At 72.8% G+C, this 56,273-nt stretch carries 52 protein-coding genes and 1 tRNA gene (1 of these 53 running past the window's edge); 29 read left to right on the top strand and 24 right to left on the bottom strand.

What is annotated here, in order from left to right:
- Positions 1-474, bottom strand: partial view of a glutamate--cysteine ligase gene (locus ACIRNI_RS15170; protein ID WP_403551723.1) — the 5' end (the start) only. It extends 663 nt beyond the left edge of the window; 474 of the gene's 1,137 nt are visible here — the first part of the coding sequence; it begins with the start codon at positions 472-474; the stop codon falls past the left edge of the window.
- 37 nt (positions 475-511) lie between these two features.
- Positions 512-1,021, bottom strand: coding sequence for a hypothetical protein (locus ACIRNI_RS15165; RefSeq protein ID WP_403551721.1), 510 nt, complete (start codon positions 1,019-1,021; stop codon positions 512-514).
- Between the two features lie 118 nt (positions 1,022-1,139).
- On the opposite strand from ACIRNI_RS15165, the gene ACIRNI_RS15160 reads away from it, so the two are divergent.
- On the top strand, positions 1,140-1,700 hold the full coding sequence (locus ACIRNI_RS15160) for a hemerythrin domain-containing protein (protein ID WP_403551719.1): 561 nt from the start codon (positions 1,140-1,142) through the stop codon (positions 1,698-1,700).
- A 43-nt stretch (positions 1,701-1,743) separates the two neighbouring features.
- Here the strand turns inward: ACIRNI_RS15160 and ACIRNI_RS15155 are convergent, their stop codons facing one another.
- The 3 genes from ACIRNI_RS15155 to ACIRNI_RS15145 form a co-directional block, all read right to left on the bottom strand.
- Positions 1,744-2,001 carry a hypothetical protein gene (locus tag ACIRNI_RS15155; RefSeq protein WP_403551717.1) on the bottom strand — a complete coding sequence of 86 codons (258 nt, stop codon included), beginning with the start codon at positions 1,999-2,001 and terminating at the stop codon, positions 1,744-1,746.
- A 139-nt stretch (positions 2,002-2,140) separates the two neighbouring features.
- Entirely contained in the window at positions 2,141-4,456 is a 2,316-nt protein-coding gene (locus ACIRNI_RS15150) for an MFS transporter (protein WP_403551716.1), read from the bottom strand.
- Between the two features lie 230 nt (positions 4,457-4,686).
- Positions 4,687-5,130: an SRPBCC family protein gene (locus ACIRNI_RS15145; RefSeq protein ID WP_355363222.1), complete on the bottom strand. Its 444-nt coding sequence runs from the start codon at positions 5,128-5,130 to the stop codon at positions 4,687-4,689.
- 120 nt (positions 5,131-5,250) lie between these two features.
- On the opposite strand from ACIRNI_RS15145, the gene ACIRNI_RS15140 reads away from it, so the two are divergent.
- Entirely contained in the window at positions 5,251-6,258 is a 1,008-nt protein-coding gene (locus ACIRNI_RS15140) for an Rv2578c family radical SAM protein (protein WP_403551713.1), read from the top strand.
- A gap of 115 nt (positions 6,259-6,373) precedes the next feature.
- Complete coding sequence (locus ACIRNI_RS15135; RefSeq protein WP_403551711.1) at positions 6,374-7,981, top strand: alpha/beta hydrolase; 1,608 nt, start codon at positions 6,374-6,376, stop codon at positions 7,979-7,981.
- 21 nt (positions 7,982-8,002) lie between these two features.
- Here the strand turns inward: ACIRNI_RS15135 and ACIRNI_RS15130 are convergent, their stop codons facing one another.
- Positions 8,003-8,590, bottom strand: coding sequence for a HEAT repeat domain-containing protein (locus tag ACIRNI_RS15130; RefSeq protein ID WP_403552198.1), 588 nt, complete (start codon positions 8,588-8,590; stop codon positions 8,003-8,005).
- Between the two features lie 393 nt (positions 8,591-8,983).
- Here ACIRNI_RS15130 and ACIRNI_RS15125 point away from each other — a divergent pair, with 393 nt between their 5' ends.
- From ACIRNI_RS15125 to pssA, 9 genes are all read left to right on the top strand, one after another.
- The gene (locus ACIRNI_RS15125; protein ID WP_403551709.1) at positions 8,984-10,765 is read left to right on the top strand and encodes a 3-hydroxyacyl-CoA dehydrogenase family protein; all 1,782 of its coding nucleotides are present in this window, start codon (positions 8,984-8,986) and stop codon (positions 10,763-10,765) included.
- Positions 10,766-10,868: 103 nt separating this feature from the next.
- Complete coding sequence (locus ACIRNI_RS15120; protein ID WP_355363230.1) at positions 10,869-11,702, top strand: TetR family transcriptional regulator; 834 nt, start codon at positions 10,869-10,871, stop codon at positions 11,700-11,702.
- Between the two features lie 414 nt (positions 11,703-12,116).
- Complete coding sequence (gene ccrA / locus ACIRNI_RS15115) at positions 12,117-13,454, top strand: crotonyl-CoA carboxylase/reductase (protein WP_403551707.1); 1,338 nt, start codon at positions 12,117-12,119, stop codon at positions 13,452-13,454.
- A 17-nt stretch (positions 13,455-13,471) separates the two neighbouring features.
- Positions 13,472-15,484, top strand: a complete 2,013-nt coding sequence (locus tag ACIRNI_RS15110) for a protein meaA (protein WP_403551705.1) — start codon at positions 13,472-13,474, stop codon at positions 15,482-15,484.
- Positions 15,481-16,443, top strand: a complete 963-nt coding sequence (locus ACIRNI_RS15105) for a CoA ester lyase (RefSeq protein ID WP_356645562.1) — start codon at positions 15,481-15,483, stop codon at positions 16,441-16,443. Before ACIRNI_RS15110 ends, ACIRNI_RS15105 begins: the two co-directional genes overlap by 4 nt.
- A 5-nt stretch (positions 16,444-16,448) precedes the next feature.
- Positions 16,449-16,961: a MaoC family dehydratase gene (locus tag ACIRNI_RS15100; protein WP_356645576.1), complete on the top strand. Its 513-nt coding sequence runs from the start codon at positions 16,449-16,451 to the stop codon at positions 16,959-16,961.
- Positions 16,962-16,963: 2 nt separating this feature from the next.
- Entirely contained in the window at positions 16,964-18,169 is a 1,206-nt protein-coding gene (locus ACIRNI_RS15095) for an acyl-CoA dehydrogenase family protein (protein WP_403551702.1), read from the top strand.
- Positions 18,170-18,337: 168 nt separating this feature from the next.
- A complete protein-coding gene (locus ACIRNI_RS15090; RefSeq protein WP_355363238.1) occupies positions 18,338-18,994 on the top strand; it encodes a phosphatidylserine decarboxylase in 657 nt (218 codons plus the stop codon).
- The gene (gene pssA / locus ACIRNI_RS15085) at positions 18,987-19,850 is read left to right on the top strand and encodes a CDP-diacylglycerol--serine O-phosphatidyltransferase (protein WP_355363306.1); all 864 of its coding nucleotides are present in this window, start codon (positions 18,987-18,989) and stop codon (positions 19,848-19,850) included. Before ACIRNI_RS15090 ends, pssA begins: the two co-directional genes overlap by 8 nt.
- 62 nt (positions 19,851-19,912) lie before the next feature.
- On the opposite strand, the gene ACIRNI_RS15080 is transcribed toward pssA, so the two are convergent.
- Genes ACIRNI_RS15080 through ACIRNI_RS15055 form a run of 6 tightly spaced genes read right to left on the bottom strand, consistent with a single transcriptional unit; the run spans position 19,913 to position 25,344 of the window.
- Positions 19,913-20,476, bottom strand: a complete 564-nt coding sequence (locus tag ACIRNI_RS15080; RefSeq protein ID WP_403551700.1) for a GNAT family N-acetyltransferase — start codon at positions 20,474-20,476, stop codon at positions 19,913-19,915.
- A gap of 55 nt (positions 20,477-20,531) precedes the next feature.
- Entirely contained in the window at positions 20,532-21,803 is a 1,272-nt protein-coding gene (locus tag ACIRNI_RS15075; protein WP_403551698.1) for an ABC transporter substrate-binding protein, read from the bottom strand.
- Positions 21,800-22,900, bottom strand: a complete 1,101-nt coding sequence (locus tag ACIRNI_RS15070; protein WP_403551695.1) for a branched-chain amino acid ABC transporter permease — start codon at positions 22,898-22,900, stop codon at positions 21,800-21,802. Before ACIRNI_RS15070 ends, ACIRNI_RS15075 begins: the two co-directional genes overlap by 4 nt.
- Positions 22,893-23,783, bottom strand: coding sequence for a branched-chain amino acid ABC transporter permease (locus ACIRNI_RS15065; RefSeq protein ID WP_355363246.1), 891 nt, complete (start codon positions 23,781-23,783; stop codon positions 22,893-22,895). The genes ACIRNI_RS15070 and ACIRNI_RS15065 overlap by 8 nt, the downstream gene beginning before the upstream one ends.
- Positions 23,780-24,550 (bottom strand): ABC transporter ATP-binding protein, encoded by a 771-nt coding sequence (locus ACIRNI_RS15060; protein WP_356645570.1) that lies wholly within the window; start codon positions 24,548-24,550, stop codon positions 23,780-23,782. The genes ACIRNI_RS15065 and ACIRNI_RS15060 overlap by 4 nt, the downstream gene beginning before the upstream one ends.
- The gene (locus tag ACIRNI_RS15055; RefSeq protein WP_403551692.1) at positions 24,547-25,344 is read right to left on the bottom strand and encodes an ABC transporter ATP-binding protein; all 798 of its coding nucleotides are present in this window, start codon (positions 25,342-25,344) and stop codon (positions 24,547-24,549) included. The genes ACIRNI_RS15060 and ACIRNI_RS15055 overlap by 4 nt, the downstream gene beginning before the upstream one ends.
- 179 nt (positions 25,345-25,523) lie before the next feature.
- On the opposite strand from ACIRNI_RS15055, the gene ACIRNI_RS15050 reads away from it, so the two are divergent.
- Both ACIRNI_RS15050 and ACIRNI_RS15045 read left to right on the top strand, forming a co-directional pair.
- The gene (locus ACIRNI_RS15050; RefSeq protein ID WP_403551689.1) at positions 25,524-26,711 is read left to right on the top strand and encodes a PucR family transcriptional regulator; all 1,188 of its coding nucleotides are present in this window, start codon (positions 25,524-25,526) and stop codon (positions 26,709-26,711) included.
- 86 nt (positions 26,712-26,797) lie between these two features.
- Complete coding sequence (locus ACIRNI_RS15045) at positions 26,798-27,091, top strand: SCO0607 family lipoprotein (protein ID WP_403551687.1); 294 nt, start codon at positions 26,798-26,800, stop codon at positions 27,089-27,091.
- Here the strand turns inward: ACIRNI_RS15045 and ACIRNI_RS15040 are convergent.
- The 4 genes from ACIRNI_RS15040 to ACIRNI_RS15025 form a co-directional block, all read right to left on the bottom strand.
- On the bottom strand, positions 27,031-28,311 hold the full coding sequence (locus ACIRNI_RS15040; RefSeq protein ID WP_403551685.1) for a hypothetical protein: 1,281 nt from the start codon (positions 28,309-28,311) through the stop codon (positions 27,031-27,033). The two genes, ACIRNI_RS15045 and ACIRNI_RS15040, sit on opposite strands and share 61 nt — an antisense overlap.
- Before the next feature lie 216 nt (positions 28,312-28,527).
- Positions 28,528-29,682 (bottom strand): glycerate kinase, encoded by a 1,155-nt coding sequence (locus ACIRNI_RS15035; RefSeq protein WP_403551683.1) that lies wholly within the window; start codon positions 29,680-29,682, stop codon positions 28,528-28,530.
- A 100-nt stretch (positions 29,683-29,782) separates the two neighbouring features.
- Positions 29,783-31,381: a TROVE domain-containing protein gene (locus tag ACIRNI_RS15030; RefSeq protein WP_403551680.1), complete on the bottom strand. Its 1,599-nt coding sequence runs from the start codon at positions 31,379-31,381 to the stop codon at positions 29,783-29,785.
- A 209-nt stretch (positions 31,382-31,590) separates the two neighbouring features.
- Positions 31,591-31,660: transfer RNA gene (locus tag ACIRNI_RS15025), tRNA-Asn, on the bottom strand.
- 120 nt (positions 31,661-31,780) lie between these two features.
- Here ACIRNI_RS15025 and ACIRNI_RS15020 point away from each other — a divergent pair.
- On the top strand, positions 31,781-32,266 hold the full coding sequence (locus tag ACIRNI_RS15020; protein ID WP_403551678.1) for an NUDIX domain-containing protein: 486 nt from the start codon (positions 31,781-31,783) through the stop codon (positions 32,264-32,266).
- Between the two features lie 118 nt (positions 32,267-32,384).
- On the top strand, positions 32,385-33,107 hold the full coding sequence (locus ACIRNI_RS15015) for an SIR2 family NAD-dependent protein deacylase (protein WP_403551675.1): 723 nt from the start codon (positions 32,385-32,387) through the stop codon (positions 33,105-33,107).
- A gap of 9 nt (positions 33,108-33,116) precedes the next feature.
- Here the strand turns inward: ACIRNI_RS15015 and ACIRNI_RS15010 are convergent, their stop codons facing one another.
- Positions 33,117-33,551: an Lrp/AsnC family transcriptional regulator gene (locus tag ACIRNI_RS15010; RefSeq protein ID WP_403551673.1), complete on the bottom strand. Its 435-nt coding sequence runs from the start codon at positions 33,549-33,551 to the stop codon at positions 33,117-33,119.
- 109 nt (positions 33,552-33,660) lie between these two features.
- Between ACIRNI_RS15010 and ACIRNI_RS15005 the strand changes: the two genes are divergently transcribed.
- The gene (locus ACIRNI_RS15005) at positions 33,661-34,611 is read left to right on the top strand and encodes an SMP-30/gluconolactonase/LRE family protein (protein ID WP_403551671.1); all 951 of its coding nucleotides are present in this window, start codon (positions 33,661-33,663) and stop codon (positions 34,609-34,611) included.
- 399 nt (positions 34,612-35,010) lie between these two features.
- Positions 35,011-35,364 carry a MerR family transcriptional regulator gene (locus ACIRNI_RS15000; RefSeq protein ID WP_403551670.1) on the top strand — a complete coding sequence of 118 codons (354 nt, stop codon included), beginning with the start codon at positions 35,011-35,013 and terminating at the stop codon, positions 35,362-35,364.
- On the opposite strand, the gene ACIRNI_RS14995 is transcribed toward ACIRNI_RS15000, so the two are convergent.
- The 3 genes from ACIRNI_RS14995 to ACIRNI_RS14985 form a co-directional block, all read right to left on the bottom strand.
- A complete protein-coding gene (locus tag ACIRNI_RS14995) occupies positions 35,361-35,858 on the bottom strand; it encodes a methylated-DNA--[protein]-cysteine S-methyltransferase (RefSeq protein ID WP_403551668.1) in 498 nt (165 codons plus the stop codon). The genes ACIRNI_RS15000 and ACIRNI_RS14995 overlap by 4 nt on opposite strands.
- A gap of 5 nt (positions 35,859-35,863) precedes the next feature.
- Positions 35,864-37,372, bottom strand: coding sequence for an AlkA N-terminal domain-containing protein (locus tag ACIRNI_RS14990; RefSeq protein WP_403552197.1), 1,509 nt, complete (start codon positions 37,370-37,372; stop codon positions 35,864-35,866).
- 107 nt (positions 37,373-37,479) lie between these two features.
- On the bottom strand, positions 37,480-38,838 hold the full coding sequence (locus ACIRNI_RS14985) for an amidohydrolase family protein (protein WP_403551666.1): 1,359 nt from the start codon (positions 38,836-38,838) through the stop codon (positions 37,480-37,482).
- Positions 38,839-39,033: 195 nt separating this feature from the next.
- On the opposite strand from ACIRNI_RS14985, the gene ACIRNI_RS14980 reads away from it, so the two are divergent.
- The 8 genes from ACIRNI_RS14980 (at position 39,034) to ACIRNI_RS14945 (ending at position 47,191) form a co-directional block, all read left to right on the top strand.
- The gene (locus ACIRNI_RS14980) at positions 39,034-39,531 is read left to right on the top strand and encodes a flavin reductase family protein (RefSeq protein WP_403551665.1); all 498 of its coding nucleotides are present in this window, start codon (positions 39,034-39,036) and stop codon (positions 39,529-39,531) included.
- A gap of 92 nt (positions 39,532-39,623) precedes the next feature.
- Positions 39,624-40,070: an ATP-binding protein gene (locus tag ACIRNI_RS14975; RefSeq protein ID WP_403551663.1), complete on the top strand. Its 447-nt coding sequence runs from the start codon at positions 39,624-39,626 to the stop codon at positions 40,068-40,070.
- Positions 40,071-40,278: 208 nt separating this feature from the next.
- On the top strand, positions 40,279-41,301 hold the full coding sequence (locus ACIRNI_RS14970) for an arabinan endo-1,5-alpha-L-arabinosidase (protein ID WP_403551662.1): 1,023 nt from the start codon (positions 40,279-40,281) through the stop codon (positions 41,299-41,301).
- Between the two features lie 38 nt (positions 41,302-41,339).
- Positions 41,340-42,875, top strand: a complete 1,536-nt coding sequence (locus ACIRNI_RS14965) for an alpha-N-arabinofuranosidase (RefSeq protein ID WP_403551660.1) — start codon at positions 41,340-41,342, stop codon at positions 42,873-42,875.
- Between the two features lie 34 nt (positions 42,876-42,909).
- Positions 42,910-44,262, top strand: a complete 1,353-nt coding sequence (locus ACIRNI_RS14960; RefSeq protein WP_403551658.1) for an extracellular solute-binding protein — start codon at positions 42,910-42,912, stop codon at positions 44,260-44,262.
- On the top strand, positions 44,259-45,260 hold the full coding sequence (locus ACIRNI_RS14955; RefSeq protein ID WP_403551656.1) for a carbohydrate ABC transporter permease: 1,002 nt from the start codon (positions 44,259-44,261) through the stop codon (positions 45,258-45,260). Before ACIRNI_RS14960 ends, ACIRNI_RS14955 begins: the two co-directional genes overlap by 4 nt.
- On the top strand, positions 45,257-46,135 hold the full coding sequence (locus tag ACIRNI_RS14950; RefSeq protein ID WP_403551654.1) for a carbohydrate ABC transporter permease: 879 nt from the start codon (positions 45,257-45,259) through the stop codon (positions 46,133-46,135). Before ACIRNI_RS14955 ends, ACIRNI_RS14950 begins: the two co-directional genes overlap by 4 nt.
- A gap of 33 nt (positions 46,136-46,168) precedes the next feature.
- A complete protein-coding gene (locus ACIRNI_RS14945) occupies positions 46,169-47,191 on the top strand; it encodes an arabinan endo-1,5-alpha-L-arabinosidase (RefSeq protein WP_403551652.1) in 1,023 nt (340 codons plus the stop codon).
- Here ACIRNI_RS14945 and ACIRNI_RS14940 read toward each other — a convergent pair.
- From ACIRNI_RS14940 to ACIRNI_RS14930, 3 genes are all read right to left on the bottom strand, one after another.
- The gene (locus tag ACIRNI_RS14940) at positions 47,185-48,501 is read right to left on the bottom strand and encodes an alpha/beta hydrolase family protein (RefSeq protein ID WP_403551650.1); all 1,317 of its coding nucleotides are present in this window, start codon (positions 48,499-48,501) and stop codon (positions 47,185-47,187) included. The genes ACIRNI_RS14945 and ACIRNI_RS14940 overlap by 7 nt on opposite strands.
- Before the next feature lie 137 nt (positions 48,502-48,638).
- Positions 48,639-50,267 (bottom strand): amidohydrolase, encoded by a 1,629-nt coding sequence (locus ACIRNI_RS14935; protein WP_403551648.1) that lies wholly within the window; start codon positions 50,265-50,267, stop codon positions 48,639-48,641.
- 18 nt (positions 50,268-50,285) lie between these two features.
- On the bottom strand, positions 50,286-50,945 hold the full coding sequence (locus ACIRNI_RS14930; RefSeq protein ID WP_403551646.1) for a TetR/AcrR family transcriptional regulator: 660 nt from the start codon (positions 50,943-50,945) through the stop codon (positions 50,286-50,288).
- Between the two features lie 72 nt (positions 50,946-51,017).
- Here ACIRNI_RS14930 and ACIRNI_RS14925 point away from each other — a divergent pair, with 72 nt between their 5' ends.
- The 3 genes from ACIRNI_RS14925 (at position 51,018) to ACIRNI_RS14915 (ending at position 54,982) form a co-directional block, all read left to right on the top strand.
- Positions 51,018-52,466: a purine-cytosine permease family protein gene (locus ACIRNI_RS14925; protein ID WP_403551645.1), complete on the top strand. Its 1,449-nt coding sequence runs from the start codon at positions 51,018-51,020 to the stop codon at positions 52,464-52,466.
- 30 nt (positions 52,467-52,496) lie between these two features.
- The gene (locus ACIRNI_RS14920; protein ID WP_403551644.1) at positions 52,497-53,681 is read left to right on the top strand and encodes a hypothetical protein; all 1,185 of its coding nucleotides are present in this window, start codon (positions 52,497-52,499) and stop codon (positions 53,679-53,681) included.
- Positions 53,682-53,830: 149 nt separating this feature from the next.
- A complete protein-coding gene (locus tag ACIRNI_RS14915) occupies positions 53,831-54,982 on the top strand; it encodes a hypothetical protein (RefSeq protein ID WP_403551642.1) in 1,152 nt (383 codons plus the stop codon).
- Between the two features lie 73 nt (positions 54,983-55,055).
- Here the strand turns inward: ACIRNI_RS14915 and ACIRNI_RS14910 are convergent, their stop codons facing one another.
- Positions 55,056-55,973, bottom strand: coding sequence for a helix-turn-helix domain-containing protein (locus ACIRNI_RS14910; RefSeq protein WP_403551640.1), 918 nt, complete (start codon positions 55,971-55,973; stop codon positions 55,056-55,058).
- Positions 55,974-56,273 lie beyond the last annotated feature (300 nt).

Below are 56,273 nucleotides of genomic sequence, written 5' to 3'. Positions count from 1 at the left end.
CAGCGGCAGCCAGGGCCGCAGGTGGTTGCCGACGAGGACGGCCGTCTCGCGGTCGGGCAGGTGGACGTGGGCGTGGAAGGCGCTCACGGCGAAGTCGTCGAGCATCGCGCGGTACTGCCGTGCCCCGGCCCGGTAGCGTGGGTGGTCGCCGAGATCGGCGCGCCCGCCGTCGCCGCCGATGACCGGCGTGCCGGACGCGCACAGGCGCAGGCCCTCGGCCCGCGCGGCGGCGGCCAGGCCCGCGCGGACGCCGCGCAGCTGGGCGCGGAGCTCGTCCATGCGGTGGCAGGGCTCGGTCCGCCCCTCGACCTGGTATTCCGTGAACTCGCCCGAGGCGGCGTCCCCGAGCCGGGGTGCGGCGCGTGCGACCACCCGTGTGCCGGCCGCCGCGGCCTCGCCGCTGTCCGGGTGGACGAGGAAGAACTCCTCCTCGACGCCGACGGTGGGCGGTTCACCGAAATCCTGGTCCTTCACGGATCCAGGATCACGCCGTCGTGCGGCGTTGTCCCCTTCAGACGGCCAGTTCCAGCCGGTCCAGCAGCTCCGCGCGGTGCAGGTCCGCTATCGGTGCGAGCAGGTCGGGGTGGCGCAGCAGTGCGGCGGCGCGGCGGTCGTGCTCGTCGGGGGTGACCAGTCGGCGGAAGTCGACGGGCGCGCCGGTCAGGCGGCCGCAGGCGGCCAGCGACTCCATGGCGGTCGCGGCCAGCCCCGGGGTGGAGAGCAGGACGGCGGCCCAGCTGGCGACGACCTCGTCGACCCAGGTGCGCCAGGCGTCGGAGGGGGCGCCGGCGTCGTCCGCGCCGGTGATCCAGTCGAGCCGGGCCGAGCCGCCGGGTCCGGCGATGGCGACGAGCGCGGCGTCGAGGTCGGTGGGGTAGCGCAGCCACGCCGCGACGGTCACGGCCTGTCGCGCCTGTACGCCGGCGAGGGCGGTCTCCAGCGCGCCGCTGCCGGACGGGTAGGCGCGGGTCAGCCACTGCGCGGTCGCCGTGATGAGCGGGGTGAGGTGGTCTGCGGTCACGCCGGAACGCTATCGCCGCCATTCGCGGCGACAAATGGCGTGGCTCACGGGAAGAGCGTGGCCTGAACCACATCATGGGCATCCGAATTCCCGCACAGTCGCGCAGAGGAGTGAGGTCATGGGACACGGCGGAGACGTGATCGCGGAGCTGACCAGCGACCACGAGGAGGTGGAGGAACTCTTCAGCACCATTGAGGAGCTGCCGTCCGGTGACGAACAGCGGAAGCAGTACGCCGACCAGGTCACGATGGAGCTGGTCCGGCACTCGGTGGCGGAGGAGGAGTACCTCTACCCGGCGGTGCGCGAGCACATCACCGGGGGTGACGCCCTCGCCGACAAGGAGCTCCGCGACCACGCCGCCGCCGAGCAGACCATGAAGGACCTGGAGGGCTGCGCGGCCGACGACCCCCGCTTCGACATGCTGATGAACAAGCTGATGACGGAGATCCGGGCGCACGTCGTGGACGAGGAGAACAACCTCTTCCCGCGGCTGCGGGAGGCGTGTTCGCCCGAGATGCTGATGGAGCTGGGCGACAAGGTGCGCCAGGCGAAGAAGACGGCCCCGACCCGTCCGCACCCGTCGGCCCCTGACAAGCCCCCGGCCAACAAGCTCCTCGCCCCGGGCGCCGGGATGGTGGACCGCCTCCGCGACATGATGACCGGCCGCGGCAAGAGCTGAACCGAGCGCGTTGAGGGCCGCCCGGTGGATCACCGGGCGGCCCTCAGCACGTCCCCCGCCGGTAGGGGGCGTCGGGGACCAGAGCCGCCCATTCCGCGGGGGTGAGCGGGGCGGGGACGAGGCGGCAGAGCGCCTGAATGACGGTCTCGGCGTCCACGTCGTGCACGCGGGCCTCCGTGTGGGCGCCGGCTGCGTGCAGCTTTGCGCCCGTCGGAGCGAAGGCCAGGTCCAGGACCGCGTCGCCCGGCCCGGGCAGCGGCGCGCCCACGGGCTGGTGGGACGGTACGTCCCGGAGCGGCACCGTTCCCGCCGTGTCTCCGACGGCGAGGGTGCGGCCGTCGGGCGAGGGAGAAGGGCCTCACCGTCGACGGCGTCGTCGGCCCCGGCACCTGGCGAGCGCTGCGGGAGTGCGGCACCACGGCCGCGGCCTGATCGGCGCGTCAGTCCCCGTGCCCCAGCTGGAGGTCGCGCTCGGTGCGCCCGCCGCCCGCCACCTGGAGGACCGTCGCCACGGGCGGGTAGCCGGAGGCGATGACCGTGTACGCACCGGACGACAGGTCCGCGAAGCGGAAGGCGCCGTCGGGGCCCGTGATGAGCGTGTCGACGACGTTGCCCGCCGCGTCGAGCAGCGTCACGCGGGCCTCCTCCACGGGGCGGCCGCCGGTGGCCCGTACGGTCCCGCGCAGCAGCGCGCCGCCGGCCAGTTCGATGATCTGCCGGGTCTCGCGGGAGGCCTGCACGCTCACCGGCAGGGCGACGGGCCGGAAGGACGGGGCGCCGGCGGCCAGGGTGTACTCCCCCGCCACCAGGTCGGCCATCACATAGCCGCCGTCGCGCCCGCTGCGCGTGGCGGCCACGACCTCGCCGCGGACGTCGGTGAGGGTGACGGCGGCGTCCCGTACGGGCGTGCCCTCGGCGGTGACGACGGTTCCGGCGAGCCGCCCGGCGCCGCCGAGCACGATGTCGAGCTCGACGGGCCGGTCGCCGGTGGTGACGGTGACGCTGACGGCCTGCGGCTGGTGTCCGGGGGCCGCGGCGATCAGCACGTACGCGCCGGGCCCCGGCACGCTGAGCGCGTACCGCCCGTCGTCGCCGCTCGCCCCGCGCCCGATCTGCCGCCCGTGGTCGTCGACGAGGGTGAGGGCGGCGCGCGGTACGCAGCTGCCGTCGTGGTGCTGGACGGCGCCGCAGACGGGGACGCCGGAGCCGTACGCGGCGGACGACGGCCACGCGGGTCCGTCGGGAGCGGAGGCCGGAGCGGGGGCGGCGGCGTTGGCCGGGGTGCGCGCCGCGGGGACGGAGGCCGTGGACGCGGTGGGGACGTTCTGGGACACCGGCGGTTTCTCCTTGAGGAAGCAGGCGAGCGACAGGCCGAGCACGAGGACGGGCACCAGGACCACGACGAAGAGCCGCGGCGTCACGCCCTCGTACCCCTGGACGCGTCCGCCCCCGGCCAGGGTGGAGACGGCGGCGGCGCCCAGGCAGCCGCCGAGCAGCCGGACCTGGAGGTGCGCGGCGGTGGCGGCGCCGAGGTCGGCGGGGGGCGCGGCCTGCTGGACGGCGGCGACGAGCGCGGGCAGCGCCAGGCCGACGCCGGTGCCGAGCACGGCCTGCCAGACGCTGTGGTCGAGGACCGGCGTACCGGGTTCGAGGCGGGAGAGCAGCCCCATGCCGACGGCGGCGACGGCGCTGCCGAACACCGGGTGGATCCGGTGGTGCCCGGTGCGGGCGATGAGCTGTCCGGAGACCAGCGAGCCCAGCACGATGCCGCCCGCGAGCGGGACGAGCGGCGGCAGCGCGCCCCCCGGCGGGAGGAGCGCGGGCAGCCAGCCGGCGGCGGCGTACAGCGCCGTGCCGGCCGCCGCCCCCACGAGGCCGGTGAGGAGGAGGGGACGCGCGAGCCCCAGCGGCACCAGGGGCTCGGCGGCGTAGTGCTCGGCGACGAAGAAGAGCAGCAGCGTTCCGGCCGCGCCGCAGGCGAGACCGAGGATGACGCGGGAGTCCCAGGCGTACCGGGTACCGGCCCAGAGCGCGAGCAGCACCAGGGAGGCGGATGCGGTGGCCAGCAGCAGCGCGCCGAGGACGTCGAACCGGCGGCGCTCGTCCGCGTACGGCGGGCGGAGCGGCCTCAGCGCGGCGCCGACGACGATCAGCACCAGCAGGCCGAGGGGTGCGTTGGCGTAGAACACCCAGCGCCAGGAGACCCGCACGGCCTCGCCGACCGCCGGCCCGGCCACGGCGGCGGTCCCGAGCGCCGCGCCGAGGACGCCGAGGAAGCGGGCGCGGGCCGGGGCGGGGACGAGGTCGGCGGTGAGGGCGTGGGCGCCGGCGAGCAGTCCGGCGCCGCCGACGCCCTGGAGGGCGCGGCAGGCGATGAGCTGGTCCATGGTGCGCGACCAGCCGGCCAGCGCGGATCCGGCGACGAAGAGCACGAGGGCGGTCTGGAAGACGCCCTTGCGGCCGCGGAGGTCCCCGAGCTTGCCGTGGACGGGCAGGGTCACGGCGGCGGCGAGCACCGGGGCGGCGATCACCCACACCGACCGCGCGCCGCCGCCGAGTTCGTCGGTGATGCCCGGCAGGAAGGGGGCGACGGCGGTCTGCTGGAGCGCCGCGAGGAGCAGCGCGAGCACGAGCGCCCCGAAGACGAGGCGTACGTGCCGCTGTGCGGGGTCGTCGGCCGGGTGGTCCGGCCCGGGTGGCGGCGCGTCCTCGGGAGTGGCCGCCTGCTCGTCATCGGTCAGCGTGATCCCACCCACGAACCTGCTCCCCTCCGTCGCGTCCGCCCGGGCGTCCGCTCTGACGCCTGCGCGGCGCCATTCTTCGCATTACGCGCTCAGCGGGAGCAAGCCGCCCAATTGGGGTGACGGTGGGCGTGGGAGAGGGAGCGGCCCCCGGCCATCAGGGGCTTTGCCGCGCTCCCCGGCGTACGCGACACCGGGGAGCGGACGGCAAGATCACCCGAATCGGTGACCTCTGCCGGTGGTCCCTACTTCTCGACCTCGGACGCCAGCTTGGCGAGCACCTCGTCATAGATGCGGCCGAGGCCCTTGGGGGCGAAGGTGCGCTCGAAGAAGCCGCCGATGCCGCCGGCGCCGTTCCAGACGGTGGTGACGACGACGCGGGAGCGGCCCTCGCCGGCGGGGGTGACGGTCCAGGTGGTCACCATGGAGGAGTTGCGGTCCTTCTCCACGAGGCGGCCGTCGCTGGGCTCGGTCACCTCCAGCAGGCAGTCGCGGACGCGCTTGCTGGTGGCCTGGAGCTTCCAGTGGACGAGCGTCCCCTCGCCGTCGCCACCCTCGCGCACCTGGTACTCGCTGAAGTGCTCGGGCAGCAGCTTCGCGCGGGTGTCCTTGTAGTCGGCCAGCGCGTCGAACACCGTCTCCGCGTCCGCCGCGATGACCCGCTCCGTCGTGGCCTCGACCTGCGCCATGCCTTGTCCTCCAGCACTCGTTCCATAAGGGGGGACCCAGCCAACCACTTGGACCGGACACGCCCAAATCGATGAGCGGGAAGAAGCGATCATGGGAACATTTGTTCTATTGTCTGCGTCATGCGCTGGGACCATCTGAGCGACCGCTCCGCCGACGCCGTGCTGTTCGGCACGGACGCCGTCACCACCCGTACCTTCGACACCCCCGAGTTCCGGGGCATCACCTTCCACGAGGTGCGGGCCCGTTCGATCGTCAACCGGGTGCCCGGCGCCTCCCGCATGCCGTTCGAATGGACGGTCAACCCCTACCGGGGCTGCACTCACGCCTGCGTGTACTGCTTCGCCCGCAAGACGCACAGCTACCTCGACCTCGACACCGGGCTCGGCTTCGACTCGCAGATCGTGGTGAAGATCAACGCCCCCGACCTGCTGCGCCGTCAGCTCGCCTCCCCGAGCTGGCGCGGCGCGCACATCGCGATGGGCACGAACGTCGACTGCTACCAGCGCGCGGAAGGCCGGTACCAGCTGATGCCGGGCATCATCGGCGCCCTGCGCGACCGGGCGAACCCCTTCTCGATCCTCACCAAGGGCACGCTGATCCTGCGCGACCTGGAGCCGATCCTCCAGGCCGCCGCGGTCACCGACGTCTCCCTCTCGGTCTCGGTCGGCTTCACCGACCACGAGCTGTGGCGCACCGTCGAGCCGGGCACGCCCGCGCCGGAACGCCGCCTCGACGTCGTACGGACCTTCACCGACCACGGCATCGAATGCGGGGTGCTGATGGCACCGGTCATCCCGTTCCTGGGCGACCACCCCGACCAGCTGCGCGCCACCGTCCGCGCGATCGCCGCCTCCGGGGCGACCTCCGTGACCCCGCTCGCCCTGCACCTGCGGCCCGGTGCGCGCGAGTGGTACATGGCCTGGCTGCAGCGCCACCATCCGCACCTGGTGGGCCGCTACGCGCGGCTGTACGCGGACGGGGCCTACGCCCCGAAGTGGTACCAGCGCCGGATCACCCGTCAGGTGCACGAGTTCGCCGACGAGTTCGGCATAGGGCCCGCGCGCCGCCGGGGCGCAGCGCCCCCCGCCCCGGTCGCGGAGGAGCCCACCCAGCTCACCCTGCTGTGAACGGTGTGTTGATCAGGTCCTCTGATCGGGTCAAGTCTGCCCGGAAGCGGACCTTCCGGGCCGGAATGCGGGGACGATCCGCCGAGGGACCGTTCCGTCCGGCTCGGGAGGCCATATGCAGAAACGCGCCGCAGTGCTGATCGCCGCCGGGGCGGTGATGGCGAGCGCCGTCACCGCCGTCCCCTCCACGGCGGAGCCCAGAACCACCGAGCCGCAGGCGACAGCCCTCACCTGGAAGGCGTGCGCCACCCAGCAGTACCCCAAGCTCCAGTGCGCGACGGTCCGGGCACCGCTAGACCACGAGGACCCGAGCGGCGAGCAGGTCACGCTGGCGCTGTCGCGGATCCCGCACACCGCGAAGACCTCGCAGGGCCCGCTGCTCGTCAACCCGGGCGGCCCGGGCGCGAGCGGCCTCGACATGGCCGGGTTCGTCGCGGCGTCGCTGCCCGCCAAGGTCGCGGCGCAGTACGACATCGTCGGCTTCGACCCGCGCGGCGTGGGCGCGAGCAAGCCTTCGCTCGACTGCAAGCCGGGCTACTTCGCGCCCGTACGCCCCGACTCCCTGCCCCGCGACGTCGACACCGAGCGCACCAACCTCACCAGGGCGGCGTCCTTCGCGCGGGCGTGCGACGACAAGTACGGCGCCCTGCTGCGCCACATGGGCACGGTCAGCGCGGCGAAGGACCTGGACGTGATCCGGCAGGCCCTCGGCGCGGAGAAGATCAGCTACTTCGGCTACTCGTACGGCACGTACCTGGGCGCCGTCTACGCCAAGCTCTTCCCGCAGCGCGTGCGGCGGGCCGTACTGGACTCCGTCGTCGACCCGCAGGCGGTGTGGTACCAGGCCAACCTCGCGCAGGACCTCGCCTTCGACGCCCGCCACAAGGCGTTCCTGGCCTGGGTCGCGCGGCACGACGCGACGTACCGCCTCGGCACCGACCCGGCGAAGGTCGAGGCCCGCTGGTACGCGATGCGCGCCGCGCTGGCGAAGGACCCGGCGGCGGGGAAGGTCGGCCCGGCCGAACTGGAGGACACCTACCTGCCGGGCGGTTACTACAACGGCTACTGGCCCACGCTGGCCGAGGCGTTCTCGGCGTACGTGAACGAGAAGGACCCCGCGCCCCTCGTGTCGGCCTACGAGTCGCTGGCGGCGGCCGATCCCACGGACGACAACGGCTACTCGGTCTACGCGGCGGTGCAGTGCCGGGATGCCGCGTGGCCCCGCGACTGGGGCGTGTGGCACCGTGACAACTGGGCCGTCCACTCCAAGGCGCCCTTCTCCACCTGGAACAACGCCTGGTACAACGCGCCGTGCGCCTTCTGGCCCGTCGGCTCGTCCACCCCGCCGGACATCGCCAACGACGCGCTGCCCCCGGTGCTGCTCTTCCAGGCGACGGAGGACGCGGCCACCCCGTACGGCGGCGGCGTCACCGTCCACCGCGCCCTGCGCGGCTCCAGCCTGGTCGTCGAGGAGGGCGGCGGCAACCACGCCATCACCCTTTCCGGCAACGCCTGCCTCGACGGCCACCTGGCGCGCTACCTGGAGACCGGCCAGGTCCCCCGCGCCACCGCCGGCGGCACGGAGAAGGGCACAGGAACCGAAACCGGCACCGGAACCGGTACGACCGCCGACGCGGACGCGGTCTGCGCCGCGACGGCCGAGCCGAAGCCCCGGACGACCCGCGCGGCCGCCCCGCTCCCCCACCCCGCCCACCGCGGCTGACACCTCTTACGCCCTGACGACTTACGCCTCCGGCCGCAGCCGGGCCAGCGCCTCCGTGGCGGCCCGGGCCAGGCGCGGACGGAGGCGGGCGGCTTCGAGGACCGGGCGGGCGCGGGCGTCGCCCAGCTCGCCCAGGCCCTCCGCGCAGGCGACCGCCACGCGCCCGTGCGGATCGCCCGGGTCGGCGAGGCGCCGCTCCAACACCGTGACCAGCGCCGGTACGGACTCGGGCGCCCGCAGCCGGGCCAACAGCCGTACCGGAGTGAGCGCGTAGGCGACGCGCAGCTCGTTGGTGGCGAGCGCGGCGGCGGCCCGCGCCGTCCGCGGATCGCCCAGCCGCGCCAGCGCGTACGCGGCGGAGACGCAGCGCTCGGGGTCCCGGTGGTTCAACAGCAGCACGAGCGCCTCGAAGGCGCGCCGGTCACCGGCGAGCCCCAGCCGGAACGCCGCGAGCTCACGCGCCCAGAGCGGCTGGCCGCCCCGCGTGAGCACCGCCGCGAGCTCCTCGGGGTCCTCGACGGCGACGAGCCGTTCGTACGCCTCCGACGCGCCCGCCCCCTCCGCCTCGTCCCGCAACCGGTCCACGAGCGAGCGGAACTCCTCATCCACGGCCGTCATGGCCGTCAGCGTAGCGAGCGTCACATGGTCCGGGGAGCTCCCGGGACTGGCGCGCTCGTTACCCGCCGGTTAATCTCAAGTGAGCGGGACACACCCGCGAACGCACTCACGGCGGCCTGGTGACGCAGCCGCCGCGAGCGCCGTGTCCGTCGGTTCGGCACACCTGGCACATCTGTACGACGTGGCTCCGGGACAGGGTCCGTCGCTTCTCCACCGCGACCCGCGCGCGACGCGCGGCAGCGCGAACGCACGCACGGCGGTGCCCAAGCGCCCGCCCCCGCGTTCACGCTCACGCCGAGAACGCACGCGCTCCGCGAGGCGACGCACCGCACCCGTGCGCGCCCGCGCCCCTCATCAGTCGTCACTCATCCCTGGAGTCCCGTGATGGACACCCCTCTCTCCACCATCGCCGTCGTCGGTCTGGGCACGATGGGCTCCGGCATCGCCGAGGTTCTCGTCCGGGCCGGCCGTGAGGTCATCGGCATCGACGTCAGCGAGGCCGCCGCCCGCCGCGCCGTCGCCTGCCTGGAGGCGGCCACCGCCCGCTCCGTGGCCCGCGAGCGGATCACCGAGGAGGAGCGGCGCGACATCCTCGCCCGCTTCCGTACCTTCTCCGACCTCCGGGCCGCCGCCGACGCCGACCTCGTGATCGAGGTCGTGCCCGAGTCGTACGAGCTCAAGCAGCAGGTCTTCCGGGAGCTGGACGCCGTCGTCCGCCCGGACGCGATCCTCGCCACCGGCACCAACGCCCTGTCGGTGACCCGGCTGGCCGCCGACTCCGCGCGCCCCGAGCGCGTGCTGGGCCTGCACTTCTTCAACCCCGCCCCGGCGATGAAGCTCGTGGAGATCGTGTCCTCGGTGCTGACCGCCCCGCAGGCCGTCGCCGCCGTCACGGACCTCGCCCACCAGCTGGGCAAGGAGCCCGTGGCCGTCGGCGACCGGCCCGGCTTCGTCGCCGACGGCCTCCTCTTCGGCTACCTGAACCAGGCCGCGGCCATGTACGAGTCGCGGTACGCCTCCCGCGAGGACATCGACGCCGCGATGCGGCTGGGCTGCGGCCTGCCGATGGGCCCCCTCGCCCTGCTCGACCTGATCGGCGTCGACACGGCCCGTACGGTCCTGGAGGCCATGTACGCCGAGTCGGGCGACCGCCTGCACGCCCCGGCGCCGATCCTGCGGCAGCTGAGCGACGCCGGCCTGACGGGCCGTAAGGCGGGCCGGGGCTTCTACACGTACGAGGAGCCGGGCAGCGGTGTCGTGGTGCGCGACGCGCTCACGCCGTCGGAGACGGCCGCCACGGGCGAGGTCCGCGAGGTCCGCTCCGTCGGCGTCGCGGGCTCCGGCACCATGGCGAGCGGCATCGCGGAGGTCTTCGCGAAGGCCGGGTACGCCGTCGTGCTCGCCGCCCGCTCGCTCGAGAAGGCCGAGACGGCCAAGGGGCGCATAGCCAAGTCGCTCGCGCGCTCCGTCGAGAAGGGCCGGCTGACCGCCGAGGCGGCCGACGCGGCGCTCGCCCGCGTCACCCCGGCCGGCTCCCTGGACGCCTTCGCCGACGTCGACCTCGCCGTGGAGGCGGTGGCCGAGGACCTGGAGGTGAAGCGGCAGCTGTTCGCCACGCTCGACAAGGTCTGCAAGCCGGGCGCGGTGCTCGCCACCACCACCTCCTCCCTGCCCGTGGTCGCCTGCGCCCGCGCCACCTCGCGCCCGCAGGACGTGATCGGGATGCACTTCTTCAACCCGGCGCCCGCCATGAAGCTGGTCGAGATCGTCCGTACGGTGCTGACCGCCGACGACGTCCACGCCACCGTGCGCGAGGTGACCGCGAAGATCCGCAAGCACCCCGTGGACTGCGGCGACCGGGCCGGCTTCATCGTGAACGCGCTGCTCTTCCCGTACCTGAACAACGCGATCAAGATGGTCGAGAACCACTACGCCTCGCTCGACGACATCGACGCCGCGATGCGCCTGGGCGGCGGCTACCCGATGGGTCCGTTCGAGCTGCTGGACGTGGTCGGCCTGGACGTCTCGCTCGCCATCGAGCGGGTGCTGCACCGCGAGTTCCGCGACCCCGGCCTGGCGCCGGCCCCCCTCCTGGAGCACCTGGTGGCGGCGGGCTGCCTGGGCCGGAAGACGGGGCGCGGTTTCCGCGAATATGCCCGGCGCTGAGCCGTACGGGGAGTGGGGCGGGCTGCTCGGCGGGGCGGCCGAGAGGTCGGGCAGCCCGGCCCCACAGGCGCGGTCTCCTGCACCGATGCAGTACGTTCAGGTCATGTCCCAGCCCGCTGATGCCGCCCGCCGAACCGCTCGTGCCGCCTCCTCGTCCGACGCGCCGGAGAGCGCCGCGGGCAGCCGCGCCGCCGCGCAGCGGCTCAAAATGCGCCGCGAGCTCGCGGCCGCGGCCATGGAACTGTTCGCGACCAAGGGGTACGAGGCGACGACGGTCGACGAGATCGCCGCCGCGGCGGGGGTCGCCCGCCGGACCTTCTTCCGCCACTTCCGCTCCAAGGAAGAGGCGATCTTCCCCGACCACGACGACACCCTGGTGCGCGCCGAGGCGGTGCTGAACGCCGCCCCGCCGCACGAGCACCCGCTGGACACGGTCTGCCGGGGCATCAAGGAAGTCATGAAGATGTACGCGGCGTCCCCCTCGGTGTCGGTCGCGCGCTACCGCCTCACCCGCGAGGTGCCCACCCTGCGGGAGCGCGAGATCGCCTCGGTGGCCCGCTACGAACGGCTGTTCACGCGCTATCTGCTGGGCCACTTCGACGAGCGGGACCACCACGACGGCAACGACGACCCGCTGCTGGCGGAGGTGGCCGCGTCGGCGGTGGTCACGGCGCACAACCACGTGCTGCGCCGCTGGCTGCGGGCCGGCGGGCAGGGTGACGTGGAGGCGCAGCTGGACCACGCCTTCGCGATCGTCCGGGAGACCTTCGGCACCGGCATAGGCGCCGGCCGCTCCGGCGCCGGGAGCGCCCCGGCCCCCGCGCCCGCCGCGACGGCGAGCACCACCGGCGACGTGCTGGTGACGGTGGCCCGCACGGACGCGCCGCTGGAGGAGATCATGCGCAGCATCGAGCGGACCCTCAAGGAACACGGCTAGCCGTTCCCGGTTCCGCATCGCCCGCCGGGGCTCGACTTCTCATCGAGCCCCGGCGGGCTTTTTGCATGCCGGGAAACCGCGGACCGATCGATCATCGCTCATCTGTGACCGGCAGATGACATCTGAGAGAAATTGTTGGCACTCAGTGTCTTGCGGCCTGGCACGCGGTGTCATACGTTGATGTTGTCCGGGCGGCCGGCGTGCAGAGAACTTCTCGTACGCCGGCTGTCCCCGCACAACATCGTTGTCGCGCGCCCGGACGCCTGCGTCACAGGCACTCTTCGCGCACCACCCAGCGCTGCCAAGCCGAGCACCACCCGCCGAACCGACGGCACACACCTCCCAGAGCAGCACTTCCCCGACGTTCAACCCAGCGTCTCCCCCTCAAGACGCTTCTTCGCCGGAGGCAACACCGTGAAGGAAATCCTGGACGCGATCCAGTCGCCGGACACCACCGCCGCCGACTTCGCCGCACTGCCCCTCCCCGAGTCCTACCGCGCGGTGACCGTGCACAAGGACGAGACCGAGATGTTCGCCGGTCTCACCACGCGCGACAAGGACCCGCGCAAGTCGCTGCACCTGGACGACGTGCCGCTGCCCGAACTGGGCCCGGGCGAGGCCCTGGTGGCGGTCATGGCGTCCTCGGTGAACTACAACTCCGTGTGGACGTCGATCTTCGAGCCGGTCTCGACCTTCGCCTTCCTGGAGCGCTACGGAAAGCTCTCGCCGCTCGCCAAGCGCCACGACCTGCCGTACCACATCATCGGCTCCGACCTCGCGGGCGTCGTCCTGCGCACCGGCCCCGGCGTGAACGCCTGGAAGCCGGGCGACGAGGTCGTCGCGCACTGCCTGAGCGTGGAGCTGGAGAGCCCCGACGGCCACTCCGACACGATGATGGACCCGGAGCAGCGCATCTGGGGCTTCGAGACCAACTTCGGCGGCCTGGCGGAGATCGCACTGGTCAAGTCCAACCAGCTCATGCCGAAGCCGGACCACCTCAGCTGGGAGGAGGCGGCGGCACCCGGACTGGTGAACTCGACCGCGTACCGCCAGCTGGTCTCGCGCAACGGCGCCGGCATGAAGCAGGGCGACAACGTGCTCATCTGGGGCGCGAGCGGCGGCCTCGGCTCGTACGCCACCCAGTTCGCCCTCGCCGGCGGCGCCAACCCGATCTGCGTGGTCTCCAGCCCCCAGAAGGCGGAGATCTGTCGCGCGATGGGCGCCGAGGCGATCATCGACCGCAACGCCGAGGGCTACAAGTTCTGGAAGGACGAGCACACCCAGGACCCGAAGGAGTGGAAGCGCTTCGGCAAGCGCATCCGCGAGCTCACCGGCGGCGAGGACATCGACATCGTCTTCGAGCACCCCGGCCGCGAGACCTTCGGCGCGTCCGTGTACGTCACCCGCAAGGGCGGCACCATCACCACCTGCGCCTCGACCTCGGGCTACATGCACGAGTACGACAACCGCTACCTGTGGATGTCGCTGAAGCGGATCGTCGGCTCGCACTTCGCGAACTACCGCGAGGCGTGGGAGGCCAACCGGCTCATCGCCAAGGGCAAGATCCACCCGACCCTGTCGAAGGTGTACTCGCTGGAGGACACCGGCCAGGCGGCGTACGACGTCCACCGCAACCTCCACCAGGGCAAGGTCGGCGTGCTCTGCCTCTCCCCCGAGGAGGGCCTGGGCGTGAAGAACCAGGAGATGCGGGACCAGCACGTCGACGCCATCAACCGCTTCCGCAACGTCTGAGGTCTGAGGTTTCCTAGATGACAGAGCGTCAGAAGGACCGGCCGTGGCTCATGCGGACGTACGCGGGTCACTCCACGGCCGAGGCGTCCAACGAGCTGTACCGGCGCAACCTCGCCAAGGGCCAGACGGGCCTCTCGGTCGCGTTCGACCTGCCGACGCAGACCGGGTACGACCCCGACCACATCCTCGCCCGCGGCGAGGTGGGCCGGGTCGGGGTCCCGGTCTCGCACCTCGGTGACATGCGCCGGCTGTTCCAGGACATCCCGCTGGAACGCATGAACACGTCCATGACCATCAACGCCACCGCCATGTGGCTGCTGGCGCTCTACCAGGTGGTCGCCGAGGAGCAGGGCGCGGACATCACCAGGCTCCAGGGGACGACGCAGAACGACATCGTCAAGGAGTACCTGTCGCGCGGGACGCACGTCTTCCCGCCGGGTCCGTCCCTGCGCCTGACCACCGACATGATCACCTACACGGTGAACCACATCCCGAAGTGGAACCCGATCAACATCTGCAGCTACCACCTGCAGGAGGCGGGCGCCACTCCGGTCCAGGAGATCTCGTACGCCATGTCGACGGCGATCGCCGTCCTCGACGCGGTGTTCGCCTCCGGCCAGGTGCCCGAGGAGCGCAAGGGAGAGGTCGTGGCGCGCATCTCCTTCTTCGTGAACGCGGGCGTCCGCTTCATCGAGGAGATGTGCAAGATGCGCGCCTTCGGCCGCATCTGGGACACGATCACCCGCGAGCGGTACGGCATCGAGGACCCCAAGCAGCGCCGGTTCCGCTACGGCGTGCAGGTGAACTCGCTCGGGCTGACCGAGGCACAGCCGGAGAACAACGTCCAGCGCATCGTCCTGGAGATGCTGGCCGTGACGCTGTCGAAGGACGCCCGCGCGCGTGCCGTGCAGCTCCCGGCGTGGAACGAGGCCCTGGGCCTGCCCCGCCCCTGGGACCAGCAGTGGTCCCTGCGCATCCAGCAGGTGCTGGCGCACGAGAGCGACCTGCTGGAGTACGAGGACATCTTCGCGGGCTCGCACGTCATCGAGGCCAAGGTGGACTCCCTGGTCACCGAGTGCCTGGCGGAGATCGAGCGGATCCAGGGCATGGGCGGCGCGATGGCCGCCGTCGAGTCGGGCTACCTGAAGTCGCAGCTGGTCGCCTCGCACGCCGAGCGGCGGGCCCGGATCGAGGCCGGCGAGGAGAAGATCGTCGGCGTCAACATCTTCGAGACGACCGAGCCCAACCCGCTCACCGCCGACCTGGACACCGCGATCATGACGGTGGACCCGGCCAACGAGGCGCGGGTCGTGGCCGGGCTCCACGAGTGGCGCGACAACCGCGACGAGGGCCGGGCGCAGGAGGCCCTCGCCCGGCTGAAGGCCACGGCCGCGGGGGACGAGAACCTCTTCCCTGCGACCCTGGAGTGCGCCCGCGCGGGCGTCACCACCGGCGAGTGGTCCTGGGCGCTGCGGGACGTCTTCGGCGAGTTCCGGGCTCCGACGGGCGTGTCGTCGGCGCCGGTGGCGATCGCCGCCGAGGAGGGCACCCCGCTCGCCGCCGTACGCGAGAAGGTGACGCGGACGGCGTCCGAGCTGGGCGCCGGGCGGCTGCGGCTGCTGGTCGGCAAGCCGGGCCTGGACGGGCACTCCAACGGCGCCGAGCAGATCGCGGTGCGTGCGCGTGACGCCGGCTTCGAGGTGGTCTACCAGGGCATCCGGCTGACGCCCGAGCAGATCGTGGACGCCGCCCTGGCGGAGGACGTGCACTGCGTGGGACTGTCCATCCTGTCCGGCTCGCACGCCGAGCTGGTCCCCGACGTGCTGGCCCGGCTGCGTGAGGCCGGCGCGTCGGACATCCCGGTGATCGTCGGCGGGATCATCCCGAACGCCGACGCCGCCGAACTGAAGCGGGCGGGCGTGGCCGCCGTCTTCACGCCGAAGGACTTCGGTATCACGGAGATCATCGGCCGTATCGTCGACGAGATCCGGAAAGCGAACAAGCTCGACCCTGTGGAGGTCCCCGCATGACGACCGTCAACCGTCTCCGCCCGCGCCGCTCGTGCCTGGCGGTCCCCGGTTCCAACCCGCGCTTCCTGGAGAAGGCCCAGGGCCTCCCCGCCGACCAGGTCTTCCTGGACCTGGAGGACGCGTGCGCGCCGCTCGCCAAGCCGGAGGCGCGGCACACCATCGTCAAGTTCCTCAACGAGGGCGACTGGACGGGCAAGACCAGGGTCGTGCGGGTCAACGACTGGACCACCGAGTGGACCTACCGCGACGTGGTCACGGTCGTCGAGGGCGCCGGCCCGAACCTCGACTGCATCATGCTGCCGAAGGTGCAGACCGCCGAGCAGGTCGTGGCGCTGGACCTGCTGCTGACCCAGATCGAGAAGACGATGGGCTTCGAGGTCGGCCGGATCGGCATCGAGGCCCAGATCGAGAACGCCCAGGGCCTCAACAACGTCAACGCGATCGCGCAGGCCTCCCCGCGCATCGAGACGATCATCTTCGGCCCGGCCGACTTCATGGCCTCCATCAACATGAAGTCGCTGGTCGTCGGCGAGCAGCCGCCCGGCTACCCGGCCGACGCGTACCACTACATCCTGATGAAGATCCTTATGGCGGCCCGCGCCAACGATCTCCAGGCGATCGACGGCCCGTACCTTCAGATCAAGAACGTGGACGGCTTCCGCGCCGTGGCCGGCCGGGCCGCCGCGCTGGGCTTCGACGGCAAGTGGGTGCTGCACCCGGGTCAGGTCGACGCGGCCAACGAGGTGTTCTCGCCCTCGCAGGAGGACTTCGACCACGCCGAGCTGATCCTGGACGCGTACGAGTACTACACGTCCGAGGCGGGCGGCAAGAAGGGCTCCGCGATGCTCGGCGACGAGATGATCGACGAGGCCAGCCGCAAGATGGCGCTCGTCATCTCCGGCAAGGGCCGCGCCGCCGGCATGACCCGTACGTCGAAGTTCGAAGCCCCGGAGGCGTGAGCACGATGCAGTTCGGCCGTACCTACGAAGAGTTCGAAGTCGGTGCCGTCTACAAGCACTGGCCCGGAAAGACGGTCACCGAGTACGACGACCACCTCTTCTGCCTGCTGACGATGAACCACCACCCGCTCCACATGGACACGAACTATGCGGAGAAGACGACCGATTTCGGGAAGAACGTCGTCGTCGGCAACTACATCTACTCGCTGCTGCTGGGCATGTCCGTGCCGGACGTCTCCGGCAAGGCGATCGCCAACCTGGAGATCGAGTCGCTGCGCCACGTGGCGCCGACCTTCCACGGCGACACCATCTACGGCGAGACGACCGTCCTCGACAAGACGCCGTCGAAGTCGAAGAGCGACCGCGGGATCGTGTACGTCGAGACCAAGGGTTACAAGCAGGACGGCACGCTGGTCTGCGTCTTCCGCCGCAAGGTGATGGTGCCGACCGAGCAGTACATCAAGGAGCGCGGCGGCGAGCAGCCGGGCCGCCCGGAACTCAAGGCGCAGGAGAAGTAGCCATGGCCCGACTCGCCCAGACCCACGGTCTGACCGATGTCCAGCAGGAGATCCTCTCCACGGTCCGTGACTTCGTCGACAAGGAGATCATTCCGGTCGCCACGGAGCTGGAGCACCGCGACGAGTACCCGCAAGCGATCGTCGACGGCCTGAAGGAGCTGGGTGTCTTCGGCCTGATGATCCCGGAGGAGTACGGGGGCCTGGGCGAGTCCCTGCTCACGTACGCGCTGTGCGTGGAGGAGATAGCGCGCGGCTGGATGTCCGTCTCGGGCATCATCAACACCCACTTCATCGTCGCGTACATGCTCAAGCAGCACGGCACCCAGGAGCAGAAGGACACCTTCCTGCCCCGGATGGCGGCGGGCGAGGTGCGCGGCGCCTTCTCGATGTCGGAGCCGGGGCTCGGCTCCGATGTGTCGGCGATCACATCGAAGGCGGTCAAGGACGGCGACGAGTACGTCCTGAACGGCCAGAAGATGTGGCTCACGAACGGCGGAACGTCAACGCTGGTGGCCGTTCTCGTCCGAAGTGACGAAGGACACCCCGAGGGCACCGCCCCCCACAAGTCGATGACGACCTTCCTCGTGGAGAAGGAGCCCGGCTTCGGAGAGGTCCGGCCCGGCCTGACCATCCCGGGGAAGATCGACAAGATGGGCTACAAGGGGGTCGACACCACCGAGCTCATCATGGACGGACTGCGCATTCCGGCCAATCGTGTGCTGGGCGGGGCCACGGGCCGAGGGTTTTACCAAATGATGGACGGCGTCGAGGTCGGGCGCGTGAACGTGGCGGCGCGTGGCTGTGGCGTCGCTCAGCGTGCCTTCGAGCTGGGTGTCTCGTATGCCCAGCAACGTCACACTTTCGGCAAGCCGATCGCTCAGCACCAGGCGATCCAGTTCAAGCTGGCCGAAATGGCTACCAAGGTCGAGGCCGCTCATGCCATGATGGTCAACGCAGCTCGCAAAAAGGACTCCGGGGAGCGAAACGACCTGGAAGCAGGGATGGCGAAGTACCTCGCCTCCGAGTACTGCAAAGAGGTCGTGGAGGATGCCTTCCGTATCCATGGTGGCTACGGATTCTCGAAGGAGTACGAGATCGAGCGTCTCTACCGAGAGGCTCCGATGCTGCTGATCGGTGAAGGTACCGCCGAAATCCAGAAAATGATCATTGGGCGTCGGCTGCTCGAGGAGTACCGGTTCCAGGGTTGATTGTCGCTTTTCGGTCGGTTCGGCCGCGAAGAAGATCACACCCTGTCATCTTCTTCCGGCCGCCGACTCGGCTTCTGGCTTGCCCAGTTGCGGCCCGCAACCGATAGCATCGCCGAAAAGCCGCCGTCCCCCGCATCCGCGCGGCATCATCCGCTACGAAGGTCATCCATGCCCCACAGCCAAACCTCTGCACCTCGCGACAGCCGATTTGGCGTGCGTATCGCTCGCGGAGCATCGCCGTGGCTTCTGCCGACCGTCGCCACCGCAGCACTCAGTCTTGCCCGCGCGCGCCGTTCCAAGCGTGCCGCGGCCATCGCCGTGCCCACCACCGCGCTCGCGGCGGGCATGCTGTGGTTCTTCCGCGACCCCGAGCGCGAGATCGCTCAGGGCAGGGTCATCTCGCCCGCCGACGGGGTGGTGCAGAGCATCATGCCGTGGAAGGACGGGCGCACCCGGGTCGCCATCTTCATGAGCCCGCTGAACGTCCACGTGAACCGCGCCCCGCTGGCGGGCACGGTGACGTCGGTCGAGCACATCCCCGGCGGCTTCGTGCCGGCGTTCAACAAGGAGAGCGAGAACAACGAGCGCGTTGTCTGGCACTTCGACACCGAGCTCGGTGACATCGAGATGGTGCAGATCGCGGGTGCGGTCGCGCGCCGCATCGTGCCGTACGTCCCGCAGGGGACCAAGGTCGAGCAGGGCGAGCGCATCGGTCTGATCCGCTTCGGATCGCGCGTTGACATCTACCTTCCGGAAGGTGTCGACGTCGCAGTCGAGGTCGGTCAGACCACGACCGCGGGGGTGACTCGAATTGACCGTGATTGATCCCGACACACGGGCCGACTGGGTGGCCGACGCCGAGGCGGACATCGTCGAGGAAGCCGAGGAGATGCCGCTGTCGCTGCGTCTCTCAATAGCGGACACCCTGACGCTGGGCAACGCCACGTGCGGCTTCATGGCGGTGTACTTCACCACCACCGGCATCCTGATCCCGCACCTCACGGGGAGCCAGGAGACCGGCATGGCGCGGCACAGCGCCGCCACGGCCGTGATCCTGATGCTGCTCGCGGCGATCTTCGACCTCTTCGACGGGCTGGTGGCGCGCAAGCTGCGCAGCTCGCCGATGGGCGCGGAGCTGGACAACCTGTCGGACCTGATCAGCTTCGGGCTCGCCCCGGCGTACTTCGTACTCGTGTACGGGATGGTCGCGGACGACGCCCACCAGAAGGTCTCGGCGGTGGCCGCGATCGTGGTGCTGCTGGCGGTGGTGCTACGGCTCGCCAGATTCAGCTGCGTGACCATGAAGGACGGGATGTTCCAGGGCATGCCGTCCCCGTTCGGCGCGCTGACGGTCGTGTCGATCGTGCTGCTGGAGCTGCCGTTCATCCCGACGCTGCTGGCGATCATCGGCACGGCGTGGCTGATGGTGAGCCGGGTCGAGTACCCCAAGCCGCGGGGCATCCTCGCGGTGGCGATGCTCAGCTGGATCGTCGGGGCGATGGGCCTGCTGGCGGCGTGGGCGTTCGACGCCCCGGGCGGTCAGCTGCTGCTCCAGACCGGGTGCGCGCTGCAGGTCGTGCTGGGCGCGGTGATCCCCCTCTTCGCGACGGCCCGGCGGGTGAACACCTTCCGCGACAACCGGCGCGTGAGCCGCGAGGCGCGGGCGGCGCAGCTGCCGTAGTCCTCGTACGGATGTGAGAAGGGCCCGGGTGCTTCCCCAAGCACCCGGGCCCTTCCGCTGTCTCAGGCACCGTCCCGGCCACGCTCCAGGACCTTGTAGTAGTACGTCGTCGGGTGCGGGACGCCGTCCGGGGTGAGGGCGTAACCGGGGATCGAGCCGGCCCGCGTCCAGCCCGCCTTCCGGTAGAGGGCCTCGGCCCCGCTGCCCGTCTCGGTGTCCAGCACCAGCAGGGTGCGCCCCTCGGCGGCGGCCGCGCGCTCGGCCGTCTCCAGCAGGCGGCGACCCAGCCCCCGGCCCCGGGCCGCGCGGTGGACCAGGAGCTTGGCGATGTCGGCGCGGTGCGGCTGGTTGGGCATGCCCGCCCGGACCAGGCTGATCACGCCCGAGACCGCGCCGTCGGGCCCGTACGACGCCCAGACGGTCCGTATGCCCCGCTCGGTCTCCTCGGCGGCGGCGCGCCACCAGGAGGCCGCCTCGGCGGGGCTCAGCGGGGCGAGGAAGCCGACGGAGGCGCCGCTGTCGACCGCGTCCACCAGCAGCGCGGCGAGCCCCTCGGCCGCGTCGGCGTGGATGCGCCGCGCGGTGAGGGGCTCGATGCGGTGGTGGGGATCCGTGTGATCGCTCATGGGCCGAGCTTCACACGGCCGGGTTTCGGCGCGGTGACGGGGGCCTCCCGTCCGGTCAGCCGCCCGGGGTGAAGCCCCGCGCCGCGGGTGCGGCCTCCGGCTGCCGCACCACCCGGGCGCCGCCGGGGACGGACTTGTCGGGCTGGAAGACGACGGTCTGCCGTGAGGAGGGCGCCTTCGGGTCGGAGAAGTCGTGGGTCACGCCGAAGCCCCCGTCGAGTGCCTTCAGGGTCAGCAGCGCCTTGCCGACGCCCTCGCGGGTCAGGTCCTTGTCCGCGCACGCCTTCTTCAGGGCCGCGCCGAAGACCTCGGCGGCGGACCAGCCCGCGACGACGCCGTTGTCGAGGGAGTCCTTCGGGTAGGCGGCGCGGTAGTCCGCCACCAGCTTCTCGGCGGCCGGGGTGTCGGCGCCGATCGGCAGGCTGGGCGTGGCGACGTAGTACGTCTTCTCCAGCGCCGGCCCGGCCTGGGTGCCGAGCAGCTGCGGGGAGAAGGCGGAGTTGTTGCCGATGACCGGCACGGCGAGCTTCACGGCCGCGGCGACGCCGACGAAGGAGGCGGCCTGGCGGGGGCCCGTGGAGAGGAGGACCGCCTTGACCCCGGCCTGCTTGAGCGCCGCCACCTGCGCCGACATGTCGTTGTCCGTCGGCTTGATCTTCTGCTCGACGATCGTGAGCCCGGCCTGCCCGGCCATGTGCTTCGAGCCCTGGAGGGCGTTCTCGCCGTAGTCGCCCTCGAAGTAGACGTGGCCGAGCTTGTCGCCCTTCTTCAGGCCCTTCTCCTTCATCAGGAAGTCGACGGCGTTGATCGTCTCGACGTCGTACGTGGTGCCGATCACCCGGATGTACGGGCTGCCGAGGAGCTCGGCCGACCAGGCCTGCGGCAGCACGAGCGCCTTGTCCCGCCCGTCGAGCCGCTGCTTCACGGCCGCCACGAACGGCGAGCCGATGAACTGCGGGAAGCCCAGCACCTCCGGCTCCAGCTCGGTGTACGCGGCGAGCGCCTTCTGCGGGTCGTAGCCGTGGTCGCGGACCGTGAGCTCCACGGTGCGGCCGCAGACGCCGCCCGCGGCGTTGAGCTGCTTGACGTACAGCTGCTGGGCCTGGGTGATGCTCTTGCCGAGGGTGGCGTACACGCCGGTCATGTCGGTGAGCGCGCCCAGCCGGATCGTCTTGGCGTCGACGCCCGTGCCGGTCTTCACGCCGTCGGCGCCGGCCGCGCCGTCCGTGCCGGTCTTCGCCTTGGCGCTGCAGCCCGTGACCCCGGCGGTCAGGGCGACGAGCGCGGTGAGGGCGGCGGCGAGCCGCCGGTGCCTGGATGTGGTCATCGTTCCTCCGCTGGGGTGCGTGCGATGCGTGCGGTACGGGGGGTGCGTCGGGGGCGCCGGGCGGCGAGGCCGGCCAGGCCGCCGGGCAGGAAGAGCACCACCGCGACGACGGCGGCGCCGTACAGGTAGCGCGAGGCCTCGCCCGGGGCGACGCCGCCCGTGCCGGGGGCGGAGACCAGGGGCAGCGCGTCGCTGTAGCGGTTCAGGAGCTGCGGCAGCAGGGAGACGAAGACGCCGCCGACGACCGCGCCCGCCACCGAGCCGAGGCCGCCGATGACGATCATGGCGAGGTACTCGAGGGAGAGCAGCATGCCGAAGTACTCGGGCACGGTCCGCTGGAAGACCAGCGCCAGCAGCACCCCGGCGAGCCCGGCGTACATCGACGACAGCACGAACGCCGCCGCGCGGTAGCGGGCCACCGGGATGCCCAGCACCCCGGCCGCGATGCGGTGGTCGCGGATGGCGTTGAGCGCCCGCCCGGGCCTGCCGCGCAGCACGCCGCGGGCGAAGAGGGCGGAGGCCGCGAGCAGCGCCAGGCCCAGGTACCAGAGCTTCTCGGCGGCGCCGAACGGGACCGCCGCGACGATGAGCTCGGTGTCGTCGAAGGTGACGCCGAGGAGGCTGAGCGGCGGGACGGCGCGGCCGTTGAAGCCGCCGGTCAGGTCGTGGGCGTTGAACAGCACGTGCTGGCCGATGAAGATCAGCGCGAGGGTGGCGATGCCCAGGTACGCGCCGCGCAGCCGCCCCGCGATCGGGCTGAAGAGCCCGCCGGCGGCGCCCGCCAGCGCCACCGCGCCCACGGCGGCGAGCCAGCCGGGAAGGCCGAGGCCGGTGAGCCCGTCGGTGCCGTCCCCGGCGAGCGCGCAGTAGCCGTACGCGCCGACGGCGAGGAAGAAGGCGTGCCCCATGGACAGCTGCCCGGTGGCGCCGGTGAGGAGGTTGATGCCGATGGCGCCGATCGCGGCGGCCATCGCGAAGAGGCCGGCCTGGAGCCAGAAGCGCTCCAGGTAGAAGGGCAGGGCCAGCAGGAGGACCGCGCCGAGGGCCCAGGCGTACGGACGGGGCCGGGTGAGCTTCTTCGAGACGGTCTCAGACACGGGCGAGCTCCTTCGTACCGAAGAGCCCCGCGGGGCGGATCAGCAGGACGGCGACCATGACGAGGTAGGGCGCCAGGTCGCCGATGCCGCGGCCGAGGAAGGTCAGGTCGCTCTGGTAGCCGGTCGCGAGGGACTCGGTGACGCCGACGAGCAGGCCTCCGACGAGCGCGCCGGTGGTGGAGTCGAGGCCGCCGAGGATGGCGGCGGGGAAGGCCTTGAGCGCGGCGAGCGAGGTGGAGCGCTCGAGTCCGGGCGTCGGGAAGACGGTGAGGAAGAGGGCCGCGACGGCGGCGAGTCCCCCGGCCACCGCCCACGCGCCGAGCGACACCCGCCCGAGGCGTACGCCCATCAGCGCGGCCGTGGACGGGGACTCGGCGGCGGCGCGCATGGCGACGCCCCAGGAGGTGAACCGGAAGGCGAGCAGGAACGCCGTGATGAGCAGCGCCGCGGCGACGAACGCGGCGATCCGCGTCTGGGCGAGCGTGACCGGGCCGAGGCTCACCACCGCGTCGCCCCACGGGTCGCCGAGGGCGAGCACCTCCGTACCGATGCGGCGGGTGAGCTCGGTGGTGAGGACGATGTCCACGCCGATGGTGACGATGGCGAGGACGCTGTGGTCGGCGCCCCGGTGGCGGCGCATCACCAGGAACTCGACGGCGGCGCCGACGAGCGCGGCGCCCGCGATGCCGGCGGCGAGGGCGGGCCAGAAGCCGATGTCGTCGTGAAGGACGGCGGTGACGTACCCGCCCGCGAGGAGCAGGGAGGCGTGGGCGAAGTTGACGACCTCGGTGGCGCGGAAGATGACGACGAAACCGAGCGCGATGAGGGCGTAGACGGACCCGAGGGAGAGCCCGTTGAGCAGGAGTTCGGCGAAGGTGGTCACTCGGCGGTGTCCTCTCCGAGGTAGGCGCGGACGACGGCCGGGTCGTTCTGTACGTCGGCGGGGGCGCCGTCGGCGATGCGGCGGCCGAAGTCGAGGACGGTGACCGTGTCGGCGAGGCGCATCACCACGCCCATGTCGTGTTCGACCAGGACGATGGAGATGCCGAGGCTGTCGCGGACGCCCGCGATGACGGCGGCGGTGCGGCGGCGTTCGTCGGCGGTCATGCCGGCGACCGGCTCGTCCAGGAGCAGGAGCCTGGGCTCCATGCACAGGGCGCGGGCCAGTTCGGCGAGCTTCTGCTGCCCGTACGGGAGGGAGGCGGCCGGCTGCTCCAGCTGGTCGGCGAGGCCCACGAAGGCGGCGATCTCGCGGACGCGGGCGCGGTGGCGGGCCTCCTCGCGGGTGGCGGACGGCAGCCGGAGCCCGGTGGCGAGGAAGCCGGCGCGGGTGAGGCGGTGGCGGCCGAGCATCAGCGCGTCGGCGACGGTGGCGCGGGGCGGCAGGGCCAGGTTCTGGAAGATGCGGGCGACGCCGAGGGCGGCGATGCGGTGCGGGGGCAGGCCGGTGAGCTCGTGGCCGTCGAAGCGGACGCTGCCGGAGGTGGCGCGGTAGACGCCGGACAGCACGTTGAAGGTGGTGGACTTGCCGGCGCCGTTGGGGCCGATGACGGCGTGGACGGTGCCGGGGCGGACGGTGAAGCCGACGCCGTCGAGGGCGGTGAGGCCGGCGAACCGTACGGTGAGGTCGCGGACTTCGAGGGTGGTCACGCGTCCTCCCAGGGGGCCAGGTGGCGGGCCTCGGCGGCGGACGCGTCGTCGGCCGCCCGCTCGTCCACGACGCCGAGGTAGCGGTGGCGTACCTCGTCGGAGGCGGCGAGCTCGGCGGCGGGTCCCGCGGCCGTGACCTCGCCTACTTCGAGGACGTACGCGTGGTCGGCGAGGCGCAGCGCGAGCGCGGCGTTCTGCTCGACGAGGAGGACGGAGGTGCCCTGGGCGTGGATCTCGCGGACGGTGTCGGCGATCCGGGCGGCCATCAGGGGCGCGAGGCCGAGGGACGGTTCGTCGAGGAGGAGAAGGCGCGGGGAGGCCATCAGGGCGCGGGCGACGGCGAGCATCTGCTGTTCGCCGCCGGAGAGGAGGCCGGCGCGCTGGCGGGCGCGTTCGGCGAGGACGGGGAAGAGGGCGTGGACGCGGCGCAGGGCTTCCGCCTTGGTGCCTCTGCTCGCGGCGAGGGCGCCCGCGCGCAGGTTGTCCTCGACGCTCATGCGGGCGAAGACCTGGCGGCCCTCGGGGACGTGGCACAGCCCGGCGGCGACGACCCGGTCGGGCGGCAGGCCGTGCAGGGGGCGGTCCGCGAAGGTGACGGTGCCGGCGGTGGCGGCGCCGCCGTGGAAGGCGAGCGTGCGCGACAGGGCGCGCAGCAGCGTGGACTTGCCGGCGCCGTTGCCGCCGAGGACGGCGACGACGGCGCCTTCCGGTACGTCCAGCGAGACGTCGCGCAGGGCCCGTACCTTGCCGTACCCGGCTGTCAGACCCCGCACCCGCAGGGCGGCAGCGCTCATGGATCCCCCTCGATGCTCGTTCGGTGGCGCTCACCCCAGCACCGGGGCGGGTGCCCCGTCCACGTTCGGTGGCCGAATCGCTGCCGGTGCCCAGCGGGCGCGGCGGCGGGTTGTGCACGCGCACAACACCAAGGGTCAGGGGCATGCCGGATGGGGCGCGGAGGTGGCATCCTCCGGCCATGGGAGCCCGCGGACCACGTACCGGAGACGACTGGAAGCTGCTCGGTCAGGCGTGTACGGCGCTGCTGGGGCGGCTGCCGGAGCTGGTGGACCAGCACGTGCGGGAGCTGCACGCGCACTCCCCCGCCTACGAGCGGGTCATCGGCTACGACCAGCACTGGCAGGAGGCGCGCGACGCCATGCGCATCGGCATCGAGATGATCTCGGCGCCGCGGGCGGCGCCGCGCCGTGACCTGGAGCACGCGGAGTGGATGGGGCGGCGGCGCGCCGAGCAGGGGCTGCCGCTGGAGCTGGTGGTGCACGCCTACCGGCTGGCCGGGCACCTGGTGTGGGACGCGCTGCTGGAGGACGCGGGCGCGGACGCGGGGCGGCTCGCCGCGCTGATGCAGGCCGCGACGATGGTGTGGTCGGCGGTGGACGCGCAGACCGACACCGCGTCGGAGGCGTACCGCATCACGGAGCTGGAGCTGCGCCGCCGTACCGACGAGCAGCTCCAGGCGCTGCTCGACGCGCTGCTGGACGGCGGCCGGTCGCCGGAGGTCTCGGCGCGGGCGGCGGCGGGCCTGGACCTGCCGGAGCGGGGCCGGTACGCCGTGGTGGTGCTGCGCACCGAGCGGCGCGACGTGGCGCACCGGCGGCTGGCGGGACCGGGCCTGCGGTTCGTCTGGCGGATGCGGACGGACTGCGAGATCGGCGTGGTGTCGCTGGCGGAGGGTACCGGGCTCGACGCGCTGGTGGAGCTGATGGAGGGCCGCTGCCCGGGCCCGGGCGGTGTCAGCCCCGTGGTGTCGGGCCTGACGGAGCTGGGCAGGGCGCGGCGCCTGGCGGAACTGGCGCTGCGCACCTGCCCGGCCGACGCGCCGTCCATCGTGCGGCTGGACCGCCGGATGGCCGGCGCGCTGGTGGTCAGCCAGCCGGAGCTGGCCTCCCTGCTGGTCTCCGAGGTCCTGGGCCCGCTGCTGGACCTGGACCCGGCGGACCGCGCGGTGCTGCTGGAGACCCTCGACGTGTGGCTCGACTGCGAGGGCTCGGCGGGACGGGCGGCGAGCCGCCTCTACTGCCACCGCAACACGGTCTTCAACCGCCTGCGCCGCCTGGAGCAGCTCACCTCGCGGTCGCTGTCGCGGCCGCGGGACCTGACGGAGATGACGCTGGCGCTGGACGCGTTCCGGCTGACGGCGGGGTGAGTACGCCATGTGAGTACGCGTACTCACCCCGCGGACGGGCAGGTTGGCCACACTGGGCGCACACCGACGAGAGAGGCTCCCGCACCATGCCGCCGTATCGACGCACCCGCCCCTGCCTGGCCCTCACGGGCGCCGTCGCGGCGCTGCTCCTGACCGGGTGCGCCTACCGGGAGCGGGTCTGCCGACCGGACCACTACCCCGTCCTCGCCGTCAACAACTCGGGCGGCGACTGCGTCCCCGACGGCGAGGAGCCCCCGGCGGGCTGGGCCCGCTACCCCGAGGGCAAGGTCCCCGAGTACCTGAACGACGAGTGGGACCGCTACTGGGACGACAAGACCCTCGACGAGCGGGGCCGGATCGTCCCGCAGCCCGCGGTCTGAAGCGTGAGCGCTTCCCGGAAGTCGGCGAGCGCGGCGGCGAAGTCGCGGCCGGCGATGTGGAAGGCGCACCGGTCGGTCAGGGCGGTGACCAGCGCCGCCGTGCCGTCGGCCGGGGCGTGCGCGGCCAGGCGGCGGGCGAGCTCCACGCCCTCGTCGAACAGCGGCCCCGCCCGCTCCGCGGAGAGGCACCCACAGGCCTCCGAGCGGACGGCCGAGCGTACGGTGAGCACCCGCTGCAGCCGCACCAGCTCGGCCAGGTGGCGGCCGGGGTCGTCGGCGGCCAGAGGTGCCAGGGCGTCGACCTGCTCGCGGAGCCCGTCACAGGCGTCGAAGTAGCGCTTTCTGATGTCGGGCGACCAGTCCATGACCGTGGCGCCGAAGGGCGGCCGGGGCTCCCCGGGGGCGAACCGCTCGCTCTCGGCGCCCGAGATCGAGAGCAGGACCGCCCAGAAGACCGCCTGGTAGCCGCTCCAGTTTCTGGGCTCGCCGGTGGCGGCCAGCTCCGTCAGCAGGGCGAGCGCCTCCCGCCGGACGGCCGCGGCGTCCTCCCGGCGCTCGGCGGCGTCGAGCATCCGCGTGTACCGGAGGAGCAGGAGGAGGTGGGACGACAGGGAGGCGCGCTCGTTCGCCGCCTCCTCGGCCTGCATCGCGACGAAGTCGGCGAACGCGGCGAGGGCCTCGGCGTGCCGGCCCGCGGCGTCCAGGGCGGTGGTCCACTCCAGCAGCGACCAGGCAAGGGCGCCGCTTCGGGGGCCGTCGGCGCGGAGCGCCGGGACCACTCGGGTCAGGGCGTCGGCGGCCTCGGCGTAACGGCCCTCCTCGAGCAGGCCGGTCGCCCAGATGCCCGGGCCCAGCTCGGCGCGTACGGCGAGCCCTTCAGCCCGTCGGCCGGCCGCGTACAGCTCGCGCTGGTACGCGTGGAGCGCCCGGCGCAGCACCTCGGCGCGTGCGGGCTCGGCCGGGTCGATGGCGCGGGCCGCGGCCACGGCCTCCTCCACCAGGGGGAGGCAGACGTCGGGCCGGTCGTTCGGAATCTGGTAGCTCCGGCTCAGCAGCGAGCCGGCCAGGAGCGGCAGGTAGGCGGCCGGGCTGACCTGGGCGAGCACCCGGTAGGCCCGGACCTCCTCGCGCGGGGTGCGGCGTCCGGAGGCGAGCAGCGCCGTCCGGGCGCGGATGATGTCGTCGTGGTCCACTGTCACCGGGCTCGCGGAGTGATTCATGACGGAGAGTCTGCGGGCCGTCCGCGCGGCCCAACAAGGCTGCCGGGCTATGCCGTTCGTCCTACGAAAACCGCCTCTGACCTGTCATGATGGCTCTGGCACACACGTTCGGCCCACGTCGGTGCGCGACCGCCCGCGGATACACCACCGGATACGCCACCGCCCCCGGGGTCCGGCAGGAGCCGGTCCGGGGGCGGTGTGGCCTTCAGGGCGGGGTTACGTCAGGAAGTCGCGGGCGATGTTCGCCGCCTGGCGCTCCAGCAGGGGGCCCGCCTCCGCGATGCACTTCGCCGTGTCCGGCTCCAGGTCCGTCAGCGGGTAGGCGCGGCGGATGCCCGCCTTGCCGAGGGCCTCGGGCTGGAGGGCGAGGCGGCCGCAGACCGCGACGACCTCGATGCCGGCGGCGCGGGCGGCCGCCGCGACACCGGCGGGCGCCTTGCCGTGGAGGGTCTGCTCGTCGAGGGAGCCCTCGCCGGTGATGACGAGGGTGGCGCGGGCGAGCGCCGGGCCGAAGCCGAGGACGTCCAGCATGACGTCGATACCGGCGCGGAAGCTCGCGCCGAGGCCGACCAGCGCGCCGTAGCCGATGCCGCCGGCCGCGCCCGCGCCCGGGGAGGCGGCGAGCTCGGTGGCCCGGGGGCCGATGGTGTCGGCGAGGACGGCGGCGAAGTGGGCGAGGGCCGCGTCGAGCTCGGCCACGTCGTCGGGCGAGGCGCCCTTCTGCGGCCCGTACACGGCGGGCGCGCCCTTCGGCCCGGTCAGTGGGTTGTCGACGTCGCTCGCGAGGACCAGCTCCACGTCCTTGAAGCGGGCGTCGAGACCCGACAGGTCCGCGGTCGCGAGGTCCCGCAGGGCGCCGCCGCCGGGGCCTACGGGCTTGCCGTCCGCGTCGAGGAAGCGCGCGCCGAGCGCGGCGAGCATGCCGGCGCCGCCGTCGGTGGTGGCGCTGCCGCCCACGCCGAAGACGATGGTGCGCGCACCATCGTCGAGCGCGGCGCGCAGCAGCTCGCCGGAGCCGTACGTGGTGGAGGTCAGCGGGGCGAAGACGCCCTCGGGCAGCAGCTGGAGGCCGGAGGCCTCCGCCATCTCCACCACGGCCGTGGTGTCGCGCAGCGCGTACGCGGCGGTCACCGGCTCGCCGAGCGGGCCGGTCACCCGTACCTCACGCCGTTCGAACCCGGCCGCGACGGCGGCCGCGACCGTGCCGTCGCCGCCGTCGGCGACGGGCAGGGTCTCCACCTCGAGCCCGGGGACGACGTGCCGGAGCCCGGCCGTCACCCGCTCCGCGACCTGTACGGCCGTGAGCGAACCTTTGAACTTGTCAGCCGCGACGAGTACACGCGCGGCCTCAGTTACTGCTCCGTCCGTCACCCTTGCATCCCTTGCTATCGAACAGGCAGTCGCGCCGAGGCCGACCCTATCCGTACAGCCTGAGGCTGTGCCACCCCTGTCCGGCGTACGGACCCGCTGGTCAGGCCCGTGACCAGGGCCAGTGGGCCGCCCGCCCGGCCTCCAGCAGCGGCACCATGCGGAACGCCGCGTCCGTCAGCCCGCCGAAGGTGTGCCGGTTGTCCCGCCCCGAGGGGGCATGGCCGGGGCGGTAGCCCGCGAGGTTCCAGGTGTAGACCGGCACGTCCGCCGGGACCTGCGCGGTCGGGTCGCCGTAGTGGCTGTAGGAGGCCTGCTCGTCGGTGACGATCAGCACCCGGTCGTGGCCGCGGTAGTGCGCGCGGACCGCCTCGGTGGTGTTGGTGCCGCCCAGGTCGCCGAAGCGGTCCAGCACCTTCAGGACGGACTCGCCCGCCCGGTACGGCACGGGCCTGCTGGTGGTGCCGAACTGCACGAGGTCCGCCTCGGCGGCGCGCAGCGCCACCGCCGTGCCGAAGAGGGCCGCCGCGTCCGCGCGGTTCAGCTCCGAGCGGTCGGACAGCGGCGCCCACATCGAGCCGGAGCGGTCGACCAGCACGAGGGTGCGGCCGGACAGCGCCGGGACGTTGGCCAGCGAGTGGCCGAGCGCCCGCTCCAGCGGGTAGGACCAGCGCAGCGAGGGGGCGTGCTGGTACGCGGCCAGGTAGCGGAAGGGGAACTGGCGGGAGGCGGCGACGGTCTCCGGGTCGGAGATCTTCGCCGCGACGCGCGCGGCGACCTCGTCGCTCACGCCCGCCCGGTCGAAGTTCCGCAGGTTGCGCAGGAGCGCCATCACACCCATGGACGGGATGACGGCCTCCCAGGCGGCCGCGTCCAGCGGGCCCTGGAGCCAGCCGGCGAGGGCCTCCCAGGTCATGCCCGCCTCGGCGAGCCGCTCGGCCCCGTCCGGCCCGGTGACCACGGCGCGCCGCTCGTCGACCGGCAGCTCCATCAGCGCCCGGTGGGCGGTGAGCATGCGGTTCGAGGCGGGCGGCAGCGCGGTCTCGGGGTGATGGCGGCGGTCGAGGGCGTACCGGAACAGCTCGCCCTGCCACGGCTGCTTCGCCGGGTCGGGCGCGGCGTGCACCAGGTTCAGGATGTCGCCGAAGCGGTAGCCCTTGGCGGCCGTGTCGTACTTCAGCAGCGACCGGGGGCTGTAGAGGCGCCGGACGGCGTCCGCGATGCCCCGCTTGACGGGCTTGGGCACGTTGCGCCCGTAGCGGGAGGTCCAGTAGCCCAGGAGCTCGCCGGGCTCGTCGGCGCGCAGCAGGACGGAGTCGATGACCTGGCGGTTGGCGGGGCCGTCGGTGGCGCCGGCGTCGAGGCGGGCCTTGACGTACTCGGCGGCGCCGACGAGCGAGGCGGTCCGCAGGTTGCCCTCGCGGCGCAGCCAGCCCAGCAGGCCGGCGGTCCACTCGGGGTCCTCGACGGCGAGCTCGCGGACGAGCGCGGCGAACCGGTCGTCGCGGTCGCCGGCGGACTCGTAGAAGGTCGTCTGCGTGACGAAGTTGGCGACGGCGAGCAGGAACAGCTCGGAGCGCGGGTCGCGCAGCACGCCGGCGCCGCCCTGGTGGGTGGTGGCGCGTCCGGTCGAGCGCACGGGCGAGACCGCGCGGGCCACGGCGGCCACGGCGGCCGAGGCACGGGTGTTGAAGCGAGCCATGTGGTGAATCCCCCCGAATTCGGTGGGGACGCGCGGCAGAGCGCACCGCCGCGCCTCCCGAGATCAAAGTGGCCGCGGCGTGGATTCTTTGGAGGAAGTAGCCGCGGTCCGGCGCACCGGGAGGTGCGTGACGTACGTACAAGCGTCCAGAGATCGAGGTCGGCGGAACCACAAGGTGCTCTACCAACTGAGCTACACCGGCCTGAAGCCGGTGACGGGACTCGAACCCGCGACCGCCCCATTAACAGTGGAAGTAGGTCCTGCCTTCGCACCTGGACGTTGATCACTGTAGGCGGGCGCCCGTTCGAGCACCACGGATTATTTCCCGGTTGCGCGGCCCCGGCCGGGAGCGGACAGAACGAACGTTTCGCCTGGTCGACGGTGGTTAGGCTGGCCGTCGTGAGCGACTACGCAACGTACATCGCCGGTCTGCCCCGGGTTCTGGCGGGGGCCGCCGCGCTCTTCCGAGACGCCGAGGGGCGCGTGCTGCTCGTCGAGCCGAACTACCGCGAGGGCTGGACGCTGCCCGGCGGGACCATCGAGTCGGACACGGGCGAGACCCCGCGGCAGGCGGCCCGGCGGGAGACCCTGGAGGAGATCGGCCTCGACGTGGAGCTGGGCCCGCTGCTCGCCGTCGACTGGGTGCCGGGGCCCGGGCGGCCGCCGATCGTGTCGTACCTGTACGACGGCGGCGTGCTCGACGGCGAGCAGTTCCGGGCGATCCGGCTCCAGGAGGACGAACTGATCTCCTGGAAGCTGGTGGAGCGCGCGGAGCTGCCCACGTATCTGCCGGGCGCGCTCGGTCCGCGCGTGTTGCACGCCCTCGACGTGCTGGCGGACGGCGGCGGGCCGGTGGAGCTGGAGAACGGGCGCCCGCCGCGCTGACCGGCGGGAGTCTCAGCCCTGGTCCTGCGGTGCGGGCTCGACCGGGGCCCGCTGCTCGTCGGGCCGTACGAAAAAACACCTTGGCGGGGGCGGGCGGGTGCTGCTTACGCTCGGCGGTATGACTCTCGTCGCGATCCTCAGCGGTGCCGGCATCTCCACGGACTCGGGCATCAGTGACTACCGTGGTCCGAACGGCCTGTGGCGGCGCGATCCGGAGGCCGAGAAGCTCGTGACGTACGCGTACTACATGGCCGACCCGGAGATCCGGCGCCGCTCGTGGCGGATGCGGCGCGACAGCGCGGCGCTGCGGGCCGAGCCGAACGCCGCGCACCGGGCCGTAGCGGAGCTGGAACGCACGCCCGGGTTCTCCGTGCGGGTGCTCACGCAGAACGTGGACGGCCTGCACCAGCTGGCCGGGATGCCGGACCGCAAGGTGCTCGAACTGCACGGCTCCGCGCGGGCGGTGGTGTGCACCCGCTGCCATGCGCGCTCGTCGATGGCGGAGGCGCTGGCCCGGGTGGAGGCGGGCGAGGAGGACCCGGCGTGCGCGGGGTGCGGCGGGATCCTGAAGTCGGCGACGGTGATGTTCGGGCAGCGGCTCGACCCGGTGGTGCTGGGCGAGGCGATGTCGATCGCCAAGGCGGCGGAGGTGTTCCTCGCGGTCGGCTCGACGCTCCAGGTACAGCCGGCGGCCTCGCTGGCGGGGATCGCCGCGGAGCACGGGGCACGTTTGATCATCGTGAACGCCGAGCCGACGCCGTACGACGCACTCGCCGACGAGGTCGTGCGCGAGCCGATCGGCACGGCGCTGCCGGCGCTGCTGGCCCGCCTGGCGGCGTAGGCACACGATCTACGGAGTGACGGGGCGTTCGAAGAAGGTCTCGAGGACGATGGTCGCCTGGGTGCCGCTGACCCCGTCGATGGCGTACAGACGGCGCAGCACGTCCTGGAGCTGCTCCGTCGTGGACGTCCTGACCTTGACCAGGACCGACGCGCTGCCGGCGATGACGTGCGCCTCCTGGATCTCCGGGATGGCCGCGAACCGGTCGCCGGAGTCGCCGACCCACGCCGTGGAGTCCACCATCACGAAGGCGAGCACGCCCCGCCCGATCGCCGCGGGGTCGACGTCGACGGCCGTACGGCGGATGACGCCGCGCTCACGCAGCTTGCGCACGCGTTCGTGCGCGGCTCCTGCGGACAGCCCGACGGCCTGCCCCAGCGCCGCGTACGACCGCGAGGCGTCCTGCTGGAGGAGGGCGAGCAACTGTCGATCGATGTCGTCCACGAATATCCTTCGGAGAAGATCTTGTGAAGCCGAATGAGCTTCGCCATAGTGGGCGTTGATCAGATTAGCATTCGGCTTGAGGCATTCGACTGAGGGTGAAGGTGGCGCCATGCAGAGCGAGCGACCGCAGGTGTACGAGGTCCTCGACGACCGGTTCCGCACGGGCAAGTGCACCGCGGGCGACTCGAGGCTGGAGACGCTGTTCACGGACTGCCGCTGGGCGGAGGGGCCCGTCTACGTGCCGGCCGGGCGGTATCTGGTGTGGAGCGACATCCCCAACGACCGCCTGCTCCGCTGGGACGAGACCACGGGGACGGTCGGCGTCTTCCGCTCGCCCGCCGGCCACCCGAACGGCAACACCCTGGACAACGAGGGCCGCCTGATCACCTGCGAGCAGGGCAACCGCCGCGTCACCCGCACCGAGCACGACGGCTCCCTCACCGTGATCGCCGATCGCTACCAGGGCAAGCGCTTCAACAGCCCGAACGACGCCGCCGTGAAGTCCGACGGCTCGATCTGGTTCTCCGACCCCGACTTCGGCATCACCAGCGACTACGAGGGCCACCGCGCCGAGAGCGAGATCGGCGCCTGCAACGTCTACCGCGTGGACCCCCGCAGCGGTGAGGTGCGGCTGGTCGCGGACGGCTTCAGCGGGCCGAACGGCCTGGTCTTCTCCCTCGACGAGCGGCGGCTGTACGTCTCGGACAGCCGGGCCAACCACATCCGCGTCTTCGACGTCCGCGACAACGGCACCCTGACCGGCGGGGACGTCTTCGCCGCGTGCAAGATCGGCAACTTCGACAACATCCGCTTCGACGACGACGGCCGGCTCTGGGCCGCCGCCATGGACGGCGGCGTGCACTGCTACGACCCGGACGGCACACTCCTCGGCCGCCTTCTGATCCCCGACGCCGTGTCGAACATCCGCTTCGGCGGCGCCAAGCGCAACCGCTTGTTCATCACCGCCGACACCACGCTCTACTCCCTCGTGATGGGCATCACCGGCGGCCCGGCGCTTCCAGCCGCGCGCACTGAAGAAAATCTGCGGTGGCGACAGTAGACATTGCTCTGCGCCGGGGATACTGTTTCGTCGTACCCAGGAAGTCGAAGTGGGCACGGCAGAGACGAACTGCCGTGCGAGCAGGTTGAGAAGGACACGACCTCAGGGTCGTGAGCAGTACCCGCGTTATCCAGCAGTACAACCGTGTAACCGAAGGTAAGGAGCAGAACGCCATCAGGATCGCCCGGGCGAGGACGTAGCCGCCCGGGTACCGCAGGCCCCGGATTGGAAGGTGGTCCCCGGTCACGCATCCGCGATCCCCGCAGCCCCGCCCTCCCGGGCGGAACCTGCGGACAAGAAGGCCGGCGCAAGGGTGCCGGTAGATGGTGTTGAAAGCTCGGGGCCCGGGTGCCAGTACGGCACCCGGGCCCCCCGACGCGTCCCCGAAAGAAGAGGCCTATGCCCCCTGGCAGTTCCCGCGCCGTCGCCCATCTCGACGACGACGACTACCCCGCCTACACCATGGGCAGGGCCGCCGAGATACTCGGCACCACCCCCGCCTTCCTCCGCGCCCTTGGCGAACACCGCCTGATCACCCCCCTGCGGTCCCAAGGCGGCCACCGCCGGTTCTCCCGCTACCAGCTGCGCATCGCCGCCCGCGCCCGCGAACTCGTCGACCAAGGCACTCCCATCGAGGCCGCCTGCCGCATCGTCATCCTCGAGGACCAGCTCGAAGAAGCCCAGCGCATCAACGAGCAACTGCGCACCCGCCTGGAGCCCTCGAGTCCCAGTCCGAGAGCCTTGGAGCCCTAGAAGAGCGCGTCGGGCTCCGGGACACCGCTCTCGAACGCGAGCAGGCGCTGCTTGCGCTCCAGGCCGCCGCCGTACCCGGTCAGGCCGCCGCTCGCGCCGATGACCCGGTGGCAGGGGACGATGATGCCGATGGGGTTCTTGCCGTTGGCGAGGCCGACCGCGCGGGAGGCGCCGGGCTTGCCGAGGGCCTCGGCCAGTTCGCCGTACGAACGGGTCTCGCCGTACGGGATCTTCCGCAGCTGCTCCCAGACGCTGCGCTGGAACGGTGTGCCGTCGAGGTGCAGCGGCAGGTCGAAGACGGTGAGTTCGCCCGCGTAGTAGGCGTCGAGCTGGCGGACGACTTCGGCGAAGGGGCGCCGGTCCGGGTCGCCGAAGTCCTCCTCCGGGGGGCGGTGGCGCTGGTCGGTCATGTAGAGCCCGCTGAGGACCCCGTCGGTGGCGACGAGGGTGAGGAGTCCGTACGGGCTGTCGACGAGGGTGTGCTGACGGTTCACCGGGATCAGTCCTCTACGGGCGCTACGGGTTCTACGGGCAGGTGGTTGATCGGATGGCTGTCGGTCGCCCACAGGTACTGGACGGCGTACGCGCGCCAGGGGCGCCAGGCGGCGGCGCGTGCCGTCAGCGCGGCGGGGGTCGAGGGCAGGCCGAGCCCCGCGGCGGCGCGGCGGACGCCGAGGTCCGTGGGGAGGAAGGCGTCCGGGTCTCCGAGGGCGCGCATCGCGATCGCCTCCACCGTCCAGGGGCCGAAGCCGGGGAGGGCGGCGAGTCGGGCACGGGCCTCGTCCCAATCGGTGTCCAGGCCGAGCCGGAGCGAGCCGTCGGCGAGGGCGCCGACCAGGGTGGTGAGGGTGGCGCGGCGGCTGCGCGGCAGGGCCAGGGCCTCGGGGTCGAGCGCGGCGAGCGCCTCGGGGCCGGGGAAGAGGTGCGTGAGGCCGCCCTCGGGGTCCTCGACGGGGGTGCCGTGCGCCGTGACGAGGCGCGCGGCGTGGGTGCGGGCGGCGGCGGTGGAGACCTGCTGTCCGAGGACCGCGCGGACGGCGAACTCGGCGGCGTCGACGGTCCGCGGGACCCGGCGGCCGGGCGCCTTGTCGACGAGGGGCGCCAGCAGCGGGTCGGTGCGCAGCTGGTCGTCGATGGCGACGGGGTCGGCGTCCAGGTCGAGCAGGCGGCGGCAGCGGCTGATGGCGAGGGTGAGGTCGCGCGGGTCGGTGAGCGCGAGGCGGCAGGCGATGTGGTCGGGGCGGGGCGCCAGGGAGACGATGCCGTGGCCGTGCGGGAGCGTGAGCGTGCGCCGGTAGGCGCCGTCGCGCCACTCCTCGACACCGGGGACGGCGGTGGCGGCCAGGTGCCCGAAGAGGTTGTCGGGGTTGAGGGGGGCGCGGTAGGGCAGCCGCAGGGCGAGGACGCCGGGGGTGTGGGGCGTCTTCGCCGCGCCGGCGGAGCTCCGGGCGGCGCGGGCGCGCAGCGCGCTCGGGGCGAGGGCGAAGACCTCCCGCACGGTGTCGTTGAAGGTCCGGATGGAAGCGAAGCCGGCGGCGAACGCCACGTCCGCCATGGGCAGCGCGGTCGTCTCGATGAGCAACCGCGCGGTCTGGGCGCGCTGGGCGCGGGCCAGGGCGAGCGGTCCGGCGCCGAGCTCGGCGAGCAGCTGCCGCTCGATCTGCCGGGTGGAGTAGCCGAGCCGGGCCGCGAGCCCCGGCACACCCTCGCGGTCGACGACCCCGTCCTGGATGAGGCGCATGGCACGGGCGACCGTGTCGGCGCGGGTGTTCCACTCGGGGGAGCCGGGGCTGGTGTCGGGGCGGCACCGCTTGCACGCGCGGAAACCGGCCTGCTGGCAGGCGGCGGCGCTGGGGTGGAACGTCATGTTCTCGGGCTTGGGCGGCACGACGGGGCAGCTGGGCCGGCAGTAGATCCCGGTGGTGAGGACGGCCGTGAAGAACCAGCCGTCGAAGCGGGCGTCCTTGGAGCGGACGGCCCGCACGCAGCGATCGGTGTCGGTGTGCATGGCGGGCTGCAGGGCGGGGTGCATGGTCCAAGCATTCAGCAGCGGAGCGCGCGGGGCTGGCGGGAATACGACACCATCCTCGCACTGCCTGCGCGCTCCCTGCCCGCCTACGTGTCGCGTACGTGGGCGGCGGCCAGCTCGGCCTCCCTGATCACGGTGTCGGTGTCGACGTCGACGAGCGCGCCGTGCGCCTTGCGCGCGCGTCCGTCCACGAAGACGTGGCTGACGTTGGGCGGCTGGCCGTTGAGGACGATCTGGCTGATCCAGTCGAAGCGGGGCGCGAAGTTGAGGGTGCCGGGGTCGAGGACGACCACGTCCGCGCGCTTGCCGGGGGTCAGGGACCCGACACGGTCGGCCATGCCGACGCATTCGGCGCCGCCCAGGGTCGCCATGCGCAGCACGGCCGGGATGGTGGGATGCACCTCGGCGTCCTGGTGCAGGGCGCGCTGGAGTCCCACGGCCGCCTTCATCACGTTGAACATGTCGGAGGTGTCGTTGGTGCCGCCGTCGTGGCCGAGTCCGGCCTTCACGCCGCGCGCGTGGAGGGCGGGCAGGCGCATGATGCCGGAGGCGAGGCGCATGTTGCTGAGGGGGCAGTGGGCCACGCGGACGTCGTGCTCGGCGGTGAGGGCGATCTCGTCGTCGGTGAGGTGGATGGCGTGGTTCATCAGCAGGTCGGGGCCGAAGGCACCGGCGAGGCGGAGCGCGCGGATCGGGTCGTCCCTGCGGTCGTCGGGGTGTTCGAGGACGTGGGAGTTGACCATCACCCCGAGGTCGCGGGCGATCTCGTGGAAGTGGCGCATCCGGTTCACCGCGTACATCCCCGCGTGGACGGACACCTGGGCGGAGGCGAGGGGCAGCGGGTCGAGGAGTTCCTTCTTCACGCGGGGTACGAGGTCGGCGTCGGCCTCGCTCTGCATCATCGCGTAGACGAAGCGGAGCCCGGAGTCGTCGAGCGCCTGGATGTAGCGCTCGCTGGTGGCGTACGGGATGGGGTGGACCCAGTCGACGAGGGTGGTGACACCGGCCTGGAGCGCGTCGAGGGCGGCGAGGTGGACGAAGCGGTACATGTCGTCGGGGCCGATCTTCGCGAGGGTCGCGCTGTTGCAGTCGGCGAGCCAGCCGTACAGGTCCTGGGTGGAGCAGCCGCCGCGGATGCTGGACTGCCACAGATGGTTGTGGATGTCGACGAAGCCGGGCAGCACCATCCGGCCGGTCACGTCGATCACGCGCGCCCCGGCCGGCGCGGCGAGCCGCCGTCCCACGGCGGCGATGGCGCCGTCGTGCATGAGCACGTCGGCGTGGCGGAGCGTGCCGAGGGTTCCGTCCCCGACGTCGGGGTCCATGGTGAGGACGAGCTCCGCGCCGCGGAGCAGGGTGGTGCGCGGCAGGCCGGGTCTCTGCTGGGGCTGCCGGTCGGGGGTGGGGCGGGCGGCGCCGGTCAGACCGGCCGTGAGTCCGCCCATGAGGGGAACGGTGCCGAGACCGGCGAGGAGGGTGCGGCGACGCGGGTGGGGGGATTGCGGACGGGGGGATTCAAGGCGGGGGGATTCCGTCATGAGGGTTATATCCCGCGCGGACCCTGCCCGGGCAAGGCCAATTCCGGTCGACGAGCCGTGCCTTACCTGTTCGGGCGAGGGGCAGTGACTAGGGTCGGACGTATGACGGACTCGGAACTCGACGTTTTCACCGGCCTGCTCGACTATCCGATGTACGTGGTGACGGCCGCGGCGGACGGGGAGCGGGCAGGCTGCCTGGTGGGCTTCGCCTCGCAGTGTTCGATTCATCCGGTCCGGTTCATGGTGTGGCTGTCCACCGCCAACCGGACGTACCGGGTGGCCCGCCGCGCCACCCACCTCGGCGTCCATCTGCTCACCCGTGAACAGCGCGCGCTGGCGCGGCTGTTCGGGAGCCGGACGGCCGACGACGACGTGGACAAGTTCGCGCAGGTGGCCTGGGAGGCCCGGCAAGCGGAGACGCCGGTGCTGCGGGACGCCCCCGCGTGGTTCGTGGGCCGGGTGCGGGAGCGGATCGACGGCGGGGACCACGTGGGGTTCCTCCTGGACCCCGTGGAGGAGTCGCCGCCGGTGCCGGGCGGCCGGCCGCGCCTGCTGATGTTCGACGACACGCGGGGACTGGAGCCGGGCCACCCGGCCTGAGCCGGTTCCTTTCCGACGGTGTCCCGAGCGGTGTCCTCGGCGTTCGCGGGTACGCGCGCCGACAGGAGGACAAACCGGCGGAAGGAGACACCATGACGGACTCCTCGATGAGGGCGGTGGGCTGGGCCAGGTCGTTCCCGATCGCGGGCGGCGTCCGCGCGGGACGGCGCTGGGCGCGCGAGCACCTGGAGACGCTGGGGTGGACGGAGTACGCCTCCGAGACGGTCGACGACATCCTGCTCACCGTGTCGGAGCTGATCACCAACGCGCACGTCCACGCGCACAGCACCGCTCATCTCGTCCTGACGTGGGACAACCAGTGTCTGCACGTCAGCGTGCACGACTCCGGCGGCGGCGTGCCGGCCCCGCGCTCACCCGACACCACGTCACCGGGCGGCCGGGGGCTCGCGCTCGTGGACGCGGTCTGCGACCACTGGCACTCCCACGCCCGGGAGGACGGGAAGACCATCACGGCGTGCTTCACCCCGCCCGCCCCACCCGCCGCGCCTTCCAGCGGACCGCGGGACGGGGGCGCGTGACGGCGGAACCCCTGGGCTGAGGAGGCCCCCAAGGGGTGCCCCTTGTTCGATATGTCGCACATCGTTCGTAATTTTGCCAGGACCATTGACGGCGCATTTCAGCCGGTCTACGGTCCCGTTCGCATATACGAGCAGCATTCGTCATATCGAACAGCCGAGGGGCGCCGGGACGCGCCCCCGCGCCCCCGTGCCCAAGGAGCCGCTGCCCATGCCCGGACGACGCCGTCACCCCCACGGCCCACGCGCCGCCCTCACCGCCGCCGCGTGCGCCGCCCTGCTGCTGGGTCCGCCGCCCACCGCGCAGGCCGCGGACCACCGCCCCGGCCCCCGGCCCGTCGCGGGTGACGTCACGGGTGACACCGAGGTCCACGACCCGTCCGCGATACGGCTCAAGGACGGCACGTACGTCGTCTACTCCACCCACAACGGCATCGAGGCCCGCACCTCCACCGACGGCGTCCACTGGAAGCGGGCGGGCTCGGCCTTCCGCTCGCTGCCCGCGTGGTGGCGCGCCTACTCCGCCGAGAGCGACCCCTGGGCGCCGGAGGTCCTCCACCGGGGCGGCACGTACTGGCTGTACTACGCCGTCTCGTCCTTCGGCTCGAACCACTCCGCCATCGGCCTGGCCACCTCCCCCACCGGCCTCCCCGGCAGCTGGGAGGACCGGGGCGTGGTGTTCTCCTCCACCACCGCGGACGACTACAACGCCATCGACCCCGGCGTCGTCGAGGGCGACGGCCGACTCTGGATGTCCTTCGGCTCGCACTGGACCGGCATCCGCATGGTCGAACTCGACCGGCGCACCGGCACGGTGCGGCCCGGCGCCCCGGTCCACCACCTGGCGACCCGCCCGGACGCCCCGTACGCCGTCGAGGCCCCCTCCGTCGTCAAGCGGGGCGCGTACTACTACCTGTTCGTGTCGTACGACCGCTGCTGCGCCGGCACCGACTCGACGTACAACATCCGCGTGGGGCGGGCCACTTCGCCCACCGGCCCCTACACCGACCGGGACGGTACGCCGATGACCGAGGGCGGCGGCGAGCTGCTGCTCGCCTCGCAGGGGCGGTACGTCGGGCCCGGCGGGCAGTCGGTCCTGCGCGACCGGGGCGGCCGCGCCGGCCATGACGTGCTCGTCCACCACTACTACGACGCCGAGGACGGCGGTGTCCCCAAGCTCGCCCTGCGCACCCTGCGCTGGGACGACGCCGGCTGGCCCGCCGTCGGCCGCTGATCCCCCGCCCCCTCCCCCGCACCCGTCGAAAGGTCACCATGTCCCGCTCCGCCTCCGCCGCCGGTACCGCGCGCTTCACGCTGGACCCCGCCTTCACCGTGGGCGAGGTCAGCCCCCGGCTCTTCGGCTCCTTCGTCGAGCACCTCGGCCGCTGCGTCTACACCGGCATCTACGAGCCCGGCCACCCCAGCGCCGACGAGGCGGGGCTGCGCACCGACGTACTGGAGCTGATCCGCGAACTGGGCGTCACCACGATCCGCTACCCGGGCGGCAACTTCGTCTCCGGCTACCGCTGGGAGGACTCCGTGGGGCCGGTCGAGGAGCGGCCGCGCCGCCTGGACCTCGCGTGGCGGTCCACCGAGACCAACCGCTTCGGGCTCGGCGAGTTCATCGCCTTCCTGAAGAAGGTCGGCCCGCAGGCGGAGCCGATGCTCGCCGTGAACCTCGGCACGCGCGGTGTCGCCGACGCCATCGCGCTCCAGGAGTACGCCAACCACCCCTCCGGCACGGCCCTTTCGGACCTGCGCGCGGCGCACGGCGACAAGGACCCCTTCGGCATCCGGCTGTGGTGCCTCGGCAACGAGATGGACGGCCCCTGGCAGACCGGCCACAAGACCGCCGAGGAGTACGGCCGCCTGGCCGCCGAGACGGCACGCGCCATGCGCCAGATCGACCGCGACGTGGAGCTCGTCGCCTGCGGCTCCTCCAGCCAGGCCATGCCGACGTTCGCCGCCTGGGAGGCGGCCGTGCTCCAGGAGACGTACGACCTGGTCGACTACGTCTCCCTGCACGCCTACTACGAGGAGCAGGACGGCGACCGCGACTCGTTCCTCGCCTCCGCCGTCGACATGGAGTCCTTCATCGAGAACGTCGTGGCCACCTGCGACCACGTGGGCGCCCGGCTGAAGTCGCCGAAGCGGATCAACCTCTCCTTCGACGAGTGGAACGTCTGGTACATGAGCCGTTTCCAGGCGGAGGCCGACGCCAGTCCGCTGGACTGGCCCGAGGCGCCGCGCCTGCTGGAGGACTCCTACAGCGTCACCGACGCGGTGGTGTTCGGCTCGCTGCTGATCGCGCTGCTGCGGCACGCCGACCGCGTCACCGTGGCCTGCCTCGCCCAGCTGGTGAACGTCATCGCCCCGATCATGACCGAGCCCGGCGGGCCGGCCTGGCGGCAGACCACCTTCTTCCCGTTCGCGCAGGCCGCCCGCCACGGGCGCGGCGAGGTGCTGGACGTGCGGGTGGACGCGCCGCGCCACCGGACGGCGAAGTACGGCGAGGTGCCGCTGCTGCACGCCACCGCCGTACGCGACCCGGAGACCGGAGCCGTCACCGTCTTCGCCGTCAACCGGAGCCAGAGCCGGCCGCTGCCGCTCCGGGTCGCGCTCAGCGGTCTGGGCGTCACCGGGGTCGTGGAGCACAGCGTGCTCGCCGACGCCGACCCGGACGCCCGCAACACCCTCGCCGAGCCCGAGCGGGTCGTCCCGCACGCGGGCGAGGGCGCCCGGCTGGCCGACGGCGTCCTGGAGGTCACCCTCGAACCGCTGTCCTGGACGATGCTCCGGCTCGCCTGACCTCCCGATCCCTTCGACCCCGAGAGACGAGCGCATGCGACCACCTCACCTCAGCCGGCGCCGCGCCCTGGCCGGCGGCCTCGGCGGGCTCGGCACGCTGGCGGCCGCCGGTGCCACGGCCGCGCTGGCCACCGGCTGTGCCGCACCCTCCGCCGCCGCCGGGAGCCGGACCCGGCTGCGCTTCTGGCACCTGTTCGGCGGCGGCGACGGCGTCAACATGCGGGGCATGCTCGACGCCTTCCGCGCCGAACACCCCGGGATAGCCCTGGAGGCGGCGACCCTGCAATGGGGTGCCCCGTACTACACCAAGCTCGGCATGGCCGGGGCGGGCGGCCGCGCCCCCGAACTGGCCGTCCTCCACCTCGCCCGCCTCGCCGGGTTCGCCCCCGGGCGGCTGCTGGACCCCTTCGACGTGGACCTCCTCGGCGAACTCGGCGTCCGCGCCGCCGACTTCCCGTCCGACATCTGGCGGCGCGGCCAGGCCGGCGGCAAGCAGTACGCCGTACCGCTGGACACCCACCCGATGGTCCTCTACTACCAGACCGAGGTGTGCGAGAAGGCCGGGCTGCTCGACAGCGGCGGCACCCTCAAGCCCCTGCGCGGCGCGGCCGAGTTCACCGACGCGCTGCGGGCGGCGAAGAAGGCCACCGGGCAGCCCGGGCTCGTCACGGAGACCCTGGGCCCGGACTGCATCACACCGTGGCGGCTGTTCGCCACGTTCTACTCGCAGACCGGCGGCCGGATCCTCTCCGAGGACGGCAGACGGCTCGCCCTGGACGACGCCAAGGCGCTGACGGTGCTGGAGTTCATGGCCCGGCTCGTCGAGGAGGGGCTGTGGGTGCGGCGCGCCGACTACGCCGCGTCCGTCGGCATCTTCAACGGCGGGAAGACCGCCTTCCACCTCAACGGGGAGTGGGAGGTCACCTCCTTCCGCACCACGGGTCTGCCGTTCTCGATGACCCGGGTCCCGGGGCTCTTCGGCCGGCCCACCGCTCAGGCCGACTGCCATGCCTTCGTCCTGCCGCACATCGCGGGCCGGGGCGGTGCCCCCGACGAGGCGGCTCACACTCTCGTCGCCTGGATGCTGAAGCACTCGGTCGCCTGGGCGCAGGGCGGGCACGTACCGGCCTACCTGCCCGTGCTGGACGACCCCGACTACCTGGCGCTGCATCCGCAGTCCGCGTACCGCGACGTGGTGGACGACGTGGTGCTCGACGACCCGGCGTGGTTCACGGGCTCCGCCTCCCGCATGTGGATCGAGCTGGGCGGCGTCTTCTCGGGCGTCCTCACCGGCTCCCGCACCCCGCGCGCCGCGCTGGCCGAGGCCAAGCGGCGGCTGCGGCGCCTCCTCGACACCCGCGACCCCCTCTCCGGAGCGGCCTCATGAGCACCGTCAGTCCCACCGCGCCGCAGGTGCCTCAGGTGCCAGGGTCCGGGCGGCCCGCCGCGGGGGCGCCGTCCGCCGCCGCGCGCCGCCGGGCCGGCCGTACGGGCCGTACCGGCCGTCACTGGACCGAGCACGGGCTCGTGTTCGTGGCGCCCTTCCTCGCCGTGTACGGACTGTTCCTGGTCTGGCCGTTCTTCTCGGGCATCGGGATGAGCCTGACCAGCGAGAACATCACCGCGTCGGGCGCCGCTTTCGTGGGCCTGGACAATTACGCGGAGGCGGTGCGGGACCCCGAGGTGTGGTCCTCGCTGTGGAACACGGTGTGGTTCACCGTGCTGTCCACGGTGCCGCTTGTCGTCGTGGGCCTGGGACTCGCGCTGCTCGCCCACCAGTTGCGGGTGGTGCAGTGGCTGTGGCGGCTGAGCTGGTTCGCGCCGTTCCTGCTGCCGTCCGGGGTGGTGTGCCTGCTCTTCGCGCAGATGATCTACCCGTCGGGCTTCGGGCTGGCCGACCAGCTGCTGGCCTCGGCCGGTCTGGAGCCGGGCATCGGCTGGCTCACCGACGAGCGCTACGCGATGCTCTCCATCGTCCTGACCACCGTGTGGTGGACCGTCGGCTTCAACTTCCTGCTCTACCTCGCCGCCCTCCAGGCCATCCCGCAGCACCTGTACGAGGCGGCCGAGCTGGACGGCGCGGGCGCGTGGCGCCGGCTGTGGCACATCACGCTGCCGATGCTGCACCGCACCACCGGACTGGTCCTCGTCCTCCAGGTGCTGGCCTCGCTGAAAATCTTCGACCAGGTGTACCTGATGACCGGCGGCGGCCCGGACGACTCCACGCGCCCGATCCTCCAGTACGTCTACCAGCAGGGCTTCACGGGCTACCGGATCGGCTACGCGTCGGCGGTCTCCTACCTCTTCTTCGCCCTGATCCTGACCGTCTCCCTGGTGCAGCCGTGGCTGTCCCGGCGACGCCGAGCCGAGGAGGCCGCCACGTGAGCGCGTCCGCCGTCCCCCGTACCCCTGCCCGTACTCCCACCCCCGCGGGGCGCCGCTGGTCCGCGGGCCGGATCGCGCTGCTCGCCGTCGGGCTGCTGCTCGTGGTGGCGTGGCTGCTGCCACTCGCCTGGGCCGTCGCCACCTCCCTCAAACCGGAGGGCGAGACCACCCGCACGCCGCTGGAATGGTTCGGCTCCACGATCACCTTCGACGCGTACGCCAAGGTCTGGGAGTCCGGCGACCTGCTGCGCTGGACGCTCAACTCGGCGTACGTCTCGGTCATGACGACCCTGCTGACCGTCATGCTGTGCGCGATGGCGGCGTACGGCTTCACGCGCACCGACTTCCGGGGCCGCAAGCTGCTGTACGGGCTGGTGCTCGCCGGCATCATGGTCCCGCCGCAGGTGCTGATCGCGCCGCTGTTCGCGGAGATGGTGCAGCTCGGGCTCGTGGACACGTACTGGGGCGTGATCCTGCCGCAGGTGGCCGTGCCGGCGATGGTCTTCATCCTGGTGAAGTTCTTCGAGGGCGTGCCGCGCGAGCTGGAGGAGGCCGCCTTCGTCGACGGCGCCGGGCGGTGGCGGGTCTTCTGGACGATCGTGCTGCCGCTGTCGCGGCCGGTGCTCGCGGCCGTGGCCGTCTTCACCTTCATCTCCACCTGGAACAACTTCCTCTGGCCGTTCCTGGTGACCACCGACCCGAACGGCATGACGCTGCCCGTGGGACTGGTCAACGTCCAGTCGTCGTTCGGTGTGCGCTACGCACAGATCATGGCGTCCGTGGTGATCGCCGGACTGCCGCTGCTGGTGATCTTCATGCTGTTCCAGCGGCAGATCGTCCGGGGCATCGCGCACACCGGCCTCGCCGGGCAGTGACGCCGCCTCACCCATCCCCCGCAAGGAGAACGCATGAGCCGCACTTCTCCGCACCGCGTCCGACCCTCCCGTACGTCCTCCCGCCCGCGCCGCGCGCTCCCCCATCGCGCGCTGCTCACCCTCCCCCTCGCCGCGCTGCTCGCCCTCGTGCCCCAGACGGCCTCCGCCTACCCCGCCCCGGGGCACGTCACCGGCGACATCGTCGTCCACGACCCGTCGATGCTGCGCGACCCGTCCGGCCGGTACCTCCTGCACTCCACCGGGGAGGGGCTCCAGGTGCGTACGTCCACCGACCGGATCACCTTCGGCCGGGCCGGGAACGCCTTCACCACCCGGCCGGGCTGGTGGAAGGAGTACTCCCCCGTCCCCGAGGCGTGGGCGCCCGACGTCTCGTACCACGGCGGGCGTTACTGGATGTACTACTCCGTCTCCTCCTTCGGCTCCAACACCTCCGCGATCGGGCTCGCGGTGTCGTCGACCGGCCTGCCCGGCAGCTGGTCGGACCGGGGCGTCGTCATCGCCTCCCGTACCGGCGACGACCACAACGCCATCGACCCGCACCTGTTCGTGGACGACGACGGCACGTGGTGGCTGTCGTTCGGCTCGTGGTGGAGCGGCCTGAAGCTGGTCCGGATCGACCCGGCCACCGGCAAGCGGCTCACGGGCGACACCGCGCTCCGCCCGATCGCGGCGCGGCCGGACCGGGCGGGCATCGAGGCCCCGTTCATCGTGAAGCGGAACGGCTACTACTACCTCTTCGCGTCGTACGACCGGTGCTGCGACGGCGTCCGCTCCACGTACCGGATCAAGGTGGGGCGCGCGACCGCCGTGACGGGCCCGTACGTCGACCGGACCGGCACGCCGCTGACGAACGGCGGCGGCACGCCGGTCATGGAGTCCCAGGGCAGGTACATCGGCCCCGGGGGCCAGTCGGTGATGCGGGACGTCGACGGCGACCTGCTCGTGTACCACTACTACGACGGGCAGGACGGCGGCACCCCCAAACTGGGCGTCAACCTGCTGAACTGGAGCGGCGGCTGGCCGACGGCCTACTGAGCCCGGCGTGCGCCGAGGTGCCGGCCGAAGAAGGCGGCCACGTGGTGGCGCACCGCGGGCACGGACACGGCCGGGTCGAGCGGACCGACCAGCTCGGCCCGGCCCTCCGCGGTCATCAGCCCGGCGGCCTGCAGCCGGGGCACGAAAGCGGCGTAGTCGGTGAACACCCCGTGCGCGGCACCGTCCAGCTGCCGCCGCACGGTGCTTCCGCGCGGGTGGGCGAGCATCGCGGCCCAGGAGCGCTCCAGCGCCTTCCGGTCGGTGAAGCCGTCGGTCCCGAGCAGGAGCAGCGGCCGGTCCACGCCGTCCCGGGCGACCGGGAACAGCTCGCCTTCGCGGCCGGGCGCCCCGGCCGGGTGGTCGAGGTAGCCCTCCAGGTTGACCGCCGCGCCGACGCGGTCGTCCTCGTACATCGCCTGGGCCGCGGTGGTGCCGCCGGCGGAGTGGCCGTAGATCCCCACGCGCCGCAGGTCCAGGGCGCGTCCGAGGTCGAGCGGCAGCGCGCGGCCCGCCGCGTCGGGGTTGCGCCCGACCGCCAGCTCCTCCAGCCGGTCCAGGACGAACCGGGTGTCCGCGACCCGGGTGCCGATCAGGGTCCGGAAGAGCTCCGGGTCGGTGCGGGGGTCCTTCACGAGGACGGTGTCGCGCAGGACGTCGTCCCGGTACGCGGTCGTGGTGGGGAACTCGACCTCGCTCGCGTCGCCGGGGTGGTCGATGGTCACCACCACGTGCCCGCGGGAGGCCAGTTCCTCGGCGAGCCCGGTGCCGAGGGTGCGCGGGTCGCCGCCACCCGGGCTGTACAGCAGCACCGGCCGCGGTACGGGGTGCGCGGGCGCGCCCAGGTGCGCGTGGGTCGGGGTGGCCGCCCAGTCCACCCCCGCGCGCGGCAGCTGCGGGCGCATCGCCGGGCCGAGCACCGTGAACGACCGTGCGGCGGCGGGCGTCATGTGCGGGGCACGGGGGTACGCGCGGACGGCGCGGGCCGGGTAGAACACCGTGACCATCAGCTCCCGGACGGGGATGCCGGGGTTCCACGGGTCGCGCCGGGAGCGGTCGACGAGATGCAGCGTGACGGCCCCGATCCGGTACGGGCCGGTCGGCGCGGGCAGCCGCAGGACCAGGCCGCCGCTGTCGGCCCACGCCTGGGCGGTCTGCTCACGGGCGGCCTGCTCCCGTGCGGCCCGCTCCCGTGCTCGCGCCTGCGTCGCGCCGCCGCCGAGGGCCGTCAGCGCGGTGGCCAGGACGGCTGACGCGGTGACGGTACGGCGGCTCACCGCGGAGGGGCCGGGGCCGGGTTTGCCGTGCGACATGTTTCTCCCCTGTCGTTCTCGAACGGGGCCCGCGCGTCCGCGGCGGGCCTGACCGCATGCTGCGGGCCGGAGGGGAGCGCGGGCCATCGTTCAGGCCCTGCCCGAAAGGATGGCGCGGCGCGGCACGGCGTGCGGGGTCACAGGGACGGGTCGCGGTGGGTCGGGTCGCCGTCGACGACGGTGAGCGGCACCGGCAGGTCCGGCAGGTCGGTGGCCGCGGTGGTGAGGGGGTCGGCGGCGAAGACCGTCAGGTCGGCACGGTGGCCGAGCGCGATGCGGCCGGCCTCGTGCTCCTCGCCCGCCGCCCAGGCGGCGTTGACGGTCATCCCCTGGAGGGCCCGCAGGGCCGTGAGCGCCTGCTCCGGGCCGTGCGGCGGCCGGGCGAGGTCGCGGCTGGGCCGGCGGTGGCGGGCTCCCGCCATCACGCCCAGCGGCGGGTAGGGGGCGATGGGCCAGTCGGAGCCGAGGACGACGACGGCCCCGGAGTCGTACAGGTCGCGGCAGCGCCAGGCGCGGGAGGCGCGCTCCTCGCCGAGGCGGCGCGACCAGTTGTCGGTGTGGTCGGCGCGGGTGAAGTCGCAGCAGTGGGTGGGCTGCATGGAGGCGGTGACGCCCAGCTCGGCGAAGCGGCGCAGGGTGTCGTCGGGGACGGTCTCGATGTGCTCGACCCGGTGCCGCACCTCCCGTCCGTCGCCCGCGGCCCGGGCCTTCTCGACGGCGTCGAGGACATGGCGTACGGCCGCGTCGCCGATGGCGTGGGTGGCGGTGGGTACGCCGGCCCGGTGGAGCGCGCCGACGACGCGGGTGTACTCCTCGGGGTCGGGCCAGAAGGCGTGCCGCGACTCGCCGCGACGGTCGGGGTGTTCGAGCCAGGCGGTGCCGTTGTCGATGGTGCCGTCCATGAAGAGCTTGACGCCCGCGGTCCGCCACAGCCGCCCGCCCGTGCCCTGCTGTTCGATGAGGGCGCGTACGCCGTCGGCGTCGGTGCCGGGCTGGCACCAGGGCGCGACCCGCAGGCGCAGCGGCAGCCGGCCGGCCCGGTCGAGTTCGGCGTAGAAGGGGAGGCTGTCGCCGTTGGCGTCCATGGCGTGGCCGCCGGTGAGGCCCGCGGCGGCCATGGCGCGCAGCGCGGCGGCGAGGCGTTCGCGGCGCTCCTCGCGGGTGGGCTGCGGGGCGACCCGCTCGACGAGCTCGCAGGCGGCGTCCTCCAGGAGCAGGCCGGTGGGCCGGCCGTCGGCGTCGCACACCACCTCGGCGGTGGCCTGGTCGAAGGCGCGCGGACCGTCGACCCCGGCGAGCTCCAGCGCGCGTCGGCTGGCCAGCATGGAGTGCGCGTCGAAGAGCTGGAGCAGGGCGGGTACGCCGTCGAGCACGGTGTCGAAGGGGGCCGTCTCGACGGGGCGGTCGGCGAAGGCGTTGGGGTCGAGGCCCCAGCCGTGCAGCCACGCGCCGGGGGCGAGGTCCCGCACGGCGCGGGCGAGCGCCGCGCGCACCTGCTCCACGTCGGTGCACGCGGACAGGTCGAGGCCGTGGGTGAGTTCGGCGCCGGAGACGGGGTGGATGTGTCCGTCGACCAGGCCGGGGGTCACGACCGCGCCTTTGAGGTCGACGACCGTGGTGGAGGCGTCGGCGAGCGCGCGGATCTCCGGGTCGTCACCGAGCGCGGTGATCCGTCCGCCGGCCGCGGCGAGCGCGGTCTGCGGGAGGAACGCGCCGGTGGCCGGGTCGAGCAGCCGGGCCGAGAGCAGGATGAGGGAGGTGCGCACGAGGCTCCTTGGGAGGGATCAGTTGGGGGCGGCGGCGGACAACGTGCCGGGGGCCAGGCCGAGTTCACGCTCCGCGGTGGTGAGGGGCATGCCCCGGACGGCGGGCGGGTCGTCACCGGTGTCGGTGGTGTTGACGAGCATGCCGATGCCGTCGAGGACGACGAGGATCTGCATGGCCGTCACCATCGGGTCGCCGGTGCGGAACTCGCCCTGCTCGACGCCGTCGCGGATGAGCCCTTCGATCCGGTCGCGCCAGGCGGCCTCCTGGGCGGCGACCCGGGCGCGCAGCGCGGGGCGGTAGCGGCTGAGGTGCCGGGCGTTGAGCCAGAGCCGGCTGATGTCGTCGTACGCCTCTCCGGTGGTACGGGCGAGGAACGCGGCCAGACGCCGGGTGGCGGTGGCGTCGGCGCCGTCGGTTCGATCGGCCGGGTCGGCCGGGAGGAGTACGTCGAGTTCGGTGGTGGCGGCGTGGCCGAAGGCCTCGGCCACCAGGTCCTCCACCGCCGGGAAGTAGTGGCTGATCAGGCCCGGCCGGACGGCCAGCTCCTCGGCGATGCGCCGGAGGGTGATGCACTCCAGGCCCTCGGTCAGAGCCACGGCAGCGGCGGCGTCGACGATTTCCGCACGTCTGGCGGCGGGAGACTTGCGGATTCGCTTGTTCGGGAGGCTTGACGGCATGGATTCGATGCTATTGAGTGTGCGACCAACAAGCAAGCAGGGTGGGTAACCGACCAGCATCCGGAGGGCCGCATGGCGTCCACGATCCCCGACCCGCACGAAGGCACCCGCGACGCACACACGAAGGAGCGGGCCCCGTCGGGAGGGGCGGGACGCATCGAGGCGCACGGCATCGACCACATCCCCGAGCACGAACGCCACGGCCGGCCCCGCCGGTTGTTCGCCGTGTGGGCGGCGGCGAACGTCACCTACCTGAGCCTGGTGATCGGCGGCGCCCTGATCCTCATGGGCCTCACCCTGGCGCAGGCCCTCGCGGTGATCGTGGTGGGCAACCTGTTCTGGGGGCTCACCGGCCTGCTCGCGATATCCGGCCCCGCGGCGGGCGCGCCGAGCGAAGTGATCACGCGGGCGATGTTCGGCATCCGCGGCAACCGCCTGAACAACGCGGTCGTCGGCTGGATGATCTCCGTCTGCTACTTCGCCCTGAACCTCGCCGCCGCCGCGACCGCCGCCTTCTCCCTCGTGGAGCAGACCGGCGTCACCGCGACCACCGGCGTGAAGACCGTCGTGGTGCTGGCCATCGCCGCCCTCACGCTGGCCATCGGCGTCTACGGCCACGCCACGATCGTGAAGCTGTACCTCCCGATCACCCTGGCCCTCACCGCCGTCTTCGCCGTCGTCGCGGTCGCCGTCGTCCGGCACACCGACTTCGCGTACGCGCCGGCCGCACCGCTCACCGGCACCGAGCTGTGGGCGGTCCTCCTCGCCGGCGTCACCCTGATCGGCGCCGGCCCGCTCTCGTACACCACCAGCGCGGACTTCTCCCGCTACCTGCCGCGTACGGCCTCCGCGAAGGCGATCGCGGGCTGGACCGCCCTGGGCGGCTTCCTGCCCAGCGTCGCCGTCTGCTCCCTGGGGGCGTTCGCCGCCACCGCGGTCGACATGACGGACCCGCAGTCCGGGCTGCGGACGGTCCTGCCCGGCTGGTTCCACCCGGTCTTCCTGCTCGCCCTGGTCCTCGGCACGATCGCCATCAACGCCCTGACCGCCTACAGCGCGGGGCTCGCCCTCCAGGCCGTCGGGCTGCGCATCCGCCGCTCCCTCAGCGTGCTCGCCGACGGGGCCGCCGCCGTCTCCCTCACCCTGTACGGGCTTCTCGTCTCCGACTTCCTCGACACCGTCGGCAACGTCCTCCAGCTGACCGTCGTCCTGCTCGGCCCCGCCGTGGCCGTGTACGCCACGGACATCCTGCTGCGCCGCAACCGCTACGACGGCCCGGCCCTGACGGACGAGACCCCGGGCGGCCCCTTCTGGTACACCGCCGGGGTCAACACGGCGGGAGCCCTGGCGCTGGGCGGAGGCGTCACCGTGGCCGCCCTGTGCGTCGACACGCTCTACACCGGGCCGGTCGCCCGGGCGCTGGGCGGCCTGGATCTCTCCCTGCCCGCCGGGATCGTCGTCTCCTCGGCTCTCTACGCGATCCTGATGCGGAGCAAGGGCCTGCCACGCGAGGGTGAGTGACGCACGCCGCCGGTGAGCGTTAAGCCGTTTGTGTCAAAAACCGTCACCACCGCCACCGCCAACGCCGTCGGCACCGCCCCTGCCACCGCCGCCGGCACCACCGCCGCCGCCGCGCCGCCCGAGCCGCCGCCCTTCCTGCTGACGGCACCGCAGGGCGGCGCGGCACGCACCCTCCTGTCGTACGCGGCCGCACTGCCCCTGCCGTCACCCGACGCCCGGCTGCTCGCGCTGGTCATCGCCATCCGGGCCGCCCGCACCGGCATCGGCAACATCACGGGCATGGACCTGCGGGCACTGAGGCTGACCGACTCCGCCGAGGCCGTCGCCGCGCTGCGCGGCCTCGGCTGGCAGGTGCCCGGCCCGCTCCTCGACGGCGAGCCGGACATCCCGGTCCCCGTCACGGTGCCGGGCCTCACCGACGGGCCGGAGCGCCCCCTGCCCTTCGGCAAGTTCATGCGCTCCCGGGTGTCGGGCTGGACCGCCCGCACCCTGAACTCCAAGCCGGTCAAGAAGACCGCACCGGTCATGCGGCTCGCCGCGCTGTTCGTGGCCGCGCACACCTCCCCCGAGCTGAACGGGACGGTGCCCGACGAGCTGCCCGAAGCCTGCCGCGCCGTCCTTCCCGACCTGCTGGGCAGGGGGTTCCTCGCCGAGCTCGCCGGTGACCGCTACCGCCTCGACCCGGGGGTGCGGCACCTCGCCGGCCAGCTGCCCCACCCCGACGACCAGGGCGAGCCCGCCGTCGTGCCGTCGCAGCGCGCCGCCGCGTGGCCGGAGGTCGGCCCGGACGAATGGGTCAAGTGGAAGGCCGACGCCACCCCGGCCCTGCGGCGGCACGCCGAGGCCGTCGAGCACTGCGCGGTGTGCGCGCTGCCCGTCGAACGGGTCGCCACCGCCTTCGCCGCCACCCGCCCCTCCGTCCCGGCGCCGCGGTCCGTACGCGCGGCCTACGAGACCTGGCAGGAGAAGCACCCCGACCGCGGTCCGCTGGCCGCGCGGTTCACGGTCGCGTTCCGCGCGGAGCACGGCCACGGCCCGTCCTACACCCAGCTGTGCGCCGGCCTGGGCTGGAAGCTGTCGCGGAACGTGCGCACCCTCGTCGTGGAACAGCTCCTGGCGGAGGGATGGCTCACCGACACCGCACCCGTGCCGTGGACGCTGCGCCCGGGGAAGGCCGCCCAGGCGGCCGGGATCGCGCTGCCGGCGCCCCGGTGAGACACGCTGTGCGACCGGGCGGGCGCGTACGGCCAGCAGCGCGGCGGCGCGGGCGGCGCCTGCCCGGCCGGGGGCAACCGCTTCACCGCACGAAATGGTGGATATCGACTTAACCTGGTGGTATTCACACTCCCGAGTCTGGGGGAATCATGGAACTCGGCTTCCTCAAACCGCTCTTCGACCGGCCAGGCCCATGGGCTTCCGTCTACGTCGACACCACGCGCGCGACCGAGGACGCGGCGAAGATGCAGGAGCTCCGCAACCGCTCGGCCGCGTCCCAGCTCATCGACGCGGGTGCCGACGCCTACACCGTGCGGGCGGTGGCGGAGACGCTCGCCCGTGAACCCGTCTCCGGCGCGCCACCCGGCCGGGCGCTCTTCGCCACGGGCGCCGAGGTGGTGCTGGACGTCCCGCTCGCGGTGCCGCCGCCCGCCATCCAGGCGACGTGGTCGATCCTGCCGCACATCGCGCCGCTCACCGGCCTGCGGGGCGACGAGCCGCGGTGCCTGGTCGCGTACATCGACCACACGGGCGCCGATCTGGAGTCGCGCGACGGGCCGGACCGCCGGATCGTGGGCCGGGCGCAGGGCAAGGAGTGGCAGGGACGCGGGCACCGCAGCATTCCCGAGGACCGCTACGAGTGGCACTACCGCAACAAGGTCGAGAACGGCTGGAACGAAACCGCCGAGATCATCGCGGGCGAGATCACCCGCGCCTGGCCGGAGTGCGGCGCCGACCTGCTGGTCCTGACCGGCGATCCGCGCGAGCGCAGGGCCGTGCACGACCGGCTGCCGGAGCGTGTGCGGGCCGTCACCGTGGAGGCCGGGAACGGCAGCAGGTCGCCGGGCGCCTCGAAGCGGGTGCTCGATCAGCAGATCGCCGAGGCGTGCGAGAAGTTCGCGCACGAGCGGCTCCAGGGCGCCCTCGAACGCTTCTACGTCGGGCGCGGCAGGCCGGGAGAGCACCGGGAGGCCGCCTCCGTCGACACCGGGCCCGGGCAGGCCGCCGAAGGCATGCCTGCGGTCGTGGACGCCATGCGCAAACACCAGGTGGCCACGCTGCTGCTCACGCCGGACGCCTCCGACGCGCGGCGGGAGGTGTGGATCGGGCCGGGTGTCGACCAGGTCGCCGTGCAGCGCTCCCAGGTGCGGGCGATGGGGGTCGCCAAGCCCGAGCGGGCGCGGGCCGACGACGCCCTGCTGCGGTCCGCCGCGGCGGCCGGTGGCGAGGTCCTCACCGTCCCGGACGGGGTGCGGGGCCCGGCGGGCGGCCTGGGTGCGGTGCTGCGCTGGAGCATGTGACGCCCCATGCCGAGCGGCGCCGCCGTACGCGCGTACGGTGGCGCCGCTCGGCCTCACACGGTGACGTCCGCCCTTACGCGGTGCCGCCGTTCCGGTTGCGGGACGGTACGTCGCGCCGGCCGCCGGCGCCGGGCGTGACGGTGTCCGCGGTGGCGGCGGACAGGAGGCGCAGCGCCGCCTCCGACGGCGTGCCCGGCTCGGCGCTGTAGGCGAGCAGGCGCTGGCCCGAGGCGTCGGACAGGTGCATGCTCTCGAACTCGAGCTCCATCGGGCCGACGAGGGGGTGGTGGAACCGCTTGGCGCCCGAGGTGCAGTTGCGCACCGGGTGGCGGGACCACATCGCGGAGAACTCCGGGCTGTTCATGGCCAGTTGGCCGATGAGCTCGGCGAGGTGCCGGTCGTCGGGGTGGCGGCCGGCGGTCAGGCGCAGCGCGGCGAGCGCCGTTCGCGCCTCCTCCTCCCACTCCGTGTAGAGCTCGCGGGTGTGCGCGTCCAGGAAGAGCATGCGGGTCAGGTTCGGCCGCTGCGTGGGGCTGTCGGGGCTGTCGGGGTCGATGTGCCCGGCGAGCAGCGCGTGCCCCAGGGGGTTCCAGGCCAGGACGTCGTTGCGCCGGTCGAGGACGACGGCCGGCACCTCGCCCATCGCGTTCAGCAGGTTCCTGAGGCCCGGACGGGCGTGCTCGGGGCGCGGGGCCTGGGCGCGGCGGGGCCGGGCGGGGCGGGCCAGGTCCTTCAGGTGCGCGCACTCGTCCTCGCTGAGCCGCAGCGCCCGCGCGATGGCGTCCAGGACGGCCTCGGAGGCGTTGGTGCTCTGCCCCTGCTCGAGCCGGGTGTAGTGCGTGACGCTGACTCCGGCGAGCAGGGCCAGCTCCTCGCGGCGCAGGCCGGGCACCCGCCTGCGGGTGCCGTGCGGCGGCAGGCCGACGTCCTCCGGCCGCAGCCTGGCGCGGCGGCTGCGCAGGAAGGCTCCGAGTTCCGATTGAGTACCCATGCCGTCCAGTTTCCCCGCCGGGCACCTCGGTTGCGAGCGCTGAGCCTACTCATGTCATGACTAGTCTCCGGTCCCCTGGTCTCCCGGCGCCTAGCCAGAAGAGAGGTCTGGGTAGCCGGTGGCGTGGGCGCCAAGGTTGCTTCGTAACCGCCCTGTTGGCGAGACGAAGCGAAGGGAGCCCGGACATGTCGGCCGTTGTCGAAGGTGTGAAGTCGGTTGGTGAGGGGAGGACTGTCGGTCCGCCTCGGATGACGGGCCGGCAGCGGCTGGTGCTGGTGGTGTTGCTGATCGCGCAGTTCA

Origin of the sequence: Streptomyces sp. NPDC093546 (assembly GCF_044765045.1) — a bacterium.
In the GTDB taxonomy this organism is placed as follows: domain Bacteria; phylum Actinomycetota; class Actinomycetes; order Streptomycetales; family Streptomycetaceae; genus Streptomyces.
This window is presented reverse-complemented; position numbering and strand designations above follow the sequence as displayed.

Coding starts and splice junctions, on each gene's coding strand:
- ACIRNI_RS15160 (WP_403551719.1), top strand. CDS start 1,140: ATGGGACACGGCGGAGACGTGATCGCGGAGCTGACCAGCGACCACGAG.
- ACIRNI_RS15145 (WP_355363222.1), bottom strand. CDS start 5,130: ATGGCGCAGGTCGAGGCCACGACGGAGCGGGTCATCGCGGCGGACGCG.
- ACIRNI_RS15140 (WP_403551713.1), top strand. CDS start 5,251: ATGCGCTGGGACCATCTGAGCGACCGCTCCGCCGACGCCGTGCTGTTC.
- ACIRNI_RS15135 (WP_403551711.1), top strand. CDS start 6,374: ATGCAGAAACGCGCCGCAGTGCTGATCGCCGCCGGGGCGGTGATGGCG.
- ACIRNI_RS15125 (WP_403551709.1), top strand. CDS start 8,984: ATGGACACCCCTCTCTCCACCATCGCCGTCGTCGGTCTGGGCACGATG.
- ACIRNI_RS15120 (WP_355363230.1), top strand. CDS start 10,869: ATGTCCCAGCCCGCTGATGCCGCCCGCCGAACCGCTCGTGCCGCCTCC.
- ACIRNI_RS15110 (WP_403551705.1), top strand. CDS start 13,472: ATGACAGAGCGTCAGAAGGACCGGCCGTGGCTCATGCGGACGTACGCG.
- ACIRNI_RS15105 (WP_356645562.1), top strand. CDS start 15,481: ATGACGACCGTCAACCGTCTCCGCCCGCGCCGCTCGTGCCTGGCGGTC.
- ACIRNI_RS15100 (WP_356645576.1), top strand. CDS start 16,449: ATGCAGTTCGGCCGTACCTACGAAGAGTTCGAAGTCGGTGCCGTCTAC.
- ACIRNI_RS15095 (WP_403551702.1), top strand. CDS start 16,964: ATGGCCCGACTCGCCCAGACCCACGGTCTGACCGATGTCCAGCAGGAG.
- ACIRNI_RS15090 (WP_355363238.1), top strand. CDS start 18,338: ATGCCCCACAGCCAAACCTCTGCACCTCGCGACAGCCGATTTGGCGTG.
- ACIRNI_RS15080 (WP_403551700.1), bottom strand. CDS start 20,476: ATGAGCGATCACACGGATCCCCACCACCGCATCGAGCCCCTCACCGCG.
- ACIRNI_RS15075 (WP_403551698.1), bottom strand. CDS start 21,803: ATGACCACATCCAGGCACCGGCGGCTCGCCGCCGCCCTCACCGCGCTC.
- ACIRNI_RS15055 (WP_403551692.1), bottom strand. CDS start 25,344: ATGAGCGCTGCCGCCCTGCGGGTGCGGGGTCTGACAGCCGGGTACGGC.
- ACIRNI_RS15050 (WP_403551689.1), top strand. CDS start 25,524: ATGGGAGCCCGCGGACCACGTACCGGAGACGACTGGAAGCTGCTCGGT.
- ACIRNI_RS15045 (WP_403551687.1), top strand. CDS start 26,798: ATGCCGCCGTATCGACGCACCCGCCCCTGCCTGGCCCTCACGGGCGCC.
- ACIRNI_RS15040 (WP_403551685.1), bottom strand. CDS start 28,311: ATGAATCACTCCGCGAGCCCGGTGACAGTGGACCACGACGACATCATC.
- ACIRNI_RS15030 (WP_403551680.1), bottom strand. CDS start 31,381: ATGGCTCGCTTCAACACCCGTGCCTCGGCCGCCGTGGCCGCCGTGGCC.
- ACIRNI_RS15015 (WP_403551675.1), top strand. CDS start 32,385: ATGACTCTCGTCGCGATCCTCAGCGGTGCCGGCATCTCCACGGACTCG.
- ACIRNI_RS15005 (WP_403551671.1), top strand. CDS start 33,661: ATGCAGAGCGAGCGACCGCAGGTGTACGAGGTCCTCGACGACCGGTTC.
- ACIRNI_RS15000 (WP_403551670.1), top strand. CDS start 35,011: ATGCCCCCTGGCAGTTCCCGCGCCGTCGCCCATCTCGACGACGACGAC.
- ACIRNI_RS14990 (WP_403552197.1), bottom strand. CDS start 37,372: ATGCACACCGACACCGATCGCTGCGTGCGGGCCGTCCGCTCCAAGGAC.
- ACIRNI_RS14985 (WP_403551666.1), bottom strand. CDS start 38,838: ATGGGCGGACTCACGGCCGGTCTGACCGGCGCCGCCCGCCCCACCCCC.
- ACIRNI_RS14980 (WP_403551665.1), top strand. CDS start 39,034: ATGACGGACTCGGAACTCGACGTTTTCACCGGCCTGCTCGACTATCCG.
- ACIRNI_RS14975 (WP_403551663.1), top strand. CDS start 39,624: ATGACGGACTCCTCGATGAGGGCGGTGGGCTGGGCCAGGTCGTTCCCG.
- ACIRNI_RS14970 (WP_403551662.1), top strand. CDS start 40,279: ATGCCCGGACGACGCCGTCACCCCCACGGCCCACGCGCCGCCCTCACC.
- ACIRNI_RS14965 (WP_403551660.1), top strand. CDS start 41,340: ATGTCCCGCTCCGCCTCCGCCGCCGGTACCGCGCGCTTCACGCTGGAC.
- ACIRNI_RS14960 (WP_403551658.1), top strand. CDS start 42,910: ATGCGACCACCTCACCTCAGCCGGCGCCGCGCCCTGGCCGGCGGCCTC.
- ACIRNI_RS14955 (WP_403551656.1), top strand. CDS start 44,259: ATGAGCACCGTCAGTCCCACCGCGCCGCAGGTGCCTCAGGTGCCAGGG.
- ACIRNI_RS14945 (WP_403551652.1), top strand. CDS start 46,169: ATGAGCCGCACTTCTCCGCACCGCGTCCGACCCTCCCGTACGTCCTCC.
- ACIRNI_RS14940 (WP_403551650.1), bottom strand. CDS start 48,501: ATGTCGCACGGCAAACCCGGCCCCGGCCCCTCCGCGGTGAGCCGCCGT.
- ACIRNI_RS14930 (WP_403551646.1), bottom strand. CDS start 50,945: ATGCCGTCAAGCCTCCCGAACAAGCGAATCCGCAAGTCTCCCGCCGCC.
- ACIRNI_RS14925 (WP_403551645.1), top strand. CDS start 51,018: ATGGCGTCCACGATCCCCGACCCGCACGAAGGCACCCGCGACGCACAC.
- ACIRNI_RS14915 (WP_403551642.1), top strand. CDS start 53,831: ATGGAACTCGGCTTCCTCAAACCGCTCTTCGACCGGCCAGGCCCATGG.
- ACIRNI_RS14910 (WP_403551640.1), bottom strand. CDS start 55,973: ATGGGTACTCAATCGGAACTCGGAGCCTTCCTGCGCAGCCGCCGCGCC.